Origin of the sequence: Nonomuraea sp. NPDC048892 (assembly GCF_040649735.1) — a bacterium.
GTDB classification, from domain to species: Bacteria; Actinomycetota; Actinomycetes; order Streptosporangiales; family Streptosporangiaceae; genus Nonomuraea; species Nonomuraea maheshkhaliensis.
In genome coordinates this window covers 57,672-105,305 of record NZ_JBEZFZ010000031.1, presented here as the reverse complement: position 1 = coordinate 105,305, position 47,634 = coordinate 57,672, and the positions used below count along the sequence as shown (strand labels likewise).

Sequence of the window (47,634 nt, the reverse complement as noted above, 5' to 3'; positions counted from 1 at the left end):
CCGGCGCCGGCGGCGATGCGGGTGCCGATGCCCAGGATCAGGGCCAGGCCGATGCCGAGCAGGCCGGCCATGAACAGCCAGTCCACCCACGCCTGACCGGCCAGGCCGGAGAAGAGGCCGCCGAGCGCGTTCTCACCGGTGCCCTTGAGGAAGCCGGTCGTCGGGCTGCCGCCCGCGACCCAGGCACGCTCCGCGGGGGTGGCGAAGCCCCAGCCGAAGGTCTTGTCCAGGAACGCCCAGAGGAAGGTCCAGCCGAGCGCGATCCGGGCGAGGGCCCAGACGTAGCCGGCGGCGGGGCGGGGCGTCGCGGTGGTGGCGTTCACGACGGGGCTGTTGATGGTGGCGGCCATGACGGCCCCCTTTCAAGGGGTGATCTACCGTTTCGCTGTCACCCCAAGCACACCGTCTTCGCGGTTCGCGCGGCAGTGCCGGACAGCCCGCACAGCCCGGGACCTTCGTCACTTCACCGGCATCGGGCCCTCTTGGGGACGATCTCCGCCGAGTGGTGTGGCCGACGGCCGCGTTTTGCCTGCTCTTGGTGGCCGTCCTGCCACCGTGGAGTATGCGAACCTCGAGGGAAGATCGGTGGCTCAGCGCCCTTCGCAACCACGCCGCCCAGCTCGCGTTCCCGGACTGGACACCCCAGAGCGGCGACTGGGCACACCTGTACACGGGCTTCGTGGACGACGGCACGCCGTACACGGAGGTGTCCGTCTACCGGGCGGGTGACGGCGGGGGCCATGTCCGCATCCACTATCAGCGGTACATCGGCGACGAGCTGACGGCGTTCTGGACGCACTTGGTCGACGAGATCGCCGAATGAGCGAGTGGGTTCGTGGGTGGCGCCGATCAGCGGGTGTGCGGCGAGGGCGCGCCGCGGTCCGCGGCGAAGACGTAGAGGTACGGGTGGCGTGAGCGCAGCTCGCCGCGGGCGGCGGCTCTGGCCAGGGCGAGCGCCCCGTCCACCGAGGTGCCCAGCGGCGGCGTGGGACGGGCCTCGGGCAGCAGGGCCCGTACGGCGGCCAGGAACGGCTCCATCAGCAGGTCACCCGCGTCGAAGAGGCGTCCGCCCCAGGAGATGACCGGCTCGACCCCGGTCGCGGCGGCGACGGCGGCCTGGCCGAGCTGCCGGCCGGCCTCGTCCCAGATGGCCCGCGCGACCTGGTCCCCCTCGTGGGCCGCGTCGGCCACGGACGGGGCGAACGAGGCCAGGTGGTGGGCGGGCGAGGCCGACTCGTAGACGAGCGCCACCAGGTCCAGGGGGCGGCCGAAACGGGCGGTCAGGCGTTCCAGCAGGGCGGGCGACCCGCCGCCGCGGCCGTCGTGGGCGCGCAGGGCGGCCTGGAGCCCGTACATGCCGATCCACGCGCCGCTGCCGTGGTCGCCGAGCAGGTGGCCCCAGCCGTCCGACTGGTTCCAGACGCGGTCGAGGTCGGTGCCCAGCGTGATGACGCCGGTCCCGGCGGCGACGACGACTCCCGGCCGGAACCCGAGCGCGCCGACGTGCGTGGTCACCGTGTCGCCCGCGACCGCGAGCGCGCCCAGCTCGAAGCGTTCGCGCAGGGCGTGCCACAGCGGCTCCGGCTCCCTGACCAGGCCGGGCATTCCGGTCACCCCGATGGCCATCCCGGCCAGCCGCCCCGGCCCCCGGCCCGTTCCCGCCTGCCCGCCGGCGCGGGTGGCGTTCTCGATGACCGTGGTGATGCCGGCGGCCAGCCGGTCGAGGTCCACCCGGCCCCCGGCGCGCGGCGCCGGGGAGGTGTCCTCGCCGTGAGCGGCCCCCTCGCCGCTCTCGACGCGGGCCCTGATGCCGCCGCCGCCGACGTCCACGCCCGCGAAGCCGAGCCCGCTCATCCGGCCTGCCCGCCCAGGGCGGCGACGGCCGCGCGGACGCCGGGATGCGCGGCGAGCGCGGCACGCGCCCGGTCGGGCGGGCAGCCCGTGAGCAGCCGGACGAGCGCCTCCGGGATCCGCCCGCCGGCCTCGGCCAGGGCGTCCCGGCAGACCGCCGCGTCCTCCCCCGTCGCCTCCACGAGCAGGCTCACGGCCCGCGTCCGCAGCTTGGCGTTGGTGGCCACGAGCCCGACCATGAGGTTCGAGTACGTACGTCCCGCCTTGATCATGAGTGCCGTCGAGAACGCGTTGAGCAGGACCTTGGTGGCCGTGCCCGCCTTCAGCCGGGTGGACCCGGTGAGCGCCTCCTCGCCGGTGTCGGCGACGACGACGATCTCGGCCGACTCGCGCAGCGGCGCGCCGGGATCGCAGGTGATCAGCACGGTGAGCGCGCCCGCCGCGCGGGCCGCCCGCAACGCCCCGGCCACGTACGGGGTGGTCCCCGACGCGGTGATGCCGATGGCCACGCTGTTCTCGCCGAGCTCGGCGCCGGCCGCGTCGGCGGCACCGAGCTCCTCGGCGTCCTCCCGGTCGACGGACGCGTCGGTGAGCGCGCCGGGCCCGCCGGCGAAGTGGGCCGTGAACAGGCCGGGGGCCACCCCGAACGTCGGCGTGATCTCGGTGGCGTCGAGCACCGCCAGCCGCCCCGACGCGCCGGCGCCGAAGTAGTGCACGCCGCCGCCGCGGGCCAGCCGTACATGCGTCTCCTCCACCGCCCGGGCGAGCGGCCCGGTGGCGGCGCGGGCGGCCTCGACGGCTCTGGCGTCCTCGTCGAGCAGCAGCCGGAGGGCGGCTTCAGGATCCAGGGTGTCGATCCCGGTGGTGCGCGGGTTGCGGCGTTCTGTCGGCGGGGCCGGCTGGGGCATCGTGCTCCTGCTCCTCATCAGTCGTGGTCCGTGGACTGGGCGTTCGAGCCGGTCTGGGCCGGCGGGCGGGTCTGGGCGAGCGGGCCGGTCCGGCCCGCGTACGCGGTGAGGAGCCGGCGCGACTCCGTGGCCAGGTCGCCCAGGTCACGCGGGGCCGGCGGCGGGCCCTCCCGCAGGAAGAGCTCGGCGCGTTCGCGCAGCCGTTCCCGCAGCTCGGCCTCCACGCCATCGCCGGGTCCTGAGAGCGCGCGATCGGCGCCGCGGTCAGGAGTGTGATCGAGGGCACGGTCGAGGCCGCTCGCCCACAACGCCCAGCGGTCGCGGTAGTAGCCGCCGACGAGCCCGCTCCAGTGCCGGCCGGCGTAGTCGTCGAGCAGCGGGCTGTCCGACGTGCCCCATACCGTGATCATGCGGCGGGCATTGTCGGCCAGGATCTCGCGCTCCGCGGCGTCGGCGGCGTGCGCCAGCGCCTTCGACTCCCAGTGCAGGAAGGTGTACTCGGGGCGGCAGGCCAGCATCCGGTCCAGGTCGTCGAAGACCCGCAGGAACCGTTCGAGCTCGGGCCCGGCGGCGGCGCCGAGCCGGATCGAGCGTTCGACGGCGTCGAGGTGGCAGCGGTCGGCGACCCTGGCCATGTAGGCCACGCCCACCTCGGCGAGGTCGTGCCCGAGCGGTCCCGCCAGCAGGTCGCGGTCGTGCTCGGCCACCTCGATCAGCCGTTCCCAGGCCCGCGCCAGCACGTCAGGCCGGTACCAGAGGACACGGGCGGCGTCGGCACGGAGCTCGGCCAGGCCGCCGGGGATCCGCGCGTAGGAGGGGGCGGCGGTGATGACGCCCTTGAACTGGTCGGGGGCGATCCGTACGCCCCGCGCGTCGTAGACGGTGCCGAGCAGCCCCCGCCAGGCCGCCCGCAGCTCGTCCGCCCACCTGCCCCCGGTGCCGTAGCGCTGGGAGACGAAGGCGTCGAGCCAGGCGTCGACGTCGGGCACCTCGTTCCAGATCTGGTCGGCGACGAGCTCGAAGAAGACGGGGTTGTTGCGGGTGGCCTCCATGGACAGGCCGATCCCCGCGGGCGGGCTCGGCGCCGCCAGGGCCGCGTCCATCCCGGCCGGGACGCCGCGCAGGTCGGCGCCGGGATCGGTGCGCCCGCCGAAGTTGAGCAGCGCGCACCAGAGCCAGGGCTTGCCGGAGAACTCGCGGAAGCGGCCCCACAGCGGGTCGTGCTCCGCCCACAGGTCGGCCACGAGCATCCGGTCGTCCGGGATCGCGTCGAGGAAGGCGTTGACGCGCTCCTCGGTCCAGAAGTCCCGCTGGTAGGAGAACGGCCACGCCTGCATGAGCCAGACCGCGTCCGGGTCGGCGGCCTGGAGGGCGGCCAGCGTCGCCGCCGCGACGGCGCCGGGGAAGGCGGGGTCGGCGTCGATGGGGATCATCTCGATGAACGGGTCGGCGGCGTACAGGTGGTCGGTGCCGAAGAGCGTGATCTGCGTGCGGGCGATCTCGGCGCCGATCCGCTCGTACAGGGGGTCGGCCGGGTCGAGGACCCAGGTCTCGAACCCCTGCCAGGTACGGCGGCCGGCCCGTGCCGTGGCCGCGACCTCGGGCGGGACGTGCCCGGTGAAGGCCGGGAGCACGGGCGTCATGCCGAAGGCGCGCTCACGGCCGATGATGCGCGCCCCGAGCTCGCGGTGGCCGTCGAGCCAGGACGCGGGCAGCGGGCCGGCGAAGCCGTCCAGGCATCCCATGAACTGGAACGGCAGGTAGCCTGGGCCGCCCAGGAAGGCGCGGATCCGCTGGTCGTCGAGGCCGAGCGCGGAGTAGGCGGCGTGCAGCACGGCCTCGTGCCCGGTGATGGCGAGCGGCATGGTGATGCCGTGCAGGGCCATCCAGTCGATCTCGCGTTCCCAGTCGGCCCAGTCCCAGTAGGGCATCGTGTAGCTGAAGGTGCAGAAGTTGAAGTAGTAGCCCTCCCTGACCCGGGCCGTGCCCTCGCGCGGCGGGGCGTCGGGCAGGGACGTCAGGCCGAGGGGCAGCGCCGTGTCCCAGCCGACGGAGGCGCCGCAGCGCTCGCGGAGGTAGTGGTGCAGCGCCACCGAGGCGCTCACCCCGTCCGTGGCGGCGATGGTCAGCACGCCGCCGGCCGCCTCGTAGGTGTACGCGCGCTCGTCACCGTCGCGGGCGGCGAACCGTACCGAATCGGCCGCGGGCCCGAGCACGCGGTGGGCCAGGCCACCGACGGTGTCCGCCCACGGCGGGCCATCACCGGACGACATCTGCAGGTCACACCCCTCGACTAATTAGTTCCGTACAGTACATAATTATTATGCTAGCGTACCGGCAACCGAACGCGAGGAGGCAGAGCATGGAGCAGGTCGTGGCCGCCGGCACGCAGTTCATGCGCGAGGTCAACTCCGTCGCCGTCGTGCGCAGACTGCGGACCGAGGGCAGGATGAGCGTCTCCGCGCTGGCCAAGGCGGTGGGGCTGTCCCGCCAGGCGGTCACCCGCTCGCTCAACGCGCTCGCCGCCGAGGGCCTGGTCGAGTTCGGCCCCGTCGATCGCGACTCCACCCGGGCCGGGCGGCCGGCGCAGCTCGTGCGGTTCAGGGCCGAGGCCGGCCACGTGCTGGGCGTGTCCATCAGCCCGCAGGACGTGCGCGTGGCGGTCGCGGACCTGGCCGGCGCGGTCACGGCCGCCGACGCGGTGCAGCTCGGCGCCCGTCTCGGCGGTGAGGAAGTGGTGGAGACGCTCCTGTCCACGGTGGACCGCACGCTGCGCACTGCTGGGATCGCTGCGGGGACCACAGCGGAGACCACAGCGGAGACCACGGCAGGCGGCCTATGGTTCGCCTCGGTCGGCACCCCCGGTATCGTCGACCCGGCGGCCGGGGTCATCAAGCTCATCCCGAGCATGCCCGGCCTGGCCGGCGACCTCCTCGTCCGCCGGCTGACCCAGGCGCTCGGCTGCCCCGTCTACCTGGACAACGACGTCAAGCTGGCCACGCAGGGCGAGCGGCGGCGCGACGCGGACCGGCGCGAGGACTCCCTGGTGATGATCCACTGGGGCGAGCGGGTCGGCGCCGGGATCGTGCTGAACGGCGAGCTCTACCGCGGCGCGTCCAACGACTCCGGCGACGTCGGGTTCCTCGACCTGCTCGGCGCCGGCCCGGCCGAGGAGACCCGGTCCTCGCGGGGTCTGGGCCCGTTCGAGGATCGGGTCGGCGGCGCGGAGATCGTGCGCCAGGCCGCCGCGGCGGCGGAACGCGCCGGCGAGACGGAGCTGCTGTCCCGGATCGAGGCCATGGGCGAGCACGCCCTCGAAGCCGTGCTCGACGCCGTCGTGGCCGGCAGCCCGGCGGCGCTGGAGGCGATCGACGTGGTGGCCCGCCGCTTCGCCAAGGGCATCGCCGCGATCAGAGCGGTCCTCGACCCGCGGCTCGTGGTCATCGGCGGGCCCCTGGCCAGGTGCGGCGAGCCGCTGCTCGCGGCACTGCGGCGGCATCTGGCGGGCGAGCCGCTGGAGCAGCCGGCGCTGGAGGTCTCGGCGCTCCAGCAGGACGCCGTCGTCCACGGCGCGCTGCTCCACTCGCTGGACGAGATCGAACGGACCAGGTTCGGCCTGGTGAGACCGGGCTCGGCCTGGTGAGGAACGGTCGTCATGAGCACCCGTCGCGCGAACGACGCGCCCCCTGATTGAGGAGACCGGAATGAGGAGACAAGCCATGCCCGGGATGACGAGACCGGCCAGGCGTGCGGCGGCCGTGGCGCTCAGCGTCACGACGGCGTTCGCGCTCACGTCCTGTGCGGGCGCGAGCAGCTCGGGAGGAGGTACGGCGCCCAAGATCGAGGTGTCGACCACCATCCCCCAGGACCCGGTGACGCTCACCCTGGCCTACAGCAACGACCCGCCCACCAAGACGCTCATCGACGGCTTCACCAAGAAGCATCCGAACGTCACCATCAAGCCCCAGATGACGCCGTTCAACGACTACATCAAGTCCATCAAGCTCGCGATGTCGTCCGGCTCGGCGCCGGACATCGCCCAGTACAACCCGGGCGCGATGAACTCCCTGGTCCCGGCCGGTCTCATCCTCGACCTGAGCCCGTGGTCCAAGGCGTACGGCTGGGCCGGGAAGTTCCCGCCGGCCAGCCTGGAGGTGCTCAGCTCCGACAAGTCGGCCAAGCAGTTCGGCACCGGCAGCCTGTACGCCGTGCCCGGCGGGCTGTCGGTGCTCGGCGTCTTCTACAACAAGAAGATCGTCACCGAGGTGCCGAAGACGCTGGCCGACTTCGAGGCCGCGATGGCGAAGGCCAAGGCCGCCGGCCGGACCCCGCTGAGCATGGGCGCGCTGCAGGTCGGCGGCTTCCAGCTGTGGAACGCGCTGCTCAACGTGACCGGCGACGTCGCCGACTACCGGTCGTGGGTGTACGGCAAGCCGGGCGGGACGATCGAGAACCCGGCCGCCCGGCAGGCCGCCCAGACCATCATCGACTGGACGAAGAAGGGGTACATCCCCAGCGGGGCGAGCGCCACGTCGGACCCCGACGCGCTGGCGAGCTTCGCCAAGGGCGACACCGCGTTCGTGATCACCGGCAACTGGGCCGCCCAGACGCTGGAGACGGAGATGAAGGAGGACGTGGGCTTCTTCCTGATGCCCGGGCCGTCGGCGGACAAGCCGGCCCAGGTCGCCTCGGGCGCGAGCGTGGCGTACGCGATCTCGTCGAAGTCGAAGCACCCGAACGTCGCGGCGGCGTTCCTCGACTACCTGAGCTCGCCGGAGGCGGCGAAGATCGAGTTCGACGGCGGGTTCATGCCGGTCGACACCAAGGCCGAGCTCGGGGCGACGGGGCTGCGCGGCGAGATCGCGAGCGTCTTCGCGCCGGTGGCGCAGGGCAACGGGATCGTGCCGTTCCCCGACTACGCCTCCCCCGGCATGATCGACAAGCTGACTCCCGGCATCCAGGGCCTGATCAACAGCAAGCTGACGCCCGACGCCTTCCTGCGGTCCCTCCAGGAATCGTGGGACGCGCACCATGGCTCGTGAGCCGAGCGCGGCCGTCTCCCCACCGCGGGCCGCTCCCGCCCGCGGCGGGGAGACGGGCGGCGGGCCCGCCCGGCCGCCGCGGCGGCCGGGACGGCGGGCGCGGGGCTGGCTCTACGTGCTGCCCGCGCTCGCGGTCTACCTCGGCTTCGCCATCTGGCCGGCGCTGAACACGCTCCGCCTGTCGCTCCTGACCTGGGACGGCATCCTGCCGCCGGCCTGGGCAGGCTTCTCCAACTACGTCAAGATTTTTCGTGATCCGGCGCTGTACGAGGCGATTCTGCACAGCCTCGCGCTGATCGTCTTCTTCTCGGTCATCCCCATCGGCGTCGGGCTGCTCATGACGGCGCTGCTGATGGGCAAGGTGCGCCGGGGCATGACGTTCTTCCGTGTCGTCTTCTTCCTCCCCCAGGTGCTGCCGCTCGTCGCCGTCGGCATCACCTGGCGCTGGCTCTACAGCGAGAACGGCGCCGTCAACCAGCTTCTCGACGCGGTCGGGCTGGCCTCGATCACCCGCGCCTGGCTGGGCGACTACGGTCTGGCCCTGATCGCGCTCGGCCTCATCGGGACCTGGGTCATGAGCGGGCTGTGCATGATGCTCTTCCTGGCCGGCGCGCAGAAGATCGACCCGTCCCTGTACGAGGCGGCCCGGCTCGACGGCGCGGGCGCGCTGCGGCAGTTCCGGCACGTCACCGTGCCCGGGGTGCGCAGGGAGATCACGGTCGCCGGCGTCATCACCACGATCGCCGCCCTGGCCAGCTTCGACCTCGTCTTCGTCACGACCAACGGCGGCCCGGCGGGGCAGACCAACGTGCCCGGCCTGCTCGTCTACCGGCTGGCCTTCAACGAGGGCGACATCGGCGGCGCCAGCGCCCTGGCGGTCGTGCTGACCGTCATCGTGATCGCCGTCGTCTCCGCCGTCCGGCACTTCACCAGGGATGAGGAGAGTTGAGCATGCGCGGCGGTGTCAGTCTCCGGTACGGCGTCCTCGTCCTGCTGGCGGTCATGGTCCTGGTGCCCTTCGCGGGCATCGTGCTGGCCGCCCTGCATCCCTCGGGCGCGCAGCTCGACGGGCTGAGCATCCCCGACCGATGGTCGTGGGAGACCTTCGCACTCGCCTGGGAGCGGGGCAACTTCACCAACCTCATGCGGTCCAGCGTGCTGATCGCGGTCTGCGTGGTGCCGCTCTCCGTGGTGCTGGCCACGCTGGCCGGGTACGGGCTGGCGGTGCTCAGGGTGTGGGGGCACCGGACGTTGTCGTTCGCGTTCGTGATGGGGCTCACGCTGCCGATCGAGGTGATCGTGGTGGCCCTCTACTTCAACCTGCGCGAGGTCGGCCTCACCGACTCGTACGTGGGCGTCATCCTGGCCGAGGCGGCGCTGTTCATGCCGTTCGGGGTGTACTGGATGCAGACGCACTTCTCGAACGTGCCCGAGGAACTGGTCGAGGCGGCGCGCATCGACGGCGCCAGGGACCTCGTGGTGCTGGCGCGGGTGCTGCTGCCGATCTCATGGCCCGCGGTCACCACGCTGTCCGTTCTGTACTTCATGTGGTCGTGGAACCAGTTCATGCTGGTGCTGGTCATGATGCAGGACCCCGACCGGCGTACGGCACCGAGCGGGCTCGGGCTCTTCGTCGGCCAGTACACGACGGACATCCCGCTGCTCGCGGCGGCCTGTCTGATCGTCATCGCGCCCATCGTCGTCGTGTACCTCCTCTTCCAGCGCAGCTTCGTCAGCGGCATCACCCAGGGCGCCATCAAGGGCTGAGAGGACCCGGCGGAGGCGGCCCGCGCGTGGTCCCCGCGTCAGCGGAGGGGGTCGAAGTCGGTCAGGGCGGCGGGCTGCTTGCCGGTGGTGATCTGCTCGGCCAGCAGCCGGCCCGTGATCGGGCCGTGGGCCATGCCCCACATGCCGTGCCCGCCCGCGACGTACACGGTGGGGGCGCTGGTCGCGCCGACGAGCGGCCGGCCGTCAGGGGTGACGGGGCGGGGGCCCACCCAGACGTCGGTACGCTCCTCCCAGCGCACCCCGCGCAGCAGCGGCCTGGCGGAGGCGATGATGGCGTCCAGCCGGGCGGGCACCTGCGGGGCGTCCGGGTCGCGGAACTCCATGGTGCCCGCCACCCGCAGCCCGTCGCGGTAAGGCGTGCACGCGACGCGCACGTCGGGCAGGTAGATCGGCCCGGGCACGGGATGATCGACCGGCACCGTGAAGGAGTAGCCACGCCCCGCCCGCACCGGCACGCGTACGCCCCACTGCCTGGCCAGGCGCGGCAGCCAGGCGCCGGTGGCCAGCACCACCGCGTCGGCCGACAGCACGGTTCCGTTGGCGGAGCGGACGACCGCCTTGCCGCCTTCGGTGCGCACGTCGTCGACCTCGACGGCGTACACGGTCGCGCCGCGCTTCATGACGGCCTGGCCCAGGGCGTGCACGAATGCGCCCGGGTCCACGTAGCGCTGCCCGTCGAGACGTACGCCGGCCGTCAGCGCCGCGCCGGCCAGCGGAACCTGCTCGGCCAGCCGGTCCCGGTCGAGCACGGTGTGCTCGACCCGCTGCCCGGCCTCCTGGAGCCGGCGCAGCTCGGCCAGCAGGCTCCCGGCCTGGCGCCGCGTGCGGAACGCGGCGGTGATGGGCGCCGCGACGACCGGCGCGGACACGCCGTTGGCGGCCAGCACCTCGTACGCCTCGACGGCCTCGTCGTTCAGCGGCAGGTTGGCCCGCGCCGCGCGGGTCCACGACGACCAGCGGCTGTTGGCGGCGAACCTGGCCAGGAACGCCCACAGGCCCGGGTCGAGGCTCGCGGGCACGTGCAGCGGCGCCGCCGGGTTGAGCAGCGAGCGCAGGCCGTACCGCAGCACGGCGGGCTCGTTGAGCGGGACGGCCAGGCCCGGCGCGATCCAGCCGGCGTTGCCCCAGGACGCGCCGGCCGCCACGCCTCCGCGATCGACCACGTCCACCCGCACGCCACGTTCCTGCAGGAACCACGCGGTCGACAGGCCCACAATGCCCGCGCCCACCACGACCACCGACCGCGGCTCGTTGCCGCTCATGCCGACCTCCAACGCTCTGCCTGTTTCCGCTGTCGTGCACAGCATCGCCCCAGCGTGGGGCGGCCGCGTTGTGGGGGGACGACAATCGCGGCGCCGCCGTTGTGGACGGGCTACAACCGGAGTTCGTCCTCCATGGCCGCCAGCATGATCGTCATCGCCAGCCGCTGGCGGGCGTCGTCGAGGTCCAGCGGGGTGAGCTCGCCCATCTTGCGCAGCCGGTTGCGTACGGTGTTGGGATGCACCTGGAGGCGTTCGGCCGCCAGCGTGAGATCTCCCTGGGATTCCAGCCAGGCCCGCAGCGTGGGGACAAAACGGGTGCCATGCCGCGTGTCGTACCGCAGCAGCGTGCTCACCGGGCCGCGGGCAGGCGTCCTGCCCGTCCGAGCGGCCGCGCGGAGCCGGCGCAGCAGCAGGTCGTCCCAGGACTCGTCATAGGCGGGCGGGACGGAGCCGGGTGCGGCGCTCTCGTGCAGCGCCAGGCACTCGTCCGCCTCCTGGCGGCCCGCGGGCAGCTCCGCCACCTCGGCGGGCGCGCCGATCCCGGCCGCGACCCGCACCCGTGCGGGCAGCTCGGCGTGCAGAGCCGTGATCCACCGCCGGGCCGCGCCGGGCTCCTCGGCGCGCAGGACGGTGTAGAGCGTGTCGCCGAGCAGCGCGCTGCGTCCCGGACGCGACCAGCCGAAACCGGTGGTGGCCTGCTCGAAGGCGAGCAGCAGCGCGGCGTGACGGTCGTCGGCGGTGTCGGCGCGTACGGCGATCACCCGCAGATCGTGCGGCGCCAGGCCCAGCCGGCTGGCCGTCGTCGCGGCGTCGGCGCTGCCTTCCAGCAGCCGGATGACCAGGTCCGACTCCACCTGCCGTTCGAGGTCGGCGCTGGCGCGGGAGCGCAGCAGGTGCAGCGCGACGGTACGCGCGCCGTCGGCCAGGGCGCGGCGGTGGTCGCCGGTCAGCGGGGCGGCACAGCTGATCCACACCGAGCCCAGCAGCTCGCGGCCGGCCCGCACCGCCACCACCATCCGCCCGGTCAGACCGTTCGCGGCGTCGGCGGGCACGAACAGGGGCTCGTCCGTCGCCGCCAGGTGCGCGAACACACCCCGCCGCTGCAGCAGCTCGCGCAGCCGGTCGGGGACGCGCCGGCCGAGGATGGTCTCCAGCCTGGCCGGGTCGCCTGCCTGCTGGGAGCGGGAGTAGGCGAGCACCCGCGAGTGCCGGTCCTCGATGGTGACCGCGCCTCCGACCACGTCGGCCAGGTTGTCGGCGAGCGCGAACAGGTCGGTCGGGCCCCGGCCGGAGGCGGTCTCGCGGCTCTCCAGGACCAGCCCGTACACCATGCCGGCCAGCTGGCTCCAGGAGACGGCGGGGTCGGCCAGCAGCACGGCCACGCCATACCGGTCGCCGAGCGCGGCGGCCCGTCGTTCGAGGTCGGCGGGCTCCGCGGGGGCGCGAGACTCGCCGGCTTCGGGCTCCTCGGGGAGGCGAGGCTCATCGGCTTCGGGCTCCTCAAGGCGTACCAGGACCGCTGTGGCCTGGGCGGCGGCCGCCCACCGTACGGCGTCGTCCAGGCCGGCGGCACCGACGGCCAGCAGCAGGTCACTGGCGGCGTGCCGGTCGGCGGTCTCGGGCATCGCCACGCCGCGCAGCCACATCGTGCGCGCCTCGGGACGGCCGCACAGCCGCACGCCGTACCCGCCGAGCACGTTCACCAGGCGGTCCAATGTGATCATCATCAGCTCCGGGTCGCCGGAAGGGGGCGGGACTCCCCGCCCCCTTCCGCGTTGTCAGGCGGCTTCGTGCCGCCGCTGGCAGTCGATGCAGGTACGCGCCAGCGGCCGGACCTTGAGCCGCTCGAACGGGATGGCCTCCGCGCAGTGGGCGCAGCGGCCGTACTCGCCGTTCGTCAGCCTGGCGAAGGCCTGGGACAGCTCGGCGATGGCCCGCTCGGCGGTGGTGATCGAGACGATCAGCTCCTGCCAGGTGCCGTCGGCGCCGCTGCCGTCCTGCTCCTGGACGCGAAGGCTGCTCAACTGCCGTGTGCGCTGCTCCAGCTGCTCCTCCAGATCCTGTCGGAGCGCCTGGAGCTGGACGCTGCTGAGGTGTGGCGTCGGGTGACTGTCGGTCATGACCAGGTGGTCCTTTCTGCGAAGGGTATGCGTCACGTACGTGCGGGGCGAGGAGGCCCGCACGAGAAGGTGGCCCGCGTCGCGACCGGCGGCCGCGTGCGGTGATATAGGCCGGTCAGCGAGCGTGATGCCGGTCGGCGCTCGCGGCCGGTCAGCGGGTGGACAAGGCTTGGCTGGAGGCCAGCTCAGGTTGCAGGCACAGCCGCATCAGGCCGCGGATGGTGGCGTGCTGCGGCTGGGGCGCCGCGCTGACCGGTAGCCGCAGCGCGCCGCGTAGCCGGCGCAACAGCAGTTCCTGCTGTGCACCACCGCCGGTCACCAGCAGCCCCCTGGCGCGCGCGGCCGGGCGGACGTCCTCGGGCAGGCGACGTTGCAAGCTCGCCGTCATGTCGACGACGCTCTCCAGCGCGTACGAGGCCAGCCCCGCTCCGGTCGTGGCACTGAGCTGAAGGGCAGCCGCGTCGATCACGACTCCCGCACGGATCGCCACGGCCTCGACGATGCCCGCCCCGACATCCAGCAGCAGACACGGACGCGGATCGAGCACGTCGATGCCGACACCGACGGCCGCGGCCAGCGGCTCCTCCACCAGCCGCACCTCACATCCGGCGACCTCGGCCACAGCGGCCCGGACCGCCGCCCGATCGCTGGGCGAGGCCGCCACCGGCACCCCGGCCAGCACCAGCTCCAGCGGCCGGATGTCGTAGTGGCGAGTGTCCTGCACCGCCATCCGCACCAGCCGAAGGCACGCGCCGGGATCGGCCACCATGCCATGCCGAATGGGCGAGGCGACGTCCGTCCGGCCGGGACCGGGCAAGCACCGCACGATGGCCGACGGCCGGTCAGCGATGGCATGCCCGCCGACGGCCAGCGACCGCGTACGGGCGGTGCCCAGATCAAGCGCCAGAAAACGCCGAGCCGGGCTCATCTCGCCCTCCCCCGCGTCCGCGCGAGCTCCGGCCACGGATGGGCGTGGACATCAACGACAACTGCCATGACGATGATCGGCTCCTAACAACGTCAGCGGAACGGCGGCAGACCGGAGCGACCCCATGCCAAGGGGCGCTGGACGCAGGGACAGACCTGCCCGTTTCTCCTGCCGGATTGACGACCGCGAGACGTCTTCAGCGCGTGGCGACACACCTGGGACGGACACCGTTCAAGGCATCAGATGAGCGTGCGTGAGCGCAACGCGCGTCACCGGACTCCGCGGCACGGTTCGGCGGCGGAGACTCCGGTGCGGGAAGACGTCGGCTACGCCTGCGGCGGGCTGCGCGATCCCGCGGTGCGATGCGCCAGTTGCTGGGGATCGCGACGCGTGTCCGCGTCGGACCCGAGCGACGGCAACAGAGCCAGATGGGCGAGATCGGCCTGGCGCTCACCGCGCAGGGGCGGCCAGAACGACAGCACGTGATGCTCGCGAGCGCTGCCCGCCTGCGGCGGCAGACTGGACAGATCGGCGCCGGATCCACCCGCACTCCACACGGGCCCGGACTGCGCGGCTCCCGGAACGGCGTTGCTCGCCGGGCCGGTGGCACTGGCCACGACCAGGGACAGCAGGACCAGGACCATCGCGCCGAGGTACGCGATGGACCCTTGTGGTGTTCTCCACGGTCCCGTCATACGGCCGACCATAGCCCAGACCTCAGGAAAAGGCATTTCCGTTCCTGACCGGCGACGAAAACCCGCTCCGGCCAGGACCAAAAGCAGCATGGCCGGGCCCGGAGCCGGTGCGAGCGGGGCCGCCAATCACGGCCGCGCCGACGTACCCGATGCGCTGGAGACCACCTCGTACGCTCAGCCTGTGCTGACCTTCGCGCTGGTGAGGCCGGGCACGATTTCACTCCTCTACGAGCCGGGCCGCCCCGCCGCCCGGCTCGTCGAGGTGTGCGGTTCGTCGGTTCAGGCGAGCGCCGGTTCTCCGGAGGGCGGGCGGGGTGTGGTCGCCGGTGCCTCGTGGAGTGGCTGCGGGGCGGCGTTGAGGATCTCCTCGTCGATCCGGCCCTCGCCCCTGGCGACGAGGACCGGCACCACGATCTGCCCGGCGACGTTGGTGGCGGTGCGGATCATGTCGAGGATCGGGTCGATGGCCAGCAGCAGGCCGACGCCTTCCAGGGGCAGTCCCAGGGTGCTCAACGTGAGGGTGAGCATGACGGTCGCGCCGGTCAGGCCCGCTGTGGCGGCTGAGCCGACCACCGAGACGAACGCGATCAGCAGGTAGTCGCCGACCCCGAGTTGAACTCCGAAGACCTGGGCCACGAAGATGGCCGCCAGCGCCGGATAGACGGAGGCGCAGCCGTCCATCTTGGTGGTCGCGCCGAACGGGACGGCGAAAGCGGCGTAGTCGCGGTCGACTCCCAGGCGCTCGATCGTGACCTTCTGGGTCACCGGCAGCGTCCCGACCGAGGAGCGGGAGACGAAGGCCAGCTCGATCGCGGGCCAGGCGTTGCGGAAGAACGTGATCGGGTTGACCCGGCCGACCAGCGACAGCAGCGCCGGGTAGACGGCCAGCAGGACGATGAAGCAGCCCACGTAGACGCCGGCGCTGAACTTGGCCAGCGGGGCGAGCAGGTCCCACCCGTACGTGGCGACGGACTTGCCGATCAGGCCGGCTGTGCCGATGGGGGCCAGGCGGATGACCCACCACAGCGCCTTCTGTACCAGTTCGAGCACGGAACGGGAGAGACCGAGGAACGGCTCGGCCTTGTCGCCGAGTGCGATGGCCGCCGCGCCAAGGACGACCCCCAGGAAGACGATCTGGAGGACGTTGAGCTCGGTGAAGGCGGTGACGATGTTCGTCGGGACGATGCCGGTGAGGAAGTCGACCCAGGTCCCGACGTGCTCGGGCGCCTTGGCTCCCTCCGTGCTCAGGGTGACGCCCTGGCCGGGGTTGATGATCAGGCCGAGGGCGATGCCGACGATGACGGCGATCAGTCCTGTGGCCAGGAACCAGAACAGCGTCTTGCCCGCCAGCCTGGCGGCGCCGTTCACGTTGCGCAGGTTGGCGACGCTGACCACGACGGCCGCGAACACCAGCGGCGGCACCGCCAGCTTGAGCAGCTGAACGAAGATCGATCCGACTTCGGTGAGGGTGTCGGCCAGCCAGGCGAGGTCCCAGACGCGGGCGGTGAAGCCGAGGGCGACGCCCACGACCAGGCCCAGCAGCAACTGCAGGGAGAAAGAGAAGTTCTTCACGGTGAGGAACGCTCCGGAAGGGGGGCATGCCGGTCCTGGCATGCCGGAGGGAGGGGTGAGTGGCAGGAGATCACGGGTCGTCCTCTATTGTCCATAAAACCTATTGGTTGTATAGGTATGTGAGACACGGAAAGGACCACGATCATGACCACGGCCGCCGCCCTGCCGAGCGCGGACGCGACGGCGCACCCGCTCGACGACGCGACCCGCCTCTCCCTGACCGGCGCGCACGCCCATTTCGCGGAACGGCGCGGCGACGTGCTGCGTTATCCGCCCGACGTGGCGTCGTTCGCGGCTCTTCCCCCGGATCCGGCCGAAAGCGACTGGGCCGACGTCGCCGCGCTGGCGGGGCCGGGCGGGCAGGTCGCGTACACGGGCGACGGCGTCCTGCCGCCGGACGGATGGGAGGTGGTGGCGCGGGGCCCGGGCGTGCAGATGGTCGATGACGGCGTGGCCGCGGCTCCCGACCCGGAGGCGGTCAGGCTCACCGCCGCCGACGTCCCCGAGATGCTCGCCCTGGTCGGGCTGACCAGCCCGGGGCCGTTCCTGCCGCGTACCGTCGAACTGGGCGTCTACCTCGGCATCCGCCACCGCGGCGAGCTGGTCGCGATGGCGGGCGAGCGCCTGCACCCGCCCGGCTGGACCGAGATCAGCGCCGTCTGCACCCATCCCGCCCACCGCGGGCAGGGCCTGGCCACGCGCCTCGTGCTCGCCGTCGCGGCCGGCATCCGGGCTCGCGGCGAGACGCCGTTCCTGCACGCCGCCGCGAGCAACACGAACGCGATCAGCCTGTACGAACGCCTTGGCTTCCGATTGCGCCGCACTACGACGTTCCAGTTCGTCCGGGCACCCGGCGGCTGACCCCACCCAAGTTCGTCCAGGCACCCCGCGGCTGAACCCACCCCAGGGCTTCCGGGCGCCCGGCCGGCCCCGCGCCGGGACTTCCGGGCGCCCGGCCGGCCCCGCGCCGGGACTTCCGGGTTCCCGGACGGCCCGGCGCCGGACGGGCGGCCTCAGTCGGTGCCGCGTAGCTCGTTCAGCCGTTCCTCGGCGAACGAGCGGATCTCGTCCTCCTCGACCATGACCGCGTGCTCCAGCAGGTTCGTGTCCCGCTCGTCGGACAGGCTCGCGGCGGCCGCCGTCGCGAACAGCCGGGTCACCGCGTCGCCGTCCTCCAATCGCTGGACGATCCCCGTCAGATCGGGCTCTTCGCCGTCCTGGAGGATCAGCCACTCGGTCAGGTCCTTGAGCTGACCGGGCGGCAGGCAGGCCGCTCCCGCCTCAAGCTGCTCGATCGAAGCCTCGGTCAGGAATTCGAGCGCCTTCCAGCGGACGCCGCTCTCGGGATCGCGGCTCAGCTCGATCACCTTGGCGATGAGGGGCCCGTGCCGCTCGTCGGCGATCACCAGCGCCGCCGCGATGGCGTCGTACCGGGTGCTGCGGACCGGGTGGGACAGCAGCGGCGGCAACTCGTCGACCAGCGGCGCGGCGAGGTCGGTGAGCTCGGACAGCAGCCAGGCGGCCGTCGGCAGGATCCGGTCGTCGCCGCTGTGCAGCAGCCTGCGCAGGTTCTCGACCGGGAATCCCGCGTACAGCTCGCTGAGCAGGTCGTTGGCCGCCGGGCCGACGAGGTCGGCGTCGCCCGGGTGCGCGAGGATGCGCTCGATCAGGTCCTCGCCCGTCTGCGTCTGCACCGGCTCTCCTACCTCCTGTTGCTCTTCTGCTGCTCTCACTGACCGTACTGCCGTTTGATGTCCTCTTTCAGCTGGCGCAGCGCTGCTTCCTCGCGCCTGAGCCGCTCGGCGTGCCCGGCCTCCCAGCCCTTCCTCTCCTCCTCCGCCTTCCTGGCCTTGATGCTCTTCTCCAGCATCTCCTGGGCCTTCTTGGCCTCCGCCTCGCTCATGCCCCTGGCGCTGGTGGGCGGATCGCCGTGGACTCTTCCGTCGTGGCGCGAGCCCTGGTTCGAGTTGCGGGAGAAGAAGCCGCCGCCGCCGCGCCCGCCGCCACTCCCCCGGCCGCCGCTGTTGCCCCGGCCGCCGCGCCGGTTGCCGCGGGCCATCTGCATCATGCCGTCCTTGACGGACCGGGGCCCAGTCGGGTTGCGCAGGCCGGACGGCCGCAGCGGGACTCCGCCGCGAGGGCCGGCCATGGCCAGGCGTGGCCCGGGGGGCCGCAGGTCGTCCAGGATGCGGCGCATCGGCTCGGTGACCCGGCGGCGCACGATGGGGGCGATCACCTTGCCGGTGCCCTCGCTGCCCTCGCGCAGGATCTTCCTGACCGCCTGGCGCGAGGCCAGGATCCGGGCCGTCGCGACGGTCGCCCCGACCGCCCCGCCGAACGCCAGCGCCTTGGCCACCCCGACCGCGGTGAACACCGCCTGCGTGCCCGCCGCCACCTTGACCGCCGACACCACGGTGGCGGTGCCGTCCAGGGCCGCCGGCATCACCCGCATCGCCGCGTTCGCCTGCGCGACGTGGCCGCCCTGGGCGCCGGTCCTGTTCCAGTGGGTCTCCATGCCGGCGGCGGACTGGCCGCGGTAGACCTGCTGCGTGTTGCGTACGGCGGCGTCGGCGCCGCCCGCGGCGGGGGCCGTACCGGCCTGGGCCACCCGCGCGGCGTTGCCCTCGGCCCTGACCTCGTCCTCGTTCATGTTCGGCCAGGGGCCGAGCAGCTGCATGATCCCGGCCGCCGCCGGGGGAAGCACTACAGCCATGAGCGATCGAGCTTCTGGACGCTCTCGGTGCTCGCGGCCTCGCCCTCCTGCGTGTTCCTGATCACCGCGTGCAGGTTGTCGCCGGTGCCGGCGATCGTCCCTGACAACCCGTCGAGCGCGGCCATCGACACGGCGCGGCACTCGGCGTACATGCTGGTGAACATGCCGAACAGACCGTCGTCCCCGAACGAGGACACCCCGTCGCCGCGCTCCTTCAGCGGGGAGAGCGCGGCGTTGTAGTCCTCACCGTGGGCCCTGACCCGGGTGGCTTGCTGCCCCACCGCCCCCAAGGCGATCTCAAGTCCCGTCATGGCGCAGCACAATATCGTCACTTGTCAGGATCTTCGTGATGTTTGTCGTTCATGAGACGTGAATCTCCGTGTCATGAAACACGGCCGGATGTGTCTAAACTGGTCGGCCGTCCGCTCTCCTCACCGCCGGAGGTCCTACATGCGGCCACCCACACCCGACAACGACGACGAATACCTCCACGAATACTTCGCCCAGGGCCAGCGGGTCATCCGCGACCTTCAGCAGGCGCAGGACGCCATGCGGCGGGTGGAGGGTGTGGCCAGGAGCAAGGACGGGCTGATCGAGGCGGCCGCCGTCGGCGAGGGCGAGCCGACCCGGTTGCGCATCGACCCGAGGGCGCTACGACTCGAAGAGGCGGCACTCGCCCGTGAGGTGACCGCCGTGCTCCGGGCGGCCCAGGACGAGGCGGCGCGCAAGGCGCAGGAGATCGCGGACGCGGCCGAGGGCGCCGCCGCCCTGCCCCAGCCGCTCGACGAGACGTTCGTCCGCGGCCGGGTCGAGCAGGTCGCCCGCGACCTGCTCGGATGACCCGCGCCCGGACGACCCGCCCCATCGCGGCTCGGACGACCCGCCCCATCTCGTACGGCCCGCTCACCCAGGACAGCCCGCCCCTGTTGGACGGCTCGCTGATCAGGCACGGAGGAAGCAGCGTGCACCACCACCCCCAGTTCGACCCCGCCGACATCACCGAGCAGCACATCGAGGAGATCGCCCGCGAGGGCGAGCGGGTGCTGGCCTGGCTGGAGACGGCACAGGAGGACCTCGACCAGATCGTGGGAGCGGGCGAGACGGCGGGAGGCCAGGTCAAGGCGACCACGGACGTGAACGGCCGCGTCCTCGCCGTCACCTACGGCCCCCGCGCGAAGCGGATGAACAGCCAGGAACTGGCCGATCAGACCCTCGCGGCGGTACGGGCGGCCCGCGCCGACGCCCAGGACCAGACGCACGAGCTCATGCGCGCGGCCATGCCGGACTTCGACCCGATCCAGGCGAACGAGCAGTTCCAGCGCCTGCTGTCCGCCTGGCAGTGACCCGCCCGCACCCCGCCCGATCTCGGGGCGTACGGGAGCGTCAGAGGAGGGTTCCGCCGGAGGCGTCCAGCCAGTGGCCGGTCACCCAGCGGCTGTCGTCGCGGGCCAGGAAGGCCACCGCGCCGGCCACGTCCTCGGGGGTGCCCACTCGGCCCATGGGGGACAGCGACGACACCCAGGCCAGCGCGTCCCCGACGAGTCTGCCCTGGTGCATGTCGGTGTCGATGACGCCGGGCGCCACGGTGTTGACGGTGATCGCGCGCGGGCCGAGCTGCTTGGCGAGGGTCGAGGTGAGCACGTCGAGCGCGCCCTTGGACATGGCGTAGCTGATGGACTGCGGCATGAACGCGCCCCGGGTCAGCATCGTGGAGATGTTGACGATCCGGCCGCCGTCGCGCAGCCGGGGCAGGGCGAGCTGGGTGACGAAGAACGGGGCAGTGGCGTTGACCGCGAAGATCCGCTCGAACTGCCCCCTGGTGACGTGCTCGATTCCGGGCTCGTCGTTGAGGATGCCGGCGTTGTTGACCAGGATGTCCAGTTCGGCGGCGTGTTCGTCGAAGGCGGCCCACAGGCGGTCGGCGTCGCCGGGCGTGCCCAGTTCGGCGCGCAGGGCGAAGGCCTGCCCGCCGGCCGCCTCGATGGCGGCGACGGTTTCCGCGGCGGCCCGCTCGTCGCCGCCGTAGTGGACGGCGACGCGGGCGCCGTCACCGGCCAGGCGCTGGGCGATGGCCCGGCCGATGCCCCTGCTCGCGCCGGTGACGAGAGCGGTCTTGCCATGGAGAGTACGCATGGTGTCTTCCTGCTGGGGGTGAGGTGGAGAAGAGCCTTCGGAAGGACGGCGGGCGCGGTCGTACGCGCGTCCGGCGTCTAGGCGCCGGAGCGTCATCCACGCAGGAGGGTCAGGCGCGCGGGTCGTTCTGGAGGAAGTCCATGCTGGCCAGTTCGTCCACGGTCGCCTGGAGCCGATCGATCCGGGAACGTCCCATCCGGATGAGTTCCTCACCCGCGCCGACCCACAGACCGAGATCGCCGGAGAGGGGCGGGATGCCGGCGAGGATCTCGGCGCTCTCCTTGAGCGTGATGCCGACCCGTTGCGCGGCGAGGGCGAGCCTGATGCGGCAGATCGCGTCGACGGTGAAGCGGCGGGCGTTGCCGCTGTTGCGGTGGGCGTTGATCACGCCGTAGCGCTCGTAGAAGCGGACGGCGTTGGCCGTGACCCCGGCGGCCTTGGCCACCTGCCCGACCGTCAGCTCGGTGACGGTCATGTCCCACCTCTCGCCTTCGTCGCGGCCGGCTCTCGCCGCTCCAGTATCGCCGACGCCCGCTCCGGGGAGCGCAACCGTACGACCAGGGCCAGCGCCATCAGGACGAGGGCCGCCACCTGGGCCCAGCGCAGCGCGTCGGTGACGGCGACCGCCTGGGCGGCGCGCTCCGCCGTCCCCGGGCCGGCCAGGGCCGCGAGCGAGGCGCCGCCGGTCATGGCGCCCGTCAGCGCGGTGAACAGCGTGCTGATCAGTACGGTGCCCATGCCGTTGGAGACCGTGCTCACCAGCGACAGCAGTGCGGAGCCCGAGGCCAGGTCGGGGCCGTGCAGATTACGGCTGGAACTGGACATCGTCGGCATCATGATCGCGCCGGTGCTGGCTCCCTGGACGAATCCGAGCAGGCCGAGCAGCGGGTACGGGGTGTCCGGCCGCAGGATGATCACCTGGACGAGCCCGGACGTGATCGCGAGGCCGAGCCCGGTGCCGACGACCAGGCGGGGGCCGAGCCGTTCCAGCAGCCTGGCCGCGACCTGGAGGCTGAGGCCCATGCCGGCCGCGCCGGGGATCATCAGCGCGGCCGTGACCGAGGCGCTGTCGAGCCGCAGCGTCTGTACGTACGTCGGCATCAGCAGGGCCGAGCCGAAGTACGGGGCCGCGTACAGGGCGAGCACCGCGACGCCCCTGCCGAACGCCGGATCGCCGAACAGGCGGATCCGCAGCAGCGCCCCGGGCAGGTCGAGCCGGACCCGCTGCCGCCGTGCGGGATCGGCCGGCAGCCAGGCCAGCGTGCCGACGGCCCCCACCAGCGCCAGCGGCACGGTGAGGAAGAACAGCGCCCGCCACGACCCGGCGCCCAGGAGCGCCGCGCCGAGCACCGGGCCCAGGATCGGCCCGATCAGCAGCGGCAGGCCGCTGACCGCCGCCATCAGCCCGCCGAACGCCAGCACGACCGCGGCGCGCAGTTCGGGCCTGGTCAGCTTGTTCACTGCCGGCCGGCCAGGTCGGGGATCCGGACGGAACGCAACGCACTCGCCCAGGTCCGCAGCTCGCCCATCGTCACGTGCAGCGCCTGCGCGGTGCCGGGCGGCGGGACGAACCGGCCGTCGGCGTCCAGGTGCTCCCACGCCATCGGGATCAGCACCGCCTCCCGGATCGTGGTGGCCCGCAGTTCGGGCATGACGCCGCGCAACTGCTCCACGGCCCTGATGCCCCCGGAGGCGCCGTATCCGATGAAAGCGACCGGCTTGTACGCCCATTCGGTGAAATGCCAGTTGTCGGTCATGGCGACGACGCTAGAAGTTCGCCTATGGGCGAACTCAAGCCACCGGACGACCGCCGTGGATCAGACCGCTCGCAGCCAGTGGTCGAGGGCGATGAAGTCGTCGTCGGTGAGGCCCCGGGGCGACGGGACGTGATGGAGGAGGGCCCGGCCGGGATGGTGTGCGGACACCCAGTCGCGATCGGCGTCGGTGATCGCGTCGTCGACCCAGACGAACGAGCGCCCCTTCGCCCACGCCACCAGCGTCCTGGTCTTCCAGCACAGCCCGAACCACCGGTCCTCGCGTTCGGCCTCGGCGGAGGGCTCGGGCCAGTTCACGACCGGCAGCCGTGGCAGCCCGAGCCGAGGGGCGATCTCGGCGTTCGCCTGGTCCTCCCAGGTCGTGGCCCAGACCAGGTCGCACGGCAGCGCCGCCAGCCGGAGCCCCACCTGCGGGTCGAGCCGGGCCAGGTGCCCGCCACCTGCCGGCGGAGGCCGTGAGCCATCGCCGAACGGCAGGAGCGGCCCGTCGACGTCGAGGAAGAGGAGGGGGCGTTCCCGGTGGCTTGGCTTCGGCGGTTCCATCTGCACCGTGCTTCGGAGGTGGCCATAAAGATCGAGCGGGGTCTCGATGATCGTATCTACACTGGCCGCATGCCGCTGGTGTGGGTGACGGGGAATTCCGGCACGGGTAAGTCCACGGTCTGCGGGATGTTGCGGGCTCGCGGCCACGTCGCGTTCGACGCCGATGACGACGGCTTCAGCCGCTGGATGGATCGGGACAACGGCGAGGTGGTGACCGACCCTCCGGATCCGGTTCCCGAGGGCTGGCTCGATCGGCATGCGTGGGTGATCGTCCGTGAGCGCGTCGAGGCTCTCGCCGAGGAGTCCCGTTCCCGGGTCGCGTTCCTGTGCGGGTCGGTGGAGAACGAAGCGGACGTACGTGATCTGTTCGACCTCATCGTGTGCCTGGTGATCGACGACGACACCCTCCGCCACCGCCTCGCCACCCGGACGACGAACACGTTCGGCCGGCACCCCGAGGAGCTGGCGGCAGCCCTGATGTGGAACCCTCGGCTGCAACCGATCTACGAGCGCCGTGGCGCGACGATCGTCGACGCGTCCGAGCCGCTGGCCGAGGTCGTGGAGCGGGTGATCGGCGCGGGCCACGACCTGGCGGAGCCGGGCCGGTAGCCCGCCGAAGGGCTCAGGTGCGGGTCCAGCGCTGGTTCGCGCCGCCGTGGCAGGTGTAGAGCTGGAGCCGGACACCGTTGGCGGTGCCCTGGCCCACCGCGTCCAGGCACAGCCCAGACTGCACTCCGGTGATGCTGCCGTCGGCGTTCAGCCGCCAGCGCTGGTTCGCGCCGCCGTGGCAGGCGTAGATCTGGATGCCGGCGCCGTTGCCCGCGCCGGCCGCGTCGAGGCACTTGCCGCCGTAGATCCGGAGCTCACCGGCCGCGGTGGCGGTCCACTGCTGGTTGGCGCGCCCGTTGCAGTCCCACAGCTGCACCTGGGTGCCGTCGGCGGTGGCCGCGCTGGGCACGTCCAGGCAGCGCCCGGAGCCGACGCCCCTGATCTGCGCGGCGGGCGGCGGGGTCGGCGTGGTGGTGGACGAGCCGTCGTCCAGGCCGAAGAAGCGGATGGCGTGCGCGGCCATCCCGGGGTGGGGCAGGTTGTGGCCGGCGCCGCTGATCGTGTACGTCTCCACCTGCCCGGACCCGTACACCCGCCGGGTCCAGCCGGACTGCGGGCTGTCCGTGGCGGTGGGGGTCTGACTCAGCCCGTGCACGTCGGTCCACTGGTCGGTCTCCTCCTGCAGCATCGTGTACGGCAGCACGTCGTCGGCGGTGCCGTGCCAGGCCATCACCCGCGGCCGGGACCCGGTGTAGCCGGGGTAGGCGTCCCTGACCAGGTCGCCCCACTGCCGCGGGGTCTTGTCGCCGCAGCCGGCGGGGCCGAGGCACCCGTACGGGACCCCCGCGAACGGCGCGCCGGCCTGGAACACGTCCGGGTACGTGGCGAGCAGGTTGAGCGTCTCCATCGCGCCGGAGGAGAAGCCGGTGGCGAAGACCCGCCGCGGGTCGCCGTTGTAGCGCTGCAGCACGTAGTTCGTCATGGAGACGATCGACACCGGGTCGCTGCCGCCGCCGTGCCGCAGCGCCTCGGCCGACCAGACGTCGAAGCAGTTGGACAGGCCGTTGGCGCTCTTGTTCGCCTGCGGGTAGATGACCACGAAGCCGTGCCGGTCGGCGAGGGAGGCGAACTCGGTGCCCTGGTGGAAGGACGGAGCCCAGCCGTTGCAGCCGTGCATCGCCACCAGCACGCCGGGTCTGGCCGCCACCCCGTCCGGGACGTACACGTACATCCGCAGGCCGCCGGGGTTGGCGCCGAAGCCTGTCACCTCGGTTAACGCCGCGGCCGAGGCGCCCGGCGTGGCCGTCAGGAACATGGCCAGCGCGGTGATCCCCGCCGTGAGCAGCGCCACCACAGCGGCGCCGACGCCCACGTACCGGCTCGTTCGCGGTTCGCCTCGGTTCATGGTTCCGCCTCTCCGCTGTTAGCGCTAACGCCGACGGGCCGAGCTCCTTGAAGGCAGTGGCGGGAGGTAGCGAACATGAGGCGGAAAGATACTGTCAAGAGCGCCTTAGCTTACGGTGACGGCGATGAACCCCGGCCACCTCGGGATGGGCCAGGTAGAGGCGATCAATCGAGCATGACGGGGCGATGAAAGTTTCACAGAAGCTCGGCCGGCCCAGTGGTCGATCCGAAACATTTCAACGGCCCTGGCCACCCAACGCACCAGCACAAAGCCCCTATCGAGGAACGAGCTGTTACGAAAGTTTCACTTGATTCTTGACAACTTTCGGCGACCTTCACACACTGAGTGCCCGAGGTGAGCTCCCCCACCTCCAGTACGCGCTCCGACGACAAGCTCGTACCGCACCCATGATTCGCCCCTGGAGGCTCAAGCATGGCTGTACCCGACATGCCCCCACTCACCGCCAGGCGACCTCAACGCCCCCGCCGCCGAGCACTGATCACCGGCGCGATCGGCGCACTCGGCCTGATCACGGCACTGGCGACGGCGTTCCCGGCCGTTGCCGCGGAGAGCACGCTGGGCGCGGCGGCGCAGCAGAGCGGCCGCTACTTCGGCACCGCCATCGCCTCGGGCAAACTCGGCGACTCCGCCTACACGACCATCGCCGGCCGCGAGTTCGACATGGTCACGGCCGAGAACGAGATGAAGATCGACGCCACCGAGCCCAACCGGGGACAGTTCAACTTCTCCGCCGGGGACCGGGTCTACAACTGGGCCGTGCAGAACGGCAAGCGGGTTCGCGGGCACACCCTGGCCTGGCACAACCAGCAGCCGGGCTGGATGCAGGGCCTGTCGGGCAGCACGCTGCGCCAGGCGATGATCGATCACATCAACGGCGTCATGAACCACTACCGGGGCAAGATCTACGCCTGGGACGTGGTCAACGAGGCCTACGCCGACGGCAACTCCGGCGGCCGGCGTGACTCCAACCTGCAGCGCACCGGCAACGACTGGATCGAGGTGGCCTTCCGCACCGCGCGCGCCGCCGATCCGGCCGCCAAGCTCTGCTACAACGACTACAACATCGACAACTGGTCCTGGGCCAAGACGCAGGGCGTCTACAACATGGTCCGCGACTTCAAGTCGCGTGGTGTGCCGATCGACTGCGTTGGCCTGCAGTCGCACTTCAACGGCAACAGCCCGTACAACAGCAACTACCGTACGACCATCCAGAGCTTCGCCGCGCTGGGCGTCGACGTGCAGATCACCGAGCTGGACATCCAGGGCGGCTCGGCCACCACGTACGCCAACGTCGTCAACGACTGCCTGGCGGTGCCGCGGTGCACCGGCATCTCGGTCTGGGGCGTGCGCGACACCGACTCCTGGCTCGGCTCCGGCGCCAGTGCGCTGCTCTTCGACGGCAACGGCAACAAGAAGGCCGCGTACACCGCCGTGCTGAACGCGCTCAACGGCGGCACCACGACGCCGCCGCCCGGCGGCGGAGACGAGGGGCAGCTCAGGAGCACGGCCTCCGGCCGCTGTGTGGACGTGCCCAACGCCGGCACCGCCGACGGCACCGCGGTGCAGCTGTGGGACTGCAACGGCCAGACCAACCAGCAATGGGCGCAGACCTCGTCCGGTGAGCTGCGGGTTTACGGCAACAAGTGCCTGGACGCCGCGGGCACGGGCAACGGCGCCCGGATCCAGATCTACTCCTGCTGGGGCGGCGACAACCAGAAGTGGCGGGTCAACTCCGACGGCACGATCGTGGGCGTCCAGTCCGGGCTCTGCCTCGACGCCGTCGGCGGCGGCACCGGCAACGGCACGGGCCTGCAGCTCTACAGCTGCTGGGGCGGCAGCAACCAGAAGTGGACCTACAACGCGAGCTGATCCCCCTGGCCCCTGAGGACAGCGGCCACACCCGTCCGCACCGGGAGCGGACGGGTGTGGCCGCACGGCGTGCTCGCGCCACCGGTCCGTCCCGCCTCCCCTGACCAGACTGCCGCCATGACCACAGAGTCGTCCCGCCTCCCCTGACTAGACTGCCGCCATGACCACGGAGTCGTCCCCTCTCACCATCGCCCAGCTCGCCGAGCTGGCCGGCGTCTCCACCGCGACGGTCTCCAAGGTCGTGAACGGCCGCGCCGAGGTGTCGTCCAAGACCCGCGCCGCCGTCGAGGAACTCATCAGCCGGCACGGCTATCGCCGCCAGCGCCGCCGCTCCACCCCGACGGCCCTGGTGGAGCTGGTCTTCCACGCCCTCGAAGGCGACTACCCCGTCGAGATCACCAAGGGCGTGGCGAACGTCGCGCGCGAGCACGACCTTACGGTCGGCATCTCCGACCTGCGCCGCGACCAGTCCACCGCGGACGCCTGGCTGGAGGGCGTGCTGCGGCGCCGCCCGAGCGGCGTGATCGCCGTGTTCTCCGGCCTGACCGAGATCCAGCACGAGCAGCTCGCCCGCCGCGAGATCCCGCTGGTCCTGCTCGATCCGGCGGACGTGCCCAGCGGGAACATCCCCTCGGTCGGCGTCGGCAACTGGAACGGCGGCCTCACCGCCACCCGTCATCTCCTCGAACTCGGGCACCGCCGCATCGCCATCATCACCGGCCCCGACGCCGCCCTGTCCAGCCGGGCCCGGCTCGACGGCTACCGCACCGCCCTCGACATGGCCGGCCTGCCCGCCGACCCCGAGCTCATCGGCCGCGGGGACTTCCTCATCGAAGGCGGCCTGGCGGCGGCGCACCGCATGCTCCGCCTGCCCGACCGGCCCACCGCCATCTTCGCCACCAACGACGGCCAGGCCATCGGCGCCTACCACGCGGCCCACCAGCTCGGCCTGCGCATCCCCGACGACCTCAGCGTCGTCGGCTTCGACGACATGCCGTCGGTGCGATGGGCGATCCCGCCGCTGACCAGCATCCGCCAGCCGCTGACCGCTATGGCCGCCGCCGCCACGACCATGCTGCTGGCCCTGGCCCAGGGCGAGCCGCCGGCGCAGAACCGGGTCGAGCTGGCCACGGAGCTCGTCGTCCGCGCCAGCACCGCTCCGCCCCCGCCCGCCTGAGCCGGCCTCGCGGCTACCGCAGGCCGCCGACGGACAATCCTCCCCGCCAGTGCCGCTGGAGGCTGAAGAAGGCGATGACGAGCGGGACGACCGAGACGAGAGCACCCAGGATGATCAGGCTCCAGAGTGAGGTACTGCCCGCGTTGTTGGCCGACGCGATGCCCTGCCAGAGGCCGAGCCCGACGGTGACGGGGAAGAGCCGGTTGTCCGACAGCATGGCGAGCGGCAGGAAGTAGTTGTTCCACGAGGCCACGGCCGACAGGAGCAGCACCGTGACCACCGCGGGCCGCATCATCGGCGTTCTGCTTGTTGAAGTTGTCGACGACGAGCTGCATGTTGGGGTACCAGCCCCACATCGTCACGACCGGCAGCTCCTTCTTGGGGATCGTGTTCGTGCAGTTGCTGGCGCCGCCGCCGCTCGCGGTGGTCGCGCCGCCCCCTCCTGCGCCGGAGGGGCAGGCCGTGAGCGTGGTCGCGGCGGCCAGCACGGCCACCGCGGCAGAGATCCGGTTCTTGTTCATTCGCATATTTCCCTTGCGGATCGCGGCGCACGAAGGTCGTGCGCCGCCGTGGAGACCGAGCGATCGGGCGGGGACGGGGCCCGGGTGGAGAGCACCCGGGCCCCGTCTGTCGCGCCGATCTTCATGTGAGCGCCAACAGCACGCCCAGGCGATCTCGCTCAGCGCTTGCGGCTCAGCGTTGGACGATCAGCGCTTGAACAGGCGCGGAGCGAGATCGATGAGGTTCTTCTGCCACTCGTCCCAGCCGTGCGGCCCGGGGGTGACCCCGTCGAACTCGTAGCGGATGCCGAGCGTGTTCAGGGTGTCCAGGGACGCCATGAACGACGGGTAGACGAAGTCCGTCCGGTCGCCGACGTACAGGCGCAGCAGCCTGGTGCCGTCGTTGATCGCCTGCGCGTCGACGCCGGCGCCGCTGCCGAACCCGGCCGAGAAGGCCGCGACGTAGGCGAAGCGGCCGGGGTTCGCCTTGAGCATCCCGAACGTCTGCCCGCCTCCCATCGACAGACCGGCGAGGGCCTGCCGCGAGGGGTCGCTGGAGACGTTGTAGTGCTCGCGGGCCGCCGGTGCGAGGTTCTCCAGCAGCTCCTTGTTGAAGTCGGACACGTTGCCGTCGCCCATCACGACCACCATCGGCACCAGGTTCCCGTCGAGGAAGTGGTGGTCGAAGATCTGCCTGGCCCGGCCGAGGTCGAGCCAGTCAGTGGCGCTCACGCCGTCGCCCGGCTGCAGGAACAGCACGGGGTAGGGCTCGCCCGTGACCCGGTACGAGTACAGCCCGGGCTTGAGCGGGCCGAGGACGCCCGACCAGGCGTCGCCCCGCCGGGTGAGGCCGAACTCCGCCCAGGTGGACGAGGGGCCGATGTTGCCCTCGATGACGACCTGCGACACCGGGCCCACAGCGGCCTCGACGGCGGCCATCGGAACGGTGAAGGACGCGTAGCCGTCCTCGGAGACCGTCAGCCACGGCGTGTCCGCCGCCGCCGGCCGCGGCACGAGCAGCACCGCCGCGATCGTCAGGAGCGCGGCGGTGATCGCGGCGAACCCGCGCCCGCCGCTCTGAGGGTGTGACCTGCCGTGACAGCCTAAAAATGGCAGGTAAAAACTCCTTTGATGGTCGGCCACGGTTGGTGCCCGAGCAGCCGACCGGATGTCTACGGTGGATCCTCAGTGGCCGGTGTTCGCACCTCCCATCCCATCGTCGGGGTCGTCAGCTTGCCCACCTGACCCTCCTGGGCGAACTCGTGCGCGACAGCCCGTATCCCGAGGCGGAGATCCACATCAGCGAGTGGTCCACGTCTCCTTCGGCCCGTGACTTCATCCACGACACGCCGTTCGCGGCGGCCTACATCACCCGGTCGTACCTGCGGTGCGCGTCCCTGGCCGACTCCATCTCGTACTGGACGTTCACGGACGTGTTCGAGGAGGGCGGCGCCGGGATCGGGCCGTTCCACGGCGGGTTCGGGCTGGTGAACGAGGGCGGCATCCACAAGCCCACGTTCCACGCGTTCACGATGCTGGGGCGGCTCGGCGACCGGCTGCTCCTCTCGACGCCCCACGGGGTCGTCACCCGGGACAGCCGGACGTCGGCCGTGTCGGCGGTGTTCTTCAACTGTCCCGAGGACATGGAGATGAAGGGCGTCGCCGCGTGCGGCTCCTACCCGGCGGCCCGCGCGCTGGCCGAACGGGGACCCGCCAGGCGCGTCCGCCACTCGATCGGCGGCCTGCGGCCCGGCGGGACGTTCCTCGTCGAGATCCTGGACTGGGAGCACGGCAACGTCGCCGAGGCGTGGTACCGGCTCGGCTCGCCGCTCAACCTGTCCCGGGCCGAGCACGACACCTGAGCGGCGTCGCCGACGCGCTCCTGCGGTACACGCTGATCGTGCCCGACGACGGGGTGCTCGACCTGGACGTCGAACTCGCTCCATGGGCGGTGATGTCGCTGACGCAGGCGTCCTGACCATGGTGCGGACCGTCGCCAGGGGATGCCGGTGACGGCCCGCGCCATGGCCGGGGTCAGGTACGGGTCCAGCGCTGGTTGGCGCCGCCGTGGCACGACCAGATGGTCAGCTTAGTGCCGTTGGCGGTGGCGTTGCCGGGCACGTCCAGGCACTTGTTCGCGCCGACGGCGGTGATGGTGCCGTCGGCGTTGAGGCGCCACTTCTGGTTGTTCTGCCCGTTACAGTCCCAGATGATGACCGTGGTGCCGTCGGCCGTGCCTGCGCCGTTCACGTCCAGGCACTTGCCGCCGTAGACCCGCAACTCGCCCGCGCTGGTCGTGGTCCACTGCTGGTTCGCCTGCCCGTTGCAGTCCCAGATCTGCGCCTGCGTGCCGTTGGCCTGCGAGGGCCCGGCGTCCAGGCACCGGCCCGACCCGGCGCCTCGCAGCGCGCTCGTGGTGTCCGGGGGCGAGCCGTCGCCCTGGCCGACGCCCCTGCCGTTGAAAGTGATGGAGTCCAGGTCGAACGCGTTCGCGGACGGCGCCTTGAACACGACGTGGACATTGCGCGTGCCGCCGGGGTCGGTGACCCGCACCGCGGGCAGCGACACGTAGGTGTTCCAGCCCCCGGTCGCCGGCACGGTGCTGGTGGCGAGGAGGGCCCCGGTCGGCGAGTCGGCGCGCAGTTCGATGGAGGCCCCGGTGCCGGACGGCGCCGAGACGCGGAAGGACACCGTGTCGATGCCGGACAGGCTGATCGGGGTGAAGGAGATCCAGTCGTTGTTGGAGACGTCACCGATGCGCCTGCCGCCTTCGGCTCCGGACTCGTCGATGACGCGGATCCCGGACGAGCCGGTGAAGTGCTCGGCCTGCTTGTGCTTGGGCTGCAGGGTGATGCCGGCGGAGCCCTTCAGACCGCCGGAGTCGGTGTAGTCGGCGGACAGGGCGTAGTAGACGTTGGAGGCCTCGTCATGGCCGGAGGCCGTGGTCGTGACCGTCCCGGTGCACCCGGTGTACTGGCCGGTGTCGTGGGCGTGCTGGTCGTGGCCGAGCGCGGTGATCACGTTGACCTTGGCGCAGTCGGCGGCGCCGTCCTCGGCGTCGGTGACGTTGACCGTGTAGTCCACCTCGTCGCCGAAGTCGATGAACCCGCCGTCGGGCGGAGCCGAGAAGGCCACCTTGGGACGGGTGTTGCCGACGACGACGGGCACCGTGACGCTGCCCGTCTTGCTGCCCGCGTCCCGTACGGTCAGCTTGGCGGTGTAGGTGCCGTTGGCGTTGTAGGTGTGGGAGGGGTTGGCGCTGGTGGAGGTCGCGCCGTCGCCGAACTCCCAGGCGAAGGTGATGGCGTCGCCGTCGGGGTCGGCCGAGCCGGCCGAGGAGAACGCCACCGTCAGCGGCGCCGTGCCCGAGTCGGGGCTGGCGCTCGCCTTGGCCAGGGGCGCGCGGTTTCCGGCCACGTAGTCGATGCGGTAGATGCTGTCGTCGGTGTTCGCGTGGCCGAAGCCGTTGCCCCAGTCGGCCATGTAGAGGGCGCCGTCCGGGCCGAACTTCATGTCGATCGGCGCCCGCGGGGCGAGCTGCGCCACGTAGGGGTTGATCTTCAGGAGGTTGCCCGAGGAGTCCAGGCGGAACTCCTTGACGAAGTTGCGGCTCCATTCGTAGAAGAACGGTGTGCCGTCGTAGTAGGCGGGGAACTTCCGGTCCGAGCCGCCGGTCGCGTCGTAGCGGTAGAAGGGGCCGCCCATCGGGGCGGCGCCGCCGCAGCAGTCGATCTCGGGGAACTCGGCCGAGGCGTGGTAGTTGTACCACACGGTCGCGGCCTTGGCTGCCGGCAGGCTGGTCAGGCCGGTGTTGTTGGGCGAGTTGTTGACCGGCGCCGAGCAGTCGAACTTCGCGCCGGAGGTGCCGGTGGCGAAGTTGTAGTCGTTGAACGGGAGGTTGTTGCCGACGCAGTACGGCCACCCGTAGAAGCCGGGCTGCTTGATCAGATTCCACTCGACGGTGCCCTCGGGGCCGCGGTTGGGGTTCGCGGCGCCCGCGTCGGGACCGTAGTCGCCCACCGAGATCCAGCCTGTCACCTTGTCGACCGCGAAGCGGAACGGGTTGCGGAAGCCCATCGCGTAGATCTCCGGCCGGGTCCTGGCGGTGCCGGGCGCGAACAGGTTGCCGGACGGGATCGTGTAGGTGCCGTCGGTCTCGGGGTGGATGCGCAGGATCTTGCCGCGCAGGTCGTTGGTGTTGGCCGAGGACCGCTGGGCGTCGTAGTGCTCCCGGCCCTGCCGCTCGTCGATCGGGGCGTAGCCGCTGGAGCCGTTGGGGTTGGTGTCGTCGCCGGGGCCTATGTACAGGTTCCCGCCCGGCCCGAACGCGAGGTAGCCGCCGGTGTGGCCGGGCTCGTCGACGTTGCGGTACGCCGGAATCTCGATGACCTTCTTCTCGCTCGCCAGGTCGAGGCCGGTGCCGTTGAAGGTGAACCTCGACACCCGGTTCACCTCACCGCCATTGGCGGGCGAGTAGTTGATGTAGATCCAGCCGTTGGTGGCGAAGCCCGGGTCCAGCGCCAGGCCGATGCCGCCGTCCTCGCCGCCGTCGTACACCGGCAGGGTGCCGATGACGCGCGTGCCACCGCCGTTGGCGGGGATGAGGTTCACCTTGCCGGAGCGCGAGATGTAGAAGACCCTGCCGTCGGAGGCCACGTCCAGCTCTATCGGCTGGTCCGGCGCGCCGTCGAGGGTGACCTTCTGGAAGCGGGCCGCGACCGTCCCGCCGCAATCGCCCGGCGCCACGCCCGCCGCCCACTGCACCGCCCCCAGCAGGTGCTGCCTGAACAGCGGCTCGGCGTAGGAGGACGTCTGGTGGCCCATCGCGGTGGCGAACACCCGGCCGCCCTCCGGGTTGTGACACCAGGAGATCGGGTGGTCGGCGCCCATCCTGCTCGGCCCCGCGTCGTAGGTGGTCTCGTCGGCGGTCACCAGGACGTGGACCGAGCCCCGCGTGTTCTTGTCGAAGTTGTACCACTCCTCCGAGCGCACCCACCGGTCCGGCAGCCCCTTGGTGGCGGGGTGGGCCTTGTCGGCCACCTTGGCGGTGCCCTGCAGGATCGACGAGTGCGCGGTCATGTGGGCGCCGGCCAGGACGATCTGGTCCCACCAGGGGAACTGCGCCTCGATGTTCATGTCGGTGGCGTTGTGGATCGCCACGACGCCGCGGCCGCTGCGCACGTAGGACTGGAAGGCCTGGCGCTGGGCGTCGTTGTCCCACACCATGCCGTTGGTCTGAAACATGATCACCGCGTCGTAGGTGCTCAGCGTCGCGTCGGTGAAGACGGAGGAGTTCTCGCTGTGGTCGAGCTGGAAGTCGTTGTCGGTCGCCAGTTGCTGGAACATCGCGACGCCGGCGGGGATGGAGTCGTGCCGGAAGGCACCGCTCGCCGTCTCGGTGAACAGCAGCACCTTGAACTGGGGCGCGGCCGCGTGCGCGACCGGCGGCGACAAGGACAGCAGCAGCCCTGATAAGGCTGCGACCAGGGCGCGGAACAGGCGTGATCTTCGCATGAAGGATCTCCTGAGGGGGTGCCGGCAACGGTGGGAACTTTCAAAGCGCGCGCAGGTAGGCCAGGCCGTCCACGGCCAGGGCGTCCTGGCTCCGCGCGAGAGGCCGCCAGATGGAGGCCGCGGTGGCAATGGTCCGGTTGTGCGCGGTGAACGACTCGATGACGAGCGGGCCTTCGTAGCCGGCGTCGCGCAGGGCCTCGGTGAAGCCCGGCCAGTCGAAGCGGTCGGCCCCCGGTGTGCCGCGATCGGTGCCGCACACCTGCACGTGCGCGAGGCGATCCGCCGCGGCCCGCACCGCCCGGGCGGGGTCCTTCTCCTCGATGTTGAGGTGGTAGACGTCGAGGGCCAGGTGGCAGTCCTCCGGCAACGCGTCGAGCGCCTGCTCGACGGTGTTGAGGAGGCTGGTCTCGTACCGGTTGAGCGGCTCGACCGCGAGCTTGATCCCGCGCCCGGCCGCGTGGTCCAGGACGGGACGCAGGTTCTCGCGCAGCTCAGCGTAGACGGCTCGGCGTTCGTCCGGCGAGAGCCGCCAGGTGCGGCCGACCGAGGCGTACGCCGGCCCCGCGATCACCGGGGAGCCGACGGTCACCGCCACGTCGACGCAGTGCCGCAGATAGTCCTGGGTGTCGCGGACGGTCTGCGGGGAGGCGGCCACGAGCTCGCGCCCCGGCGGCATGACCAGCACCACGGACGCGGTCAGCCCGTGCTCGGCCAGCACCGCCGCGGCCTTGCCGGGGTCCCAGTCGCCGGGCCGCTCGACGGGCAACTCGATGACGTCGAACCCCCACCGGGCGACGCGGGGGGCGAGCCGCGCCAGCTCGTCGTCGGTCAGCGGGGAGACCCAGACCCAGGTGTTCACTCCGATGGAGAACATGGCGTCCCTCTTCGTCGTCGTTCGCGGGAAGGAGCCGGTCAGCCCTTCTTCCCGCCCCAGCTCTCCGGGAAGCCGGGCAGGTCCTCACACCCGCACAGCGCGTAGTGCAAGGGCGGCATGTTCGGCTTGAGGTAGGCCGGCAGGTTCTCGCTGGTGACCTTCGGCTGCGGCAGGTTCCACATCCCGGGCACCTCCTCGCCCTTGAGGATCTTCAGCGCGGCGATGACCGGGGTGCGCCACTGGTAGGTGGGGTACGTGGGCGCGACGGCGGTGAGGCCGGTGTCCTTCCACTTCTGCAGAAAGTCCTGCTGGTCCTCGCCGTTGATCGGCGGCACCCGCAGGCCGGCGTCCTCGAACGCCTCGACCGCGGCCACCGCCGTGGCGCCCGCGTCCATCCAGACGCCGTCGATCGTGCCGTGCCGCTGGATGTAGTCGCTGACGATGCTCTTGGTCTTGGTGGCGTCGCCGTCGGTGAACTCCACCCCCACCACCTGGAGGCGGCTCCTGTCGAAGACCACCTTCGCCGCCGACCAGCGAGTCTCCAGCACGTCCACGCCGGGCAGGATGCGCAGCGCCAGCACCTTCCCGCCCGCCGCCACCTTCTCCGCCAGGAACTCGGCGGCGTCGGCGCCGAAGGCGTAGCCACCGATGGGCTTGATGAACGTCACCGGGCAGTCGGTCTGCACGCCCCGGTCGAACACGATGACGGGCACCTTCCCGCAGGCGGCCGTCACGGCCGGGGTGAGCGTGGCCGTGGTGTTCGGCGAGACGATCAGCGCATCGCAGCCCTTGGCCTGCAGCTCGGCGATGTCGGAGATCTGCTTGTCGTCCTTGCCCTCGGCGTCCAGGGCGGTGAACTTCTCGATCTCCTCATGCAGGCCGACCTCGGCCTGCATCGTCTTCCAGCCGACCTGGCGCCAGGGGTTGTTGACCGCCGCGTTGGAGAAGCACAGGTGGTACGGCCCGTCCTTCTTGTACTTCGCCGTGTCGATCATCTTCGGGGCGATGGCCTGCTCCCAGGGCTTGTTCGCGGGGCCCTCAGCCGTCTGGGAGCGCATGGCGAGCTGGGCGTCGAAGTCCGCCTGGACGAAGAACTTCGACTGCGCGCCCGTACCGGAACCCTGAGCGCTCGCGGCGGCCGAGGTGGTGGTGGCCGCCGGCTCGTCGGTGGTACAGGCGGCGACGAGCGCGCCGAGCGCGGTGAGCACGGCGACTGCGGCCTTAGGACGCGGCATGTACGTCTCCTCTTCGGGGGGTGGGCTTCCGGGGAAGCCGGACGGTTCCTGCCGCGACCGCGGCGATGATGATGACGCCCTGCACGGTGAACTCCAGCGCCCCCGAGATCCCGTACAGGTTGAGCAGGGTGAACAGCGCCTCCAGCGTGACCGCCCCGGCCATGGCGGCGAGCACGGAGCCGCGGCCACCGCCGAGCACCACGCCGCCGAGGACGACCGCGGTGATGGCGGAGAACTCCAGCCCCTGGCCCGCCTGCGCCGAGACCCCGGCGAAACCGCCGAGCAGGATCGCCGCGACGGCCGCGGACAGGCCGGAGAGCATGAAGGCGAAGATCTTGGCCCGGTCGACCCGAACCCCGGACAGTGCCGCGGCGCGCTCGTTGTCGCCGGTGGCCATCAGCGTCTTGCCGAAGTCGGCGCGCATGAGCCAGATCGCCGCCGCGCCCACGGCCAGCATGATCAGCACCGACCACGGCACAGGCCCGAGGCCGCCGCGGCCGAACGCCCTGAAGCCCTCCGACAGCGCGCCGCGCGGCGCGCCACCGGTCCAGAGGAAGACCGCCCCGCTGAGGACGAGCAGCATGCCGAGCGTCACGATGAACGACGGCACCCGCAGCTTGGTGGTGAGCACGCCGTTGACGAGGCCGACGAGCAGCCCGGCGACGATCAGCAGGGCGAGGACCGGCCAGGTGGCGGACTCGTCGCCGTCGATGAGCCGCGCGGCGATCACCACCTCGGCCGTCACCAGCGAGCCGACCGACAGGTCGAACTCGCCGGAGACGACCACGAAGTACTGTCCAGCGGCGAGGATCACCAGCGGCGCGGCCCGTTTGAGGAACGCCAGGAACCCGGCGGGCTCCAGGAAGAAGGGGTTGGCGACCGCGATCGCGACCAGTAGCACCACGAGGACCGCGAGGATGGGAAGTGCCCGTTTCATGCCACCCGCCTCGTGCCGCGCCGGGCGTAGACGGCCACCGCGATGACGATGACCGCGCCGCGGACCACGTCCTTGGCGAAGGAGTTGACCTCGAGCTGGTTGAAGAGGGTGTCCAGGACGGCCAGCAGCAGAACCCCGCCCACCGTTCCGGCGACCCCGCCCCTGCCTCCGGCCAGCGCGGTCCCGCCGAGCACTACCGCGGCGATGGACTCCAGGTCGTACCCGCCGTCGGTGCCCACCGTGGGCGCTCCCGCCCCGAGCCTGGCGGCCAGCAGCAGGCCCGCGATGCCGGCGCAGACCGAGCAGAGCACGTGGGTGATCACGATGACGCGGGACGTGCGGATCCCGGACAGCCGGGCGACCTCCTCGTCGCCGCCCACCGCGTAGATCCGGTAGCCCAGCCGGGTCCTGCTCAGCAGGAACCAGGCCACGACGGCCACGCCCGCCCAGAGCATGGCGGAGACGGGGATCGGCCCGACGCGCGAGTAGCCGAGGAGCTGGAACGACTCGGGCACCTTACCCGCCGGGCCGTCGTACAGGTGGTCGACGACGCCCTTGATGATCAGGCCGACGCCGAGTGTGGCGATGAAGGCGTGGACCTGGAGCCGGGTGACGACCAGCCCGTTGACCAGTCCCACCAGCACGCTGATGGCCAGCGCCGCGGCGATCGCCGGCCCGGCGTTCCCGTCCTGGCCCGCCATGATCTCGGCCGCGACCAGCGAGGTCAGGCTGATCAGGTACGCCACCGACAGGTCGAGCGACCCGGCCAGGATCGCCAGCGTCTGCCCGATCGCCACGATGCCGAGGGCCGCGGAACGCTGCTGGATCCCGACGACGCTCTCCAGGGTGAGGAACTGGCCGCCGTCGAGCGCGACGAGGGCCCAGCCGGCCGCGACCAGGCCGAACATCGCGAGGAACACCACCCGCGCGGGGTCGCGCAGGTGGCTCGCCAGGCCGCGCGGCTGGCGGGCGGGGCGGCGGGCGCGCGTGAGCAGGTCCACTCAGCCCACCTCTCCGGCGGCCAGGCGCATGACGGCCTCCTCGGAGGCCCCGGCCGGCAGCGTGCCCGCGACGCGGCCGTCGCGCAGGACGACGACGCGGTCGCTCATGCCGATGAGCTCGGGCAGCTCGGACGAGATCATCATGATGGCCATGCCGTCGTTCGCCAGCTCTCGCATCAGGTCGTGGATCGCGGCCTTGGCCCCTACGTCGATGCCCCGGGTCGGTTCGTCGAGCAGCAGCACCCGTGGCGCCATCGTCATCCATTTGACGAGCACGACCTTCTGCTGATTGCCGCCGGACAGGTAGCGGACCTCCTGTTCCCGCTGCGCAGGCGACAGGCGCACCCGTTCGAGCAGGCCGCGGACACCACCGCGGTTCCCGGCGCCGACCGCGCGGGCGACGAGCAGGACGTTGTCGCGTACAGCCTGGCGCAGCGCGAGCCCTTCGGCCTTGCGGTCCTCGGTCACGAGCCCGATGCCCAGGGCCACGCCCTCCCGGACCGAGCGCGGGCGCGAGGGGGTCATCTCGCCGGTGGTGAACGGCTCCGCGCCGAACATCGCCTTGGCGAGCTCCGACCTGCCCGACCCCTGCAGGCCCGCGATGCCGACGATCTCCCCGGCGCGCAGCTCCAGATCGATGTCGCGCAGCTTGTGGTTGCCGGCCGCGCGCAGGCTGAGCCGCACCTCGCCGGCGCCCGCCGAGCGGGGCGGGTAGTAGGTGCCGAGGTCGCGGCCCACCATCAGGCGGATCAGCTCGTCGCGGGTCACCTCGCCGATCGGGAGCGTGGTGACGCGCGCGCCGTCCTTGAGCACGGTGACCCGGTCGGCGAGGTCGAACACCTCGCGTAATCGGTGGGAGATGTACACGACGGCGACGCCGCGCTCCCTCAGCCGCCCGATCAGCCGGTAGAGCAGCTCGACCTCGTGCTCGGCGAGCGCCGCGCTGGGCTCGTCCATAACGAGGAGCCGGGCGTTCACCGACAGCGCCTTGACGATCTCGACGATCTGCTGCTGGGCCACCGGTAGGCGCTTGACCGTGTCGCGGGGGCCGAAGGGGCCCTCGCCCAGCTCGTCGAGGAGCCTGGCGGTCGCCTTCTCCATGGCGGCGCGGTCGACCAGGCCGCGCCTGACGGGCTCGCGCCCGAGGAACACGTTCTCGGCGACGGTGCGCTCCGGCAGCAGGTTGAACTCCTGGTGGATGATCGCGATGCCGGAGCGCTGCGCCTCGAGCGGATGGCCGAAGGAGACCGGCCGGCCGTCGATCTCGAACACGCCCTCGTCCGGCGAGTGCACCCCGCAGATGATCTTCATGAGGGTGGATTTGCCGGCGCCGTTCTCGCCGACGACGGCGTGAACCTCGCCGGCGGTCACCTCCAGGTCCACCCCGGACAGCACCCGCACGCCCAGAAAGGTCTTGCCGATGCCGCGCATGCTCAGCACCTGGCCTGCCTTCGTGGCCGAGCGGTGGATCGCAAGCTCATGAGCCTCCTGACGCGGGATGCGGAGAAAGGTGGCCGGCGTGCGCCGGCCACCCGGTGGGGACGGACTGCTTCAGGCACGGGACCAGCGCTGGTTGCTGCCTCCGTTGCAGGTCCAGATGCGTGCCTTGGTGCCGTTGGCGGTGCCGCCGACGTCCAGGCACTTGTTCGCCCCGACGGCGGTGATCGTGCCGTCGGCGTTCAGCCGCCACTTCTGGTTGTTCTGGCCGTTGCAATCCCAGATGATCACCGCGGTGCCGTCCGCCGTGCCGGCGCCGTTCACGTCCAGGCACTTGCCGCCATAAACCCGCAGCTCACCGGCGCTGGTGGAGGTCCATTGCTGGTTCACCTGGCTGTGGCAGTCCCAGATCTGCGCCAGCGCGCCGTTGGCCTGCGAGGCGCCGCTCACGTCCAGGCACCGGTTCGAGCCCACACCACGCAGCGCGCTCGTGCCGCCCGGGTTGCTGGTCAGCTCCTTGACGCGGATGTTGCGGAAGGCCACGACGTCGCCGGGTCCGTGGTTCTGGATGCCGACATGGCCCTGCTGGAGCGAACGGACCGGGTCGGTGTTGGTGAAGTCGTTGACTTTGGCGCCGTTCAGGAACACCTGCAGCCGCTCACCCTCCACCAGCAGCTCGTAGGTGTTCCACTGGCCCGGCGGATTGAGCGCCGCGTCGCGGGCGGCGAGGTCGGCGGACTTGAACCCGTAGATGGCCCCGGTCGTCTTGTCCGCGGTGTCGGTCGCGTCGATCTGCACCTCGTATCCGGTGTTGAGCGCCGCGCCGGGGTCGCTGGTGGCCGGGAACCCGACGATCACGCCGGAGTTGGAGTCGCCGGTCAGCTTCCAGTCGAGCTTGAGGGAGTAGGAGCGGAACTCCTTGGCGTTGTGCCACAACATGCCCATGCCGCCCTGGGAGGTCAGCGTGGCGTCGCTGTTGGCGAACGATCCCGGCCCCGCCTGCGACCAGCCCGCCGTGGAGCCGTTGTACAACGTCGTGTACCCGGTCTCCGGACGGCAGTCGGCGTTGACGGCCTTGGCCGCGTACCGGATCCCGCCGACCAGCAGCGCGCGGAAGTCCGGATCGGCGTACGACTCCTGGGTGTGCCCCAGGCCGGTGTAGAAAGCACGGCCTGAGGACTGCGGGTGGCACCAGGTGATCGGATGATCGCCCATGCCACCGCCGCTGTAGCTGCTCTCGTCCAGGCTCTGCAGCACCCGGACGTTCGGGCGGGGGTTGGTGCGGTAGTTGTACCACTCGTCGGTGCGCGACCAGGTCGCCCCGAGGTGCGCGGTCGCGGCGTGCGCCCGGTCCTCGGTCCGCACGGTGGCCCGCTGGATCGCCGGATGGTTGTTGAACCAGGCCCCCACGAGCTGCCCGTAGTAGGGCCAGTCGTACTCGGTGTCGGCGGCCGCGTGCACGCCGACGTAGCCGCCCCCGCCGTCCACGTACGTCTGGAAGGCGGCCTGCTGGTCGCCGTTCAGCACGTCGCCGGTCGTGCTGAGGAACACCACCGCCTGGTACTGGGCCAGGTTGCCCGTGCTGAAGGCGGCCGAGTCCTCGGTGGCGTCCACGGCGAAGTCATTGGCCGCGCCCAGGTCGCGGATGGCCTGGATCCCGGTGGGGATCGAGTCGTGCCGGAAGCCGGCCGTCTTGGAGAACACCAGCACCTTGACGGCGGCGCCCTCGGCGGGGAGGGCGGGGAGCATCGTCGCGGCGAGGCCGATCGCCGCCGCTGTCAGTGTGAGGCGTCGCAGCGTTCTGCGGCCGCTCCCGGGTAAGGCCGAAGTCAGATGTCGCAGCATGGGTGTCCCTTTCAGATGCGGGTCCAGCGCTGGTCGGTTCCTCCGTCGCAGGTCCTGATGCGTGCCTTGGCGCCGTTGGCGGTGCCGGGCACGTCCAGGCACTTGTCCGCGCCGACGGCGGTGACGCTGCCGTCGGCGTTGAGCCGCCACTTCTGGTTGTTCTGGCCGTTGCAGTCCCAGATGATCACCGCGGTGCCGTCCGCCGTGCCGGCACCGTTCACGTCCAGGCACTTGCCACCGTAGACCCGCAGCTCGCCCGCGCTGGTCGTGGTCCACTGCTGGTTCACCTGCCCGTTGCAGTCCCAGATCTGCGCCTGCGCCCCGTTGGCCTGCGAGGCGCCGTTGACGTCCAGGCAGCGATTCGAGCCCACGCCCTTGAGCGCGGTCGTGCCGCCCGGGCCGCCGGTGGACAGGGTGAAGGCGTCCACGTCGAACAGGTAGCCCTGCCCGGCCGGGCCGCGGAAGACGAGGTACAGCGTCGTGGTCCCGGCCGGCGCACCGGCGAGGGACGCCGAGACGTCGGTGAAGACGTCCCAGCCTCCGGTGCTCACCACGGTCGCGGTGCCGAGCAGCGTGCCCGTCGCCGAGCCGGCCCGCACCTCGATCCGGCCGCCCGCGCCGGCCGAGGACACGCGGGCGGTGATCCGCGTGGCGTCCGCCAGCCGGTACGGCTGGAAGGAGATCCAGTCGCCGTCGTCGATGAAGCCGGCTGTCATGCCGCCCTCCGCCGTGGCGTGCTCGGCCGTCTGGACGCCCTGCTGGGCGCCGAAGTGCTCCGCCTGCCGGTGCCGTGGCTGGAGGATGCGGGCGCTGGCCGAGGTCAGGCCGCCGTTGTCGGTGTAGGAGGCCTCGAAGACCCCGTAGATGTTGGCCGCGGCGTCGTGCTCTCCGTCCACGGGCACCGCGATGGAGCCCGAGCAGCCGGTCCTGGAGGTGATCTGGTGGCGGTGGCTGTCGTGGCCGAGGAAGTAGGCGACGGTGACCCCGGCGCAGTCGATCGTGCCGTCCTCCGGGTCGCTGACGGTGACCTGGAAGGGCACGGTGTCGCCGAAGGAGAAGGGCTGTCCGTCGCCCGGGGTGGCGAGGGTGACCGTGGGCGCGGTGTTGCCGACGGTCACGGTCACGCTCGCCGTGCCGGTGAGGCCCTGCGGGTCCCGGACCGTGAGCGTGGCCGTGTAGGAGCCGTTCGCCGAGTAGGTCTTGGTCGGGTTCGCCGCCGTGGAGGTGGTGCCGTCGCCGAAGTTCCACGCGTACGTCAGCGCGCCGCCCTCCGGGTCGGAGCTGCCCGCCGAGGAGAAGGCCACGGTGAGCGGCGCCGGTCCTGACGTCCTGTCGGCGGACGCCTTGGCGATCGGGTTGCGGTCGGCGTCGCCGATGTACTCGATGCGGTAGAGCGCCTGGTTGTTGCTCCCGGTGCCGTAGTCGAGGACGTACAGGGCTCCGTCGGGGCCGAAGGCCATGTCCATCACCTGCGTCCCCGACCAGGGGAACGCCGCGATCTCTCCGTACCCGCCGTCCTGCTCGACCTCGATCGCCTTGATCCAGCGCCGCCCGTACTCACCGGCGAAGTACCGCCCGTCGAGCGACTGGGGGAACTTGACGGCCGAGCTCAGACCGGGATCGTAGCGGTAGACCGGGCCGCCCATGGGCGACTCCGATCCGGAGCCGAACTCCGGCGGGCTTCCCGCGTCCCCCGCGTACCGGATCCAGGCCGGCTTCGCGGCGGGCAGCGTGGCCTGGCCGGTGTTGCGGAAGGAGTTGTTGGCCGGGCCGCCCGCGCAGTCGTACTTGGGGCCGGTGGCGTTGGTGGCGAAGTTCCATTCGTTGTAGGTCTCGGCGGTGGTGTTCGTGCCCGTGCAGTACGGCCATCCGTAGTTGCCCGGACCGGTGACACGGTCGAACTCCACCTGCCCGTTCGGCCCGCGGGCCGAGTTGGTCACGCCAGCGTCGGGCCCGTAGTCGCCGAGGTAGACGATGCCGGTCGCCTTGTCCACGCTCATCCGGAACGGGTTGCGGAAGCCCATCGCGTAGATCTCCGGCCGGGTTCTCGCCGTCCCCGGCGGGAACAGGTTGCCGCTGGGGATGGTGTACGTGCCGTCGGCCTGCGGTTTGATGCGCAGGAGTTTGCCGCGCAGGTCGTTGGTGTTGGCGGCGGAGCGCTGGGCGTCGTACTGCGGATTGCGGCCGGTCCGCTCGTCCAGCGGGGAGTAGCCGGCCGACTCGAACGGGTTGGTGTCGTCTCCGGTGGTCAGGTAGAGGTTGCCGGCGGCGTCGAAGTCGATGTCCCCGCCCACGTGGCAGCACATGCCGCGGTCGTTCTGCACCCGCAGGACCACCTTCTCGCTGGACAGGTCAAGAGTGTCGTCCGTCCTCAGGGTGAACCGGGACAGATACAGCTCGCCCTTCCACTGGTCGAACTGGGACTGCGTGCCGGTGCTCGGCGCATCGCCGCTCGGCGTGCTCAGCCGCGGGGAGTAATAGAGCCACAGGTGCCGGTTGGAGGCGAAGCCGGGATCGGCCGCCACGCCCTGCAGGCCCTCCTCGTCGTGGGTGTAGACGTTGAGCCGGCCGGCCACCTTCGTGGCGCCGGCGGCGTCGGTGATGCGTAACGTGCCGTCGCGTGCCGTGTGCACCACCGACCGGTTCGGCAGCACGGCCAGCGACATCGCCTCGCCCAGCTCCGTGCCGCCCGAGGCGAGCGACACCTGCTGGTAGTCGGACGGCGGGATGTCGAGGGCGTACGCGGGGGTGGCGTCGAGCGCGAGCGCTCCGGGGGCGATCAGCGCCAGCGCGGTCAGCAGAACGCGCCACGGACGTCGGGACATGAGGGTTCCCTCCTGCGACAGGAAGACCGGTCGGACGGTGTCAGGTGCGGGACCACTTCTGGTCGGCGCCGCCGGTACAGGTCCTGATGCGTGCCTTGGCGCCGTTGGCGGTGCCGGGCACGTCCAGGCACTTGTCCGCGCCGACGGCGGTGATCGTGCCGTCGGCGTTGAGCCGCCACTTCTGGTTGTTCTGGCCGTTGCAGTCCCAGATGATCACCGCGGTGCCGTCGGCGGTGCCGGCCCCGTTCACGTCCAGGCACTTGGTGCCGTAGACGCGCAGCTCACCGGCGCCGGTCTGGGTCCACTGCTGGTTGGCCTGGCCGTGGCAGTCCCAGAGCTGGGCCTGCGCGCCGTTGGCCTGTGAGGCGCCGTTGACATCCAGGCAGCGGTTCGACCCCGCGTTCTTCAGCGCGCCGGTGCCGCCGGAAGGTGCGCCTTCGGGCCCGGCGGCGGCGATCACCGCCTGGGCGCCGGCCGGCCAGGATCCGCCGGAGACGGTGACGTTGCCGTTCACCACGTTGCCGCGGTCGCCGTTGGTCACGTTCGTGCTCCCGTTGGTGGACCAGTTGCCGGTGACGGTGAAGTCGCCCATGTTCTCGCCGTACCAGTAGTTGGCGGTGGCCCAGGTACCGGTGCTGGACAGCACGTTGTTCCTGACGGTGTAGTACCTGGAGCCCTCGTCGAAATAGACGCCGAACCAGCCGTTGGTGCGCAGGCAGTGGTTGTCGCTGATCAGCGCGCCCGGGTTCCACGAGAGCGTGTAGATGCAGCCGCCGTCGGTCATCTGACGCATGACGTCGTGCACATAGTTGCCGACGAGCCGGTTGCCGGAGGCGGTGGTGGGCGTGGTGTAGCGGGGCTGGAAGTCGTACAGGCCGCGCTGGGCGTAGTGGTCGCTGCCGCCCGGCTCGTTGGCGCCCCAGCCGTACCCGATCGACATGCCGGTGTAGGGCAGGTTGTAGACCTCGTTGTGGGACACGTCGGTGCCGGTGACGTACGTGGTCAAGACCGAGACGACGCCACGGTGGTCCAGGCCGAGGTCGTGGATGCGGTTGTGACTGACGGTGATGTTCCGGTTGACCATGCGCGGGTCGCCCGGGTGGTGCGCGTCGGCGCGCACGCCGCCGGCCACGATGCCGCCGGCGGAGCTGTGGGCGATCTCCGACCGGGTGACCGTGATGCCGGTGGCGCCCAGGCCGACCCCGCTGGCGTGCGCGTTGGCGTCGTTGCCGATGCCGATGGCGGTCTGTCCCAGGTTGACGAAGCGCGAGCCGGTGAAGGTGATGGTGTCGGCCGCGGAGACCTGCACGGCGGCGGGCATCTGGAACCAGTTCGGCCGGGTCGCCTCGAACTCGCGGCAGCCCTGGTGGCAGGAGGTGAAGGCGGGCCGGTTCCAGTCGCCGGCGATGTAGGCGCCGGTCTGCTGGTCCACGTAGCCCTGGTCGCCGCTCGGGCCGAGCCAGCTGGTGCCGGTGAAGGTGATCCCGCTGAACGTGATGTGGTGCGCGGGCGCGTCATAGGTGCCCCCGACCTGTACCAGCGACTGCAGCACCGGCAGCTCCACGCTGATGTCGGCCATGTTCTGCCCGGCGAGCGGGATGTAGGACAGGGCGCCGGTCGCGGGGTCGAGGTACCACTCCCCCGGCGAGTCGAGGAACTCGTAGGCGTTGACCAGGTAGAGCGGCCCCGCCCGGTGCGGGCTGGTGAAGGTGTCGTAGCCGAAGTTGTTGTTGCTCCAGGCGGGCTGCCGCATGGTGATGAGGTTGCCGCCGATGCTCCGCACGGGCGCGTACCGGTCGGTGAAGGAGCCGACGCTCTCCATCTCGATCCGGCCCTGGCCGGTGAGGTTGTTCAGGTAGCTCAGCGCGCCGCTGGTGAACCTCATTCCGGTGCTGCCGGCGGTGAAGTCGGACCGGTTGACGGCAGTGCGCGCCCGGGTGGCGAGCGCGCCGTCGACGTACAGCTGCCGGGTGTCGATCCCGGCTCCGACGCCGGCGCGCCAGATGTTCCTGCCGGAATCGGCCAGTGACCAGCCGGTGACCGCCCTGGCCCCACTGATGACCGGAACGGCTCCCTCCGCGGCCCGCCACGTGACCGTGTACCCGTTGGAGCCGGAGTCGGCGGCGGTCAGCCGGAGCGGTGCGGAGAGCCGGTACACCCCGCCGGCCAGCTCGACGACGATGTCACCGGACATCCCGGCGTTCAGCGCACGTACCGCCGCCTGCACCGCGGACAGCGCGCACGGCTGGGCGGAGGTGCAGGCGGTGCCGCTGCCGGACGGTGCGGCGTGGAGGGTCGTGGTGGCGGCGAGCGCCGGAGCGGGGGCGATCATGACGAACGCCGCGGCGAGCACGGCGGTCACGAGGCCGATCACGGTGGGTCTCGGCGGCGTGACGGGCGAGGGTGAGGGCACAGTCGTTCCTCCGGGGGGTGGGGGCGCCGGCCTGCCTCCCCATTACCGTCAGATCTTGAGAGCCCGTCAAGGGATTAGGCGGGCTTATCTCCTGGCTCCACGCCCGCACCCTGCGATCTCGCTGCTGCGATAGTCGTGTTCATCTGCGGTTATTCTGAGAGTGGCGCGTTTCCGCATCGATCGGTCGCGAATGAACCGTTCATATAAGTCGTACTCATCATCGGCCAAGCCTCGGGGATTTCGGTCCATCAGTCATACTCAGGCAGGGAACGGCGAGGAGGGAGCACGGTGACCGACACTCCCCGCGAGAGCGGATACCGGCCGGGCTACGAGGTGGCGGCCGAGCAGGTGCTGGAACTGATCGTCGAGCTCGGCCTGCGTCCTGGCGACCGCATGCCGACCGAGAACGAGCTGGCCCGGCGGCTGGGCACCAGCCGCACCGTGGTGCGCGAGGCGGTGAAGATCCTCTCCGCGCTGGGCCGGGTGCGCGCCCAGAAGGGCCGCGGGCTGTACGTGGCCGACGACGAGGGGATGTTCGGCTCCGGGCGCCGGGGGTCCTTCTTCCTTCCGACCGACCTCGACCACGTCTACATGCTGTTCGAGTTCCGCCAGGCGCAGGAGATGGAGACCAGCCGACTGGCCGCCCGCCGCGCCACCCCGGCCGAGCTGAGGGCCATCGAGGAAGCCGCCGCCCTGTGCCGC

At 71.5% G+C, this 47,634-nt stretch carries 43 protein-coding genes (1 of these 43 cut by a window edge); 13 read left to right on the top strand and 30 right to left on the bottom strand.

The window, feature by feature from the left end; translation table 11 throughout:
• The coding region (locus AB0C28_RS48825; RefSeq protein WP_358083243.1) for a hypothetical protein at positions 1-350 on the bottom strand (350 nt) is incomplete at its 3' end.
• A gap of 212 nt (positions 351-562) precedes the next feature.
• Between AB0C28_RS48825 and AB0C28_RS48820 the strand changes: the two genes are divergently transcribed.
• A complete protein-coding gene (locus tag AB0C28_RS48820; RefSeq protein ID WP_346115594.1) occupies positions 563-823 on the top strand; it encodes a hypothetical protein in 261 nt (86 codons plus the stop codon).
• A gap of 26 nt (positions 824-849) precedes the next feature.
• On the opposite strand, the gene AB0C28_RS48815 is transcribed toward AB0C28_RS48820, so the two are convergent.
• The 3 genes from AB0C28_RS48815 to AB0C28_RS48805 are packed head-to-tail and all read right to left on the bottom strand — an operon-like array spanning position 850 to position 5,032.
• On the bottom strand, positions 850-1,854 hold the full coding sequence (locus AB0C28_RS48815; protein WP_358083241.1) for a BadF/BadG/BcrA/BcrD ATPase family protein: 1,005 nt from the start codon (positions 1,852-1,854) through the stop codon (positions 850-852).
• The gene (locus AB0C28_RS48810) at positions 1,851-2,759 is read right to left on the bottom strand and encodes an N-acetylmuramic acid 6-phosphate etherase (protein WP_357862325.1); all 909 of its coding nucleotides are present in this window, start codon (positions 2,757-2,759) and stop codon (positions 1,851-1,853) included. Before AB0C28_RS48810 ends, AB0C28_RS48815 begins: the two co-directional genes overlap by 4 nt.
• A 17-nt stretch (positions 2,760-2,776) precedes the next feature.
• Complete coding sequence (locus AB0C28_RS48805; RefSeq protein ID WP_358083238.1) at positions 2,777-5,032, bottom strand: alpha-N-acetylglucosaminidase TIM-barrel domain-containing protein; 2,256 nt, start codon at positions 5,030-5,032, stop codon at positions 2,777-2,779.
• Positions 5,033-5,121: 89 nt separating this feature from the next.
• On the opposite strand from AB0C28_RS48805, the gene AB0C28_RS48800 reads away from it, so the two are divergent.
• The 4 genes from AB0C28_RS48800 to AB0C28_RS48785 all read left to right on the top strand — a co-directional run bounded on the left by AB0C28_RS48800 (position 5,122) and on the right by AB0C28_RS48785 (position 9,568).
• Positions 5,122-6,402, top strand: coding sequence for an ROK family transcriptional regulator (locus AB0C28_RS48800; RefSeq protein ID WP_358083234.1), 1,281 nt, complete (start codon positions 5,122-5,124; stop codon positions 6,400-6,402).
• Between the two features lie 76 nt (positions 6,403-6,478).
• Positions 6,479-7,801 (top strand): extracellular solute-binding protein, encoded by a 1,323-nt coding sequence (locus tag AB0C28_RS48795; RefSeq protein WP_358083230.1) that lies wholly within the window; start codon positions 6,479-6,481, stop codon positions 7,799-7,801.
• The gene (locus AB0C28_RS48790) at positions 7,791-8,750 is read left to right on the top strand and encodes a sugar ABC transporter permease (RefSeq protein ID WP_346105246.1); all 960 of its coding nucleotides are present in this window, start codon (positions 7,791-7,793) and stop codon (positions 8,748-8,750) included. The genes AB0C28_RS48795 and AB0C28_RS48790 overlap by 11 nt, the downstream gene beginning before the upstream one ends.
• Positions 8,751-8,752: 2 nt before the next feature.
• Positions 8,753-9,568 carry a carbohydrate ABC transporter permease gene (locus tag AB0C28_RS48785; RefSeq protein WP_357862315.1) on the top strand — a complete coding sequence of 272 codons (816 nt, stop codon included), beginning with the start codon at positions 8,753-8,755 and terminating at the stop codon, positions 9,566-9,568.
• 38 nt (positions 9,569-9,606) lie between these two features.
• Here the strand turns inward: AB0C28_RS48785 and AB0C28_RS48780 are convergent, their stop codons facing one another.
• The 6 genes from AB0C28_RS48780 to AB0C28_RS48755 all read right to left on the bottom strand — a co-directional run bounded on the left by AB0C28_RS48780 (position 9,607) and on the right by AB0C28_RS48755 (position 16,166).
• Complete coding sequence (locus AB0C28_RS48780; protein WP_358083227.1) at positions 9,607-10,851, bottom strand: FAD-dependent oxidoreductase; 1,245 nt, start codon at positions 10,849-10,851, stop codon at positions 9,607-9,609.
• A gap of 110 nt (positions 10,852-10,961) precedes the next feature.
• On the bottom strand, positions 10,962-12,575 hold the full coding sequence (locus tag AB0C28_RS48775; protein ID WP_358083246.1) for a helix-turn-helix domain-containing protein: 1,614 nt from the start codon (positions 12,573-12,575) through the stop codon (positions 10,962-10,964).
• A 54-nt stretch (positions 12,576-12,629) separates the two neighbouring features.
• Positions 12,630-12,971 carry a TraR/DksA C4-type zinc finger protein gene (locus AB0C28_RS48770; RefSeq protein ID WP_357862309.1) on the bottom strand — a complete coding sequence of 114 codons (342 nt, stop codon included), beginning with the start codon at positions 12,969-12,971 and terminating at the stop codon, positions 12,630-12,632.
• Positions 12,972-13,122: 151 nt separating this feature from the next.
• Positions 13,123-13,899 (bottom strand): rod shape-determining protein, encoded by a 777-nt coding sequence (locus tag AB0C28_RS48765; protein ID WP_357862307.1) that lies wholly within the window; start codon positions 13,897-13,899, stop codon positions 13,123-13,125.
• Between the two features lie 326 nt (positions 13,900-14,225).
• Positions 14,226-14,594, bottom strand: a complete 369-nt coding sequence (locus tag AB0C28_RS48760; protein WP_358083224.1) for a hypothetical protein — start codon at positions 14,592-14,594, stop codon at positions 14,226-14,228.
• 279 nt (positions 14,595-14,873) lie between these two features.
• The gene (locus tag AB0C28_RS48755) at positions 14,874-16,166 is read right to left on the bottom strand and encodes a dicarboxylate/amino acid:cation symporter (protein ID WP_358083221.1); all 1,293 of its coding nucleotides are present in this window, start codon (positions 16,164-16,166) and stop codon (positions 14,874-14,876) included.
• A gap of 144 nt (positions 16,167-16,310) precedes the next feature.
• Between AB0C28_RS48755 and AB0C28_RS48750 the strand changes: the two genes are divergently transcribed.
• Positions 16,311-17,027: a GNAT family N-acetyltransferase gene (locus tag AB0C28_RS48750; RefSeq protein WP_358083218.1), complete on the top strand. Its 717-nt coding sequence runs from the start codon at positions 16,311-16,313 to the stop codon at positions 17,025-17,027.
• Positions 17,028-17,179: 152 nt separating this feature from the next.
• Here the strand turns inward: AB0C28_RS48750 and AB0C28_RS48745 are convergent, their stop codons facing one another.
• The 3 genes from AB0C28_RS48745 to AB0C28_RS48735 are packed head-to-tail and all read right to left on the bottom strand — an operon-like array spanning position 17,180 to position 19,190.
• The gene (locus AB0C28_RS48745; protein ID WP_358083215.1) at positions 17,180-17,860 is read right to left on the bottom strand and encodes a hypothetical protein; all 681 of its coding nucleotides are present in this window, start codon (positions 17,858-17,860) and stop codon (positions 17,180-17,182) included.
• A gap of 35 nt (positions 17,861-17,895) precedes the next feature.
• The gene (locus AB0C28_RS48740; RefSeq protein ID WP_357862298.1) at positions 17,896-18,879 is read right to left on the bottom strand and encodes a hypothetical protein; all 984 of its coding nucleotides are present in this window, start codon (positions 18,877-18,879) and stop codon (positions 17,896-17,898) included.
• The gene (locus AB0C28_RS48735) at positions 18,870-19,190 is read right to left on the bottom strand and encodes a hypothetical protein (RefSeq protein WP_357862296.1); all 321 of its coding nucleotides are present in this window, start codon (positions 19,188-19,190) and stop codon (positions 18,870-18,872) included. The genes AB0C28_RS48740 and AB0C28_RS48735 overlap by 10 nt, the downstream gene beginning before the upstream one ends.
• A 139-nt stretch (positions 19,191-19,329) precedes the next feature.
• On the opposite strand from AB0C28_RS48735, the gene AB0C28_RS48730 reads away from it, so the two are divergent.
• On the top strand, positions 19,330-19,719 hold the full coding sequence (locus tag AB0C28_RS48730; RefSeq protein WP_357862294.1) for a YbaB/EbfC family nucleoid-associated protein: 390 nt from the start codon (positions 19,330-19,332) through the stop codon (positions 19,717-19,719).
• Positions 19,716-20,222 carry a YbaB/EbfC family nucleoid-associated protein gene (locus AB0C28_RS48725; protein ID WP_358083212.1) on the top strand — a complete coding sequence of 169 codons (507 nt, stop codon included), beginning with the start codon at positions 19,716-19,718 and terminating at the stop codon, positions 20,220-20,222. Before AB0C28_RS48730 ends, AB0C28_RS48725 begins: the two co-directional genes overlap by 4 nt.
• Before the next feature lie 40 nt (positions 20,223-20,262).
• Here the strand turns inward: AB0C28_RS48725 and AB0C28_RS48720 are convergent, their stop codons facing one another.
• From AB0C28_RS48720 to AB0C28_RS48700, 5 genes are all read right to left on the bottom strand, one after another.
• Positions 20,263-21,012 (bottom strand): SDR family oxidoreductase, encoded by a 750-nt coding sequence (locus tag AB0C28_RS48720; RefSeq protein ID WP_357862290.1) that lies wholly within the window; start codon positions 21,010-21,012, stop codon positions 20,263-20,265.
• A 109-nt stretch (positions 21,013-21,121) separates the two neighbouring features.
• The gene (locus AB0C28_RS48715; RefSeq protein ID WP_358083210.1) at positions 21,122-21,487 is read right to left on the bottom strand and encodes a MerR family transcriptional regulator; all 366 of its coding nucleotides are present in this window, start codon (positions 21,485-21,487) and stop codon (positions 21,122-21,124) included.
• The gene (locus AB0C28_RS48710) at positions 21,484-22,473 is read right to left on the bottom strand and encodes an MFS transporter (protein ID WP_358083207.1); all 990 of its coding nucleotides are present in this window, start codon (positions 22,471-22,473) and stop codon (positions 21,484-21,486) included. Before AB0C28_RS48710 ends, AB0C28_RS48715 begins: the two co-directional genes overlap by 4 nt.
• Positions 22,470-22,769: an NAD(P)H-dependent oxidoreductase gene (locus tag AB0C28_RS48705; protein WP_357862284.1), complete on the bottom strand. Its 300-nt coding sequence runs from the start codon at positions 22,767-22,769 to the stop codon at positions 22,470-22,472. Before AB0C28_RS48705 ends, AB0C28_RS48710 begins: the two co-directional genes overlap by 4 nt.
• A gap of 60 nt (positions 22,770-22,829) precedes the next feature.
• Entirely contained in the window at positions 22,830-23,330 is a 501-nt protein-coding gene (locus AB0C28_RS48700; RefSeq protein ID WP_358083204.1) for an HAD domain-containing protein, read from the bottom strand.
• Positions 23,331-23,399: 69 nt separating this feature from the next.
• Between AB0C28_RS48700 and AB0C28_RS48695 the strand changes: the two genes are divergently transcribed.
• Complete coding sequence (locus AB0C28_RS48695) at positions 23,400-23,939, top strand: AAA family ATPase (protein ID WP_357862280.1); 540 nt, start codon at positions 23,400-23,402, stop codon at positions 23,937-23,939.
• 13 nt (positions 23,940-23,952) lie between these two features.
• Here the strand turns inward: AB0C28_RS48695 and AB0C28_RS48690 are convergent, their stop codons facing one another.
• Positions 23,953-25,284 carry a PHB depolymerase family esterase gene (locus AB0C28_RS48690; RefSeq protein WP_358083201.1) on the bottom strand — a complete coding sequence of 444 codons (1,332 nt, stop codon included), beginning with the start codon at positions 25,282-25,284 and terminating at the stop codon, positions 23,953-23,955.
• A 432-nt stretch (positions 25,285-25,716) separates the two neighbouring features.
• Here AB0C28_RS48690 and AB0C28_RS48685 point away from each other — a divergent pair, with 432 nt between their 5' ends.
• Together AB0C28_RS48685 and AB0C28_RS48680 are read left to right on the top strand one after the other, a co-directional pair.
• Positions 25,717-27,174: an endo-1,4-beta-xylanase gene (locus tag AB0C28_RS48685; protein ID WP_358083198.1), complete on the top strand. Its 1,458-nt coding sequence runs from the start codon at positions 25,717-25,719 to the stop codon at positions 27,172-27,174.
• A gap of 160 nt (positions 27,175-27,334) precedes the next feature.
• The gene (locus AB0C28_RS48680; RefSeq protein WP_357862275.1) at positions 27,335-28,351 is read left to right on the top strand and encodes a LacI family DNA-binding transcriptional regulator; all 1,017 of its coding nucleotides are present in this window, start codon (positions 27,335-27,337) and stop codon (positions 28,349-28,351) included.
• 13 nt (positions 28,352-28,364) lie between these two features.
• On the opposite strand, the gene AB0C28_RS48675 is transcribed toward AB0C28_RS48680, so the two are convergent.
• Both AB0C28_RS48675 and AB0C28_RS48670 read right to left on the bottom strand, forming a co-directional pair.
• Complete coding sequence (locus tag AB0C28_RS48675) at positions 28,365-28,646, bottom strand: hypothetical protein (RefSeq protein WP_358083195.1); 282 nt, start codon at positions 28,644-28,646, stop codon at positions 28,365-28,367.
• Positions 28,647-29,058: 412 nt separating this feature from the next.
• Positions 29,059-29,874, bottom strand: coding sequence for an alpha/beta hydrolase-fold protein (locus tag AB0C28_RS48670; protein ID WP_358083192.1), 816 nt, complete (start codon positions 29,872-29,874; stop codon positions 29,059-29,061).
• Positions 29,875-30,113: 239 nt separating this feature from the next.
• Here AB0C28_RS48670 and AB0C28_RS48665 point away from each other — a divergent pair, with 239 nt between their 5' ends.
• Positions 30,114-30,713, top strand: coding sequence for a hypothetical protein (locus AB0C28_RS48665; protein WP_358083189.1), 600 nt, complete (start codon positions 30,114-30,116; stop codon positions 30,711-30,713).
• A 172-nt stretch (positions 30,714-30,885) separates the two neighbouring features.
• Here the strand turns inward: AB0C28_RS48665 and AB0C28_RS48660 are convergent, their stop codons facing one another.
• The 9 genes from AB0C28_RS48660 to AB0C28_RS48620 form a co-directional block, all read right to left on the bottom strand.
• Positions 30,886-34,365, bottom strand: a complete 3,480-nt coding sequence (locus AB0C28_RS48660) for a ThuA domain-containing protein (RefSeq protein WP_358083186.1) — start codon at positions 34,363-34,365, stop codon at positions 30,886-30,888.
• 40 nt (positions 34,366-34,405) lie between these two features.
• Positions 34,406-35,239, bottom strand: coding sequence for a sugar phosphate isomerase/epimerase family protein (locus AB0C28_RS48655; RefSeq protein WP_358083183.1), 834 nt, complete (start codon positions 35,237-35,239; stop codon positions 34,406-34,408).
• Positions 35,240-35,277: 38 nt separating this feature from the next.
• Positions 35,278-36,474: a substrate-binding domain-containing protein gene (locus AB0C28_RS48650; RefSeq protein ID WP_358083181.1), complete on the bottom strand. Its 1,197-nt coding sequence runs from the start codon at positions 36,472-36,474 to the stop codon at positions 35,278-35,280.
• On the bottom strand, positions 36,461-37,411 hold the full coding sequence (locus AB0C28_RS48645) for an ABC transporter permease (protein ID WP_358083178.1): 951 nt from the start codon (positions 37,409-37,411) through the stop codon (positions 36,461-36,463). Before AB0C28_RS48645 ends, AB0C28_RS48650 begins: the two co-directional genes overlap by 14 nt.
• Entirely contained in the window at positions 37,408-38,412 is a 1,005-nt protein-coding gene (locus tag AB0C28_RS48640) for an ABC transporter permease (RefSeq protein ID WP_358083175.1), read from the bottom strand. The genes AB0C28_RS48645 and AB0C28_RS48640 overlap by 4 nt, the downstream gene beginning before the upstream one ends.
• Positions 38,413-39,843: a sugar ABC transporter ATP-binding protein gene (locus tag AB0C28_RS48635; protein ID WP_358083172.1), complete on the bottom strand. Its 1,431-nt coding sequence runs from the start codon at positions 39,841-39,843 to the stop codon at positions 38,413-38,415. It abuts the gene before it with no gap.
• Between the two features lie 120 nt (positions 39,844-39,963).
• Complete coding sequence (locus AB0C28_RS48630; protein ID WP_357862255.1) at positions 39,964-41,694, bottom strand: ThuA domain-containing protein; 1,731 nt, start codon at positions 41,692-41,694, stop codon at positions 39,964-39,966.
• An 11-nt stretch (positions 41,695-41,705) separates the two neighbouring features.
• Positions 41,706-44,519 carry a PQQ-dependent sugar dehydrogenase gene (locus tag AB0C28_RS48625; RefSeq protein ID WP_357862253.1) on the bottom strand — a complete coding sequence of 938 codons (2,814 nt, stop codon included), beginning with the start codon at positions 44,517-44,519 and terminating at the stop codon, positions 41,706-41,708.
• A 40-nt stretch (positions 44,520-44,559) separates the two neighbouring features.
• The gene (locus AB0C28_RS48620) at positions 44,560-46,932 is read right to left on the bottom strand and encodes an RICIN domain-containing protein (protein WP_358083169.1); all 2,373 of its coding nucleotides are present in this window, start codon (positions 46,930-46,932) and stop codon (positions 44,560-44,562) included.
• A gap of 288 nt (positions 46,933-47,220) precedes the next feature.
• On the opposite strand from AB0C28_RS48620, the gene AB0C28_RS48615 reads away from it, so the two are divergent.
• Positions 47,221-47,634, top strand: partial view of a FadR/GntR family transcriptional regulator gene (locus tag AB0C28_RS48615; RefSeq protein WP_346105168.1) — the 5' portion only. It continues 324 nt past the right edge of the window; 414 of the gene's 738 nt are visible here — the first part of the coding sequence; it begins with the start codon at positions 47,221-47,223; the stop codon falls past the right edge of the window.

Bases quoted from the DNA above. Each gene is read 5' to 3' on its own strand.
- AB0C28_RS48820 (WP_346115594.1), top strand. From the start codon at position 563: ATGCGAACCTCGAGGGAAGATCGGTGGCTCAGCGCCCTTCGCAACCAC.
- AB0C28_RS48815 (WP_358083241.1), bottom strand. From the start codon at position 1,854: ATGAGCGGGCTCGGCTTCGCGGGCGTGGACGTCGGCGGCGGCGGCATC.
- AB0C28_RS48810 (WP_357862325.1), bottom strand. From the start codon at position 2,759: ATGCCCCAGCCGGCCCCGCCGACAGAACGCCGCAACCCGCGCACCACC.
- AB0C28_RS48805 (WP_358083238.1), bottom strand. From the start codon at position 5,032: ATGTCGTCCGGTGATGGCCCGCCGTGGGCGGACACCGTCGGTGGCCTG.
- AB0C28_RS48800 (WP_358083234.1), top strand. From the start codon at position 5,122: ATGGAGCAGGTCGTGGCCGCCGGCACGCAGTTCATGCGCGAGGTCAAC.
- AB0C28_RS48795 (WP_358083230.1), top strand. From the start codon at position 6,479: ATGCCCGGGATGACGAGACCGGCCAGGCGTGCGGCGGCCGTGGCGCTC.
- AB0C28_RS48790 (WP_346105246.1), top strand. From the start codon at position 7,791: ATGGCTCGTGAGCCGAGCGCGGCCGTCTCCCCACCGCGGGCCGCTCCC.
- AB0C28_RS48785 (WP_357862315.1), top strand. From the start codon at position 8,753: ATGCGCGGCGGTGTCAGTCTCCGGTACGGCGTCCTCGTCCTGCTGGCG.
- AB0C28_RS48780 (WP_358083227.1), bottom strand. From the start codon at position 10,851: ATGAGCGGCAACGAGCCGCGGTCGGTGGTCGTGGTGGGCGCGGGCATT.
- AB0C28_RS48775 (WP_358083246.1), bottom strand. From the start codon at position 12,575: ATGATCACATTGGACCGCCTGGTGAACGTGCTCGGCGGGTACGGCGTG.
- AB0C28_RS48770 (WP_357862309.1), bottom strand. From the start codon at position 12,971: ATGACCGACAGTCACCCGACGCCACACCTCAGCAGCGTCCAGCTCCAG.
- AB0C28_RS48765 (WP_357862307.1), bottom strand. From the start codon at position 13,899: ATGAGCCCGGCTCGGCGTTTTCTGGCGCTTGATCTGGGCACCGCCCGT.
- AB0C28_RS48760 (WP_358083224.1), bottom strand. From the start codon at position 14,594: ATGACGGGACCGTGGAGAACACCACAAGGGTCCATCGCGTACCTCGGC.
- AB0C28_RS48750 (WP_358083218.1), top strand. From the start codon at position 16,311: ATGACCACGGCCGCCGCCCTGCCGAGCGCGGACGCGACGGCGCACCCG.
- AB0C28_RS48740 (WP_357862298.1), bottom strand. From the start codon at position 18,879: ATGGCTGTAGTGCTTCCCCCGGCGGCGGCCGGGATCATGCAGCTGCTC.
- AB0C28_RS48735 (WP_357862296.1), bottom strand. From the start codon at position 19,190: ATGACGGGACTTGAGATCGCCTTGGGGGCGGTGGGGCAGCAAGCCACC.
- AB0C28_RS48730 (WP_357862294.1), top strand. From the start codon at position 19,330: ATGCGGCCACCCACACCCGACAACGACGACGAATACCTCCACGAATAC.
- AB0C28_RS48725 (WP_358083212.1), top strand. From the start codon at position 19,716: ATGACCCGCGCCCGGACGACCCGCCCCATCGCGGCTCGGACGACCCGC.
- AB0C28_RS48720 (WP_357862290.1), bottom strand. From the start codon at position 21,012: ATGCGTACTCTCCATGGCAAGACCGCTCTCGTCACCGGCGCGAGCAGG.
- AB0C28_RS48715 (WP_358083210.1), bottom strand. From the start codon at position 21,487: ATGACCGTCACCGAGCTGACGGTCGGGCAGGTGGCCAAGGCCGCCGGG.
- AB0C28_RS48705 (WP_357862284.1), bottom strand. From the start codon at position 22,769: ATGACCGACAACTGGCATTTCACCGAATGGGCGTACAAGCCGGTCGCT.
- AB0C28_RS48700 (WP_358083204.1), bottom strand. From the start codon at position 23,330: ATGGAACCGCCGAAGCCAAGCCACCGGGAACGCCCCCTCCTCTTCCTC.
- AB0C28_RS48695 (WP_357862280.1), top strand. From the start codon at position 23,400: ATGCCGCTGGTGTGGGTGACGGGGAATTCCGGCACGGGTAAGTCCACG.
- AB0C28_RS48690 (WP_358083201.1), bottom strand. From the start codon at position 25,284: ATGAACCGAGGCGAACCGCGAACGAGCCGGTACGTGGGCGTCGGCGCC.
- AB0C28_RS48685 (WP_358083198.1), top strand. From the start codon at position 25,717: ATGGCTGTACCCGACATGCCCCCACTCACCGCCAGGCGACCTCAACGC.
- AB0C28_RS48680 (WP_357862275.1), top strand. From the start codon at position 27,335: ATGACCACGGAGTCGTCCCCTCTCACCATCGCCCAGCTCGCCGAGCTG.
- AB0C28_RS48675 (WP_358083195.1), bottom strand. From the start codon at position 28,646: ATGATGCGGCCCGCGGTGGTCACGGTGCTGCTCCTGTCGGCCGTGGCC.
- AB0C28_RS48660 (WP_358083186.1), bottom strand. From the start codon at position 34,365: ATGCGAAGATCACGCCTGTTCCGCGCCCTGGTCGCAGCCTTATCAGGG.
- AB0C28_RS48655 (WP_358083183.1), bottom strand. From the start codon at position 35,239: ATGTTCTCCATCGGAGTGAACACCTGGGTCTGGGTCTCCCCGCTGACC.
- AB0C28_RS48650 (WP_358083181.1), bottom strand. From the start codon at position 36,474: ATGCCGCGTCCTAAGGCCGCAGTCGCCGTGCTCACCGCGCTCGGCGCG.
- AB0C28_RS48645 (WP_358083178.1), bottom strand. From the start codon at position 37,411: ATGAAACGGGCACTTCCCATCCTCGCGGTCCTCGTGGTGCTACTGGTC.
- AB0C28_RS48635 (WP_358083172.1), bottom strand. From the start codon at position 39,843: ATGCGCGGCATCGGCAAGACCTTTCTGGGCGTGCGGGTGCTGTCCGGG.
- AB0C28_RS48630 (WP_357862255.1), bottom strand. From the start codon at position 41,694: ATGCTGCGACATCTGACTTCGGCCTTACCCGGGAGCGGCCGCAGAACG.
- AB0C28_RS48625 (WP_357862253.1), bottom strand. From the start codon at position 44,519: ATGTCCCGACGTCCGTGGCGCGTTCTGCTGACCGCGCTGGCGCTGATC.